Raw genomic sequence first — 54,850 nt, 5'->3', positions numbered from 1 at the left:
TGCCGACCGGCGCGGGATTCAGCGCGCGGCATCCCGACGGGACGGTCGTCGAGTACGTGGAGCACCGCCCGACGCCGGACGGCCGCTGAGCGGCGGCTTCGCGTGGTGTCAGGGCTGGCCGGATCTCGCCTCGTGCCGCGGCCCTAGTCCGCATTGCGCACCAGGCGGGGGACCCTGTGACCGATGCCGTGGGGGCGGCGGGTGCCTAGTGTCATAGGTGCCAGCAGGGCACTTCACCGACACAGGGAGAGGCCGCACGATGTCCATCGAACTGAACCACACCATCGTCACCGCCAGGGACAAGGAAGCGTCCGCGCAGTTCCTCGCCGACCTCCTGGGCCTCGAAGTCAGCCCCCAGTTCGGCCCGTTCATCCCGGTGGCGATCCCCAACGGCGTGACGCTCGACTACATGGAGAGCGACGGCGGCCCGATCACCCCGCAGCACTACGCCTTCCTGGTGTCCGAGGACGAGTTCGACGTCATCTTCGGACGCATCAAGGCGGCGGGCCTGACGCACTGGGCCGACCCGTACCACAAGCTCGAAAACGAGATCAACACCAACGACGGCGGCCGGGGCACGTACTTCGACGACCCGAACGGCCACAACCTGGAGATCTTCACCAAGCCGTACGGGAGTGGGGAGTAGAGAGGAAGCCGAGGACCAGCGGGGTGGCCACCTCCGCGAACTCCTCGAAGTACGCGTGCCGGGCCCCGGGGACCAGCCGGACCACGGCCCCCGGGATCCGCTCGGCCAGCAGCCCCGCGTTGGCGGTCGGATTGAACAGATCCTCCGTGCCGTGCACGACCAGCGTCGGCGCCCCGATGCGCGGCAGCGCCTCCCACGCGTCGTGCCGCGCGCTGGCCCGCAGATGCCGCCGCCGCGCGGAGGCCGTCATGGTCGGATCCCCCAGGGTGTGGAACACCGTCCCCGTACCCTGCCGGGCAATCCACTCGGGGGTGTACATCAGCTCCAGCAGGGCCCGCCGGGCGGCGGCGCCATCGGCCTGACTGAGCGCCCGCCGCACCTCGGGCCCCCGCTCGACGCCGTGCGGCGCCCCCGGCGACGTACACCCGAGGACAAGGCGGTCGACCCGCTCGCCGTGGTCGGCCGCGACCAACTGCGCCACCCGCCCGCCCATGGACGTGCCGTACACATGCGCCCGGTCGATGCCCGCGTGGTCGAGGACGGCGACGACGTCGCGGGCGAAGCCGGGCGTGCTGTACGAGTCCGTGTCGGGGCGGCCGCTCTCGCCGGTGCCGCGCCAGTCCAGTACGACGGTCCGGTACGCGGCGGCGAAGTCGTCCCGCACCGGGTCCCACCAGCGGTGGCTGTTGGACTGGCCGCTGAGCAGGACGAGGGGCGGCCCTGAGCCGTGGATCTCGTAGTGCAGGGCGGTTCCGTCGGCGGCGCGGGCGAAGGGCATGGGTGAACCGTAACCACACGGTCCCCTTAGGTGCGCGCCCCTAGGGTGCCCGGATGATCGAGACACCCCGGGCCTTCGCGGAGAGCACCGTCGCACGGGAGGGCGAGCGCGGCCGCGCCTGGCTGGCGACCCTGCCGGAACTGGCCGGCGAACTGCTCGCCCGCTGGGACTGCGAGCCGACGGACCCGGTCACGCACGGGCAGGTCGGCGTCGTCGTCCCGGTGCGCCGGCGGCACGACGGGACGCCCGCCGTCCTGAAGATCTCCTTCCCGCACCCCGGCAACGTCCACGAGCCGGACGCCTTCGCCGTATGGGCGGGCCGGGGCGCGGTGCGCCTCCACGAACGGGACGACGCGCGGTTCGCGCTGCTCCTGGAGCGCGCGGGCCCCGGTTCGCTCGCCGACGTACGGGACGTGGCGCAGGCACTGACGGCGGCGGGACTCCTGGCCCGGCGCCTCGCGGTGCCCGCGCCCGCGGAGTTGCCGCGGCTGAGCGCTCGTTGCGCCGAGTGGGAGAGCGAACTCCGGGACGCGGACAAGGAGTTGGGCTCACCGCTGCCCTCCCGCGTCCTGGACGCCGCGATCGCCACCCTGCGGGAGCTGGGGCCGGACCAGCCGGACACCCTCATCCACGGCGACCTGCACGTCGGCAACGTACTGAAGGGCGAACGCGAGCCCTGGCTGGCCATCGACCCCAAGGGCTGCGCGGGCGACCCGGCGTACGACGCGATCACGCTGCTCCACCACCGCTTCGGGGAGCTGCTCACCGCGACCGACGCGAAGGCGGCCGTCCTGCGCCGCCTCGCGGTCTTCGCCGACGCGGCGCGGGTCGACCGGGAGCGGGCCCGCCGGTGGACGCAGGCGCGGGCGGTGACGATGGCGTACTGGGGGCGGCAGCACGGGGACCCGAGTTGGCGGATCATGGCGGCGGACGGGCTCGCGGACGCGCTGGCGTAGGGGGCGGATTTCGCGCGGGGCGCAACGCTGATCGCTTCCGTCGAGCCGTGCGGCTCCTACCCTGAAGGGGTGAGCAGCCACGAGCGGAACCCTCAGCGGAATCCAGGGCCGGAGCGGGGCGGTGAGCGGGGCGAACAGCGGGCCCGCGTCATCCCGTTGCGCCCCCGCGCGGCGAGGACGCCGCCGACACCCGCGACGACCCCAGCGCCTTCCCCGACCCCTGTTCCTTCCCCCACCCCACTGCCCTCCCCGGCGGTGAAGGAACCCCTGTGGCGGGACGTGGTCGGTGACGTGCTGCGCCGCGAGCGCCTCGCGCAGCGACGGACGCTCAAAGATGTCGCCGAGGCCGCGCAGATCTCGATGCCGTACCTCTCCGAGCTGGAGCGCGGCCGCAAGGAGGCCTCGTCCGAGGTCCTCGCGGCCGGCGCCCGCGCACTCGGCCTGAGCCTGGCGGACCTGCTCTCCCTGACACAGCGGGAGTTGACACGCCAAGCCCAGTCGACACGACCTCGCCAGGGAGACATCCGCCTGGCGGCATAAGGGAGTTGCCCCTTAGGGAGTTGACCCCTGGGAGTTGACCCCTCGTCGGGATTGCTCAGGCGGCGGCGAGCATCCGCCGGCTGAGCACCTCGTCGGCGAGTCCGTACGCCACCGCGTCCTGGGCGGTGAACACCTTGTCGCGGTCCATGTCCGCGCGCAGGGTCGCGACGTCGTGCCCCGAGTGCCGGGACAGCACCTCCTCCACCTGCGAGCGGATCCGCACCATCTCCTTGGCCTGGAGACTGAGATCGGAGACCGTTCCCTGCTGCCCGCCGCTCGCGGGCTGCCCGAGCAGCACGCGCGAGTGCTCGAGGACGAACCGCCGTCCGGGATCGCCGCCGGCGAGCAGCACGGCGGCGGTGGAGGCGGCCTGCCCGACGCAGAAGGTCGAGATGGGCGCGCTGATGAAACTCATGGTGTCGTAGATGGCCATGAGTGAAGTGAAGGACCCACCGGGCGAGTTGATGTAGAGGGCGACCTCGCGCTCGGGGTTGGACGACTCGAGATGCAGCAGCTGCGCGATGACGACGTTGGCGACGCCGTCGTCGATCTGGGTGCCGAGGAAGATGATGCGCTCGGAGAGCAGCCGGCTGTAGACGTCATAGGCGCGCTCGCCCTGGGGCGTGCGCTCGACGACGGTAGGAATCGTGTACTGGCTCATGTCGTTCAGACCCCCAGTCCCATACGAGGCTTGCTTGCGGCGGGCCGGACGTCGGCGAGCGAGTCGAGGACACGATCCACCATTCCGTACTCCTTGGCCTGCTCGGCGGTGAACCACCGGTCGCGGTCACCGTCGCGCGAAATGGTCTCTTCGCTCTGCCCCGTGTGCTCGGCGGTGATCCGCTCGACGGCCTTCTTCGTGAACTCCAGGTTCTCGGCCTGGATCGCGATGTCGGCGGTGGAGCCCCCGATACCGGCCGACGGCTGATGCATCATGATCCGCGCGTTGGGCAGCGCGTACCGCTTCCCCGCGGTCCCGACGGTGAGCAGGAACTGCCCCATGCTGGCGGCGAATCCCATGGCAAGGGTCGACACGTCGTTCGGGATCAGCCGCATGGTGTCGTAGATCGCGAGCCCGGCGGTGACGGAGCCGCCGGGGCTGTTGATGTAGAGACTGATGTCGGTCCGCGGATCCTCGGCGGACAACAACAGCATCTGCGCACAGACCCGATTGGCGGAGACCTCGTCGACCTGCGTCCCCAGAAACACGATCCGCTGACTCAACAGCCGCGCGGCAAGATGGTCGTCGAACCGACTCGCACCCGCCGAACCATCCTCTCCGGCCCGCGGATCGAGGGCCGGCTCCCACCCGGTGATGAACGATGACATCGAGCCTCCTTGAGGTGACACGGCTGCAACCGCCGCGGTCCCTCCACTGTCGGCCCGGAGTGGTCAGGAGGTAAGGGATCTCTGCTTGGGGCAGATCTGCCGGGAGCAGAGTGACGGGTCGTTCGCGTCAGCCGTCGGCGGGCGCGATCCCCGTCGGGCAGGCGCGGCCCCAGTTGGTTTCCGACGGGCTGTCCAGCTTGAGGCCCGTGCCGCCGATTCCGCAGTAGCCGTCGGGGTTCTTGTCCAGGTACTGCTGGTGATACGGCTCCGCCGGCCAGAAGGGGCGGGGGGCTGCCGGGAGGATTGTCGTTGTGATCGTGCCGTGGCCCGCTGACGTCAGGACCTGCTGGTAGGCGTCCAGGGACGCCACCGCCGCCGCCTCCTGGTCCGCCGAGTGTGTGTAGATCGCCGAGCGGTACTGCGTGCCCACGTCGTTGCCCTGGCGGAAGCCCTGCGTGGGGTTGTGGGACTCCCAGAAGAGCTTCAGGAGTGAGGCGTACGAGACGCGGGTCGGGTCGAAGACGACGCGGACCGCCTCCGTGTGGCCCGTCAGGCCCGAGCAGACCTCTTCGTAGGAAGGGTTCTCCGTGTAGCCGCCCTGGTAGCCGACGTACGTCGTCCAGACGCCCTCCGTCTGCCAGAACTTGCGCTCTGCGCCCCAGAAGCAGCCGAGGCCGAAGTCCGCGGTCTCCAGGCCCTCGGGGTAGGGGCCCAGGAGGGCGTTGCCGAGGACCGTGTGGCGGTTCGGGACCTCGAACTCGGGGGTCGCCCGGCCCTTCAGGGCCTGGTCGGGGGTGGGGAGCTCGGGGGTGCGGCCGAAGAGCATGGGAGTCGTTCCTCCAAGGGCGGGGCGTACGGCATCTGTGTCAACGGGTGTGGGACCGTCTGCATTCCTGGCGGACGCCGCCTCAGTGCGGCAGCGTCGCCGGGCTGCCGCCGTTCGCCTCGTAGCCCGCCACCGCCAGCGCGCGGTAGACCGCGTAGTCCGCGGCCGGGTCCGAGGACAGGGTCCACGGGAGCGCGCCGACGTGACCGTCCACGTGCACCAGCTGGTTCATCGCCTCCGCCCAGCGCTCGCTGCGGACCAGGAAGAGGATCAGGAGATGGCGGACGTGCGCCAGCATCGGGTCGTCGGGGCGGGCCGAGTGCACCGCGAAGAGGGCACCCTCGACGGCCTTGCGCACGACCTCGCTCTCATAGAAGCCCCGGACCAGATTGACCTCGGGCAGGTGCTCGTACACCGCGAACAGCGGGAGCGCGGAGAGGAGCGATCCCTTGGGGGCGCGGGCCGCGGCCGCCTCCGCGAAGTCGTACGACATGTCCCGCGAGCCGTGCCACTTCTCGCACCAGTAGTGCAGCGCCGCCAGATGCGCCCCCATGTGCGCGGGCGCCCGGTCCAGAATCTTCAGCCACAGCTGCTCGAACTCCTCGCGCGGGTACGCCAGCCCGCGCGCGATGGACAGCTCGATGATGTACGGGACGGGGTCGCCGGGGGAGAGCAGCGCCGCCTGCGCGCAGGCCTCCTTGGCCTCCTCCAGGATGATCCGGAACTCGTCCGTCCCGGACGTGGCCGACCGCCACGCCTGCTGGACCAGGAACTCCGCGTGCACCGCCGCGCCGCCCGCGTCCTTCGGCGCCTCCGCACGCCACACCCGCAGCCACTGCCCGCCCGGCTGGTCGCCGACCCCGCCGGGCCGCTCCTGCAGCTCCAGGGAGGCCGCGCCCGCGAACGCCTGCACCCGCTGCCAGCGCACCTCGCCGTGCACCTCCGTGCCCGCGAGCAGCTGCGATGCCGCCTTCCAGCTCTGCGAGCGCTGCACCACGTCCAGGACGTCGAGCAGGTCCGCGTCCGGGCCCGGCATGCGGATGTCCAGCTCCTCCTGGCGCGCGAAGCCGTAGTTCGCCGGGTCCGCGGCGTCCGGGGAACCCGGTGCGACCTGCCGGATCCCGCCGCGCCTGCGCAGCAGGAACGGACCGAGAACCGCCCCGATCATGACCGCTGCCATCAGCACCCAGAGAATCTCCATGCCTACAAGCGAACCAGATGCCTCCGACACTTGGCGAACCAGTCCTGAACTCGTCCCCGGAACCCGTCGGCGTACGCCCGTCCCGCATTAGGCTCTGGCCGCATGAGTGACACGCACAGCAGGCAGAGTTTCGAGACCGTCGCGATCCACGCGGGCAACACCGCCGACCCGTTGACCGGGGCCGTCGTGCCGCCGATCTACCAGGTGTCGACGTACAAGCAGGACGGCGTCGGAGGGCTGCGCGGGGGCTACGAGTACAGCCGCAGCGCGAACCCCACGCGTACCGCCCTGGAGGAGAACCTGGCCGCGCTGGAGGGCGGCAGGCGGGGGCTCGCCTTCGCGTCCGGCCTCGCCGCCGAGGACTGCCTCCTGCGTACGCTGCTCAGCCCCGGCGACCACGTGGTCATCCCCAATGACGCGTACGGCGGCACGTTCCGGCTCTTCGCGAAGGTCGTGTCGCGGTGGGGCGTGGAGTGGTCCGTCGCCGACACCTCCGACCCGGCGTCGGTGCGGGCGGCACTGACCGACCGCACGAAGGTGATCTGGGTGGAGACGCCGTCGAACCCGCTGCTCGGGATCACGGACATCGCGGTGGTCTCGCAGATCGCCAAGGAGGCGGGCGCCCGGCTCGTCGTCGACAACACCTTCGCCAGCCCCTACCTCCAGCAGCCGCTCGCGCTCGGCGCGGACGTCGTCGTGCACTCGCTGACGAAGTACATGGGCGGCCACTCGGACGTGGTGGGCGGTGCGCTGGTCGTCGACGACGCGGAGCTGGGCGAGGAGCTGGCGTACCACCAGAACGCGATGGGCGCGGTCGCCGGTCCCTTCGACGCGTGGCTGGTGCTGCGCGGCATCAAGACCCTGCCCGTCCGGATGGACCGGCACAGCGAGAACGCGACGAAGGTCGCCGAGATGCTGTCGCGGCACGCGCGCGTGACGCGCGTCCTGTACCCCGGCCTCCCGGAGCACCCCGGTCACGAGATCGCCGCGAAGCAGATGAGGGCGTTCGGGGGGATGGTGTCCTTCCAGGTCGAGGGCGGCGAGGAGGCGGCCGTCGCGGTGTGCGACCGCGCGAAGCTGTTCACCCTCGGTGAGTCGCTGGGCGGCGTGGAGTCCCTGATCGAGCACCCGGGGCGGATGACGCACGCCTCGGCGGCGGGCTCGGCCCTGGAGGTCCCGGCGGACCTCGTCCGCCTCTCCGTGGGCATCGAGTCGGCGGACGATCTGCTGGCCGACCTGCAGCAGGCGCTGGGCTAGGCGGCGGCTCGGGGGTGGGCGGGGCCAGCAGGCTCCGCCCACCCCTGAAGACCGCGGCAGACCGCAGCAGACCGCTACCAGCGCGTCAGCGGTGGTGTCGTCTCGGACGGCGGGTCCACCCAGGGCTGCGTCAGGGACGCCCAGATCACGAAGGCCACCGTCGCCGCCAGCAGGAGCAGCCACATCAGCCGCCGCAGCAGCCGACGGCGGCGCAGCATCCGCCCGCCGCGCCGTACGGCCTCTTCGTAGAGCCCGGCGGGGACCGCGGGCGGCGTCCCTTCCAGGAGCTGCCGTACCGCGTTCTCCTTGCGGTCGTACTGGCTCATGACGGTGCCGCCTCCAAGGGGAGGACCGGCGGCGCGGGCCCCCGCGGCGGATGCAGGACCGTGTTCGTCGCACGGGCGCAGAGCCCCCGCACCCGGTCCGGCGGCAGCCCCAGCAGCGCCGCCGTCTGCTCCTCGGCGACACCCTCGTACATGCGAAGCACGAGAATCAGCCGCTCCTGGGGCGTGAGCCGGGTGAGGACCCCGCCGTGGCCCCGATGTCTGCGCCAGGCCGCGCGCGCGAAGCGGAGGGCCAGCTGCTGGCGGGCGTGGTCGTAGGGGTCCTCGCCGCGCATCCGGTCCCACGTCGCGTACGTGTGGGAGAGCGCGGCGGTCAGCAGCGCACGCGCGCGTGGATTGGCGTCCGGGAGCTCGGCGGTGAGCAGTGTGGCCGCATGCAGCAGCCGGCCGGCCGCGCCCGCGACGAACGCCTCGAACTCCCGGGCCCGGCGGGCGTCGACAAACGCCTGCCGTTCGCGCACCGCGCCTCCCGCCTGGAGGGAACGGCCCTCCCGGTCTCATATGAGGCCAGGCACGTGGCCGGGGTCAAGAGGCAGGCACGGATCACGCGGACCGGGTCAGGACGCGGGTGCCTCCGGAGACGACTGTGACGTCTGGCGGGCGGACAGCGCGGAATTGAAGCGCGTGAGGAGCGTGCAGAAGCTCTCGCGCTCCTGAGGGGCCCAGTCCTCCGTCAACTCGGCCATCAGATCGCGTCGCGACGAACGCACTTCGTTGAGGCGCGACTCACCGCGAGGGGAGAGCTGGAGGACCACCGCGCGGCCGTCCTCGGGGTGCGAGGTCCGCTTGACCAGGCCCGTGTCGACCAGCGGGGCGACCTGCCGGGTGACCGTGGAGGAGTCGATGCCCATGCTCGCGGCGAGCGCCTTGACGCCCATCGGGCCTTCTTTGTCCAGGCGGTTGAGCAGCAGATACGCGGCACGGTCCATGGAGTTGCGGACCTGTCCCACGCCGCCGAGGCGCGTCTGCTCCGCACGGCGGGCGAAGACCGCCACCTGGTGCTGCAGCGCGTCGAGGAGGCCGGGATCGCTGGCGGTCGTCATGTCCGGAGTTGTGGGCATGGCCGGGAGCTCACTTCATGCGAGGGCGATGGGTTGGGGGACAGGGTACGCGGCCCGGCGGCGGGGCGTACCGGCGCTGCGCAAACCAGTCTCGGCACGTGGTCACCGCAGGAGCGCACCGGTGTGAACTGGGAGACTGACGGTCATGAGCTACCGCACGCCTGACTCCTTGCCGACGGTCACCCTCGACGACGTGCGCGGCGCCCAGAAGATGCTGTCGGGTGTGGCGAGGGTGACGGCGATGGAGGGCAGCAGGCACCTGTCCCAGCTGGTCGGCTCACCCGTGCACCTCAAGTGCGAGAACCTCCAGCGGACCGGCTCCTTCAAGCTGCGCGGCGCGTACGTACGGATCGCGGGCCTCTACCCGGAGGAGCGCGCGGCGGGCGTCGTCGCCGCCAGCGCGGGCAACCACGCGCAGGGCGTCGCCCTGGCGTCCTCGCTGCTCGGCGTGCGGTCGACGGTGTTCATGCCGGTGGGCGCCCCGCTGCCGAAGGTCGCGGCGACCCGTGACTATGGCGCCGATGTCCGGCTGCACGGCCAGGTAGTGGACGAGACGCTGGCCGCGGCGCAGGAGTACGCGCGTGAGACGGGCGCGGTGTTCATCCACCCCTTCGACCACCCCGACATCATCGCGGGGCAGGGCACGGTCGGCCTGGAGATCCTGGAGCAGTGCCCCGAGGTGCGCACCCTGCTGGTGGGCGTCGGCGGCGGCGGGCTCGCGGCGGGCATCGCGGTCGCCGTCAAGGCGCTGCGCCCGGACGTCAAGGTCATCGGCGTGCAGGCGGCGGGCGCCGCGGCCTATCCGCCCTCGCTCGCGGCCGGGCACCCCGTGTCGGTGGTGAACCCGTCGACGATGGCGGACGGGATCAAGGTCGGCCGCCCCGGAGACGTGCCGTTCCGGATCCTCGACGAGCTGCTCGACGGCGTCGTCACGGTCTCCGAGGACGAGCTGTCCAGCGCGCTGCTGCTCTGCCTGGAGCGGGCCAAGATGGTCGTCGAGCCCGCGGGCGCGAGCCCGGTCGCGGCGCTGCTGAGCCGGCCGCGGGAGTTCGAGGGCCCGGTGGTCGCGCTGCTGTCCGGCGGCAATGTCGACCCGCTCCTGATGCAGCGGATCCTGCGCCACGGCATGGCGGCGGCGGGCCGCTACCTGTCGCTGCGGCTGCGCCTCACGGACCGGCCGGGCGCCCTGGCCACGCTGCTCGGCGTCCTGTCGGTCCTGGACGCCAACGTGCTCGACGTGAGCCATGTGCGCACGGACCCCCGCCTCGGTCTCACGGAGGCGGAGGTGGAACTGCACCTGGAGACGAAGGGCCCGGTGCACTGCGCGGAGGTGGGCGTGGCCCTGCGCGAGGCGGGTTACACGGTCATCGGCTGACCCCGCCGAGCAGAGCCAGTTCCGCCCCGCCTGCCCCATTCATCACTCCACGCCCCATCTCTCCCCAAAGCGATTGAGTAGACGCGATATGTCTCGTTATCGTGAGCTTCGCGCTGGTGATCGCCGGGCGCCGCATACCCGGCAAATTTAAGATTCTCCGTAGAAACTCACCCAAATCGCTGGGAGAACCCACATGCCAGGTGCCATCTATGCCGAGGGGCTAGTGAAGACCTTCGGTGACGTAAGGGCTCTGGACGGCGTCGATCTGGATGTTCCGGAAGGCACCGTGCTCGGTCTGCTCGGGCCGAACGGTGCGGGCAAGACCACCGCGGTGCGCTGTCTGACCACGCTGCTGACGCCGGACAGCGGCAGAGCGGTCGTCGCGGGCATAGACGTACAGAAGCATCCGAACGAAGTGCGGCGGTCGATCGGTCTGTCCGGGCAGTTCGCCGCCGTCGACGAGTATCTGACCGGCCGCGAGAACCTCCAGATGGTGGGCCAGCTCTACCAGATGCGGGCCAAGGAGGCGAAGGTCAGGGCGGGCGAGCTGCTCGAACGGTTCAACCTCGCCGACGCCGCGGACCGCCCCTCCAAGACGTACTCGGGAGGCATGCGCCGCCGCCTCGACCTCGCGGCCGCGCTCGTCGTCTCGCCCCCGGTGATGTTCATGGACGAGCCGACCACCGGCCTCGACCCGCGCAACCGGCAGGGCCTCTGGGAGGTCATCCAGGAGCTTGTCGCGGGGGGTACGACGCTGCTGCTGACCACCCAGTACCTGGAAGAGGCCGACCACCTGGCGCACGACATCTGCGTCGTCGACCACGGCCGGGTCATCGCCCGCGGCACCTCCGACCAGCTGAAGGCACAGACCGGCGGCGAGCGCGTCGAGGTCGTCGTGCACGAGCGGGAGCGGATCGCCGCGGCCTCCGAGGTCCTGCGCGGCTTCGGCAAGGGTGAGGTGGCCGTCGAGAACCACACCCGCAAGCTCACCGTCCCGGTCGCCGGCGGCGCCAAGCTGCTCGCCGAGGTCATCCGGGAGCTGGACAACCGCGGGGTCGAGATCGACGACATCGGCCTGCGCAGGCCGACCCTCGACGACGTGTTCATCTCGCTGACGGGTCATGTGGCCGAGGCCGACGAATCCGCCGGCAACGGAAACCGCCCCGAGGACGCGAAGGAGGCCGACAAGTGAGTGCCGTCACCGACACCGTCCGCACACCGGCCGCGGGCCCCCGGCCCGCCGGCGGCATCGGCCAGTCCGTCAGGGACTCCCTGGTGGTCGCCAAGCGCAACCTCATCCGGATGTCGCGCATCCCGGAGATGGTCATCTTCGGCCTGATCCAGCCGATCATGTTCGTCGTGCTCTTCAGCTACGTCTTCGGCGGTTCCATGAAGATCGGCGAGAGCACCGACCCGTCCGTCTACCGCAACTTCCTGATGGCGGGCATCTTCGCGCAGACCGTCACCTTCGCCACCGCGGGAGCGGGCGCCGGTATCGCGGACGACATGCACAAGGGCCTCATCGACCGCTTCCGCTCGCTGCCCATGGCGCGCGGCGCCGTCCTCACCGGCCGCACCATCGCCGACCTCGTGCAGACCGCGCTGACCCTGCTCGTCCTCGCGATCGTGGCGCTCCTGGTCGGCTGGCGCATCCACGAGGGGATCTGGAAGGCCCTCGGCGCCTTCGGGCTGCTGCTCCTGCTCGGGTACGCGTTCACCTGGGTCGGCGCGCTGATCGGCCTCTCGGTGCGCACTCCGGAGGCGGCCACTTCGGGCGGACTGATCTGGCTCTTCCCGGTCACGTTCATCTCGAACGCGTTCGTGGACTCCAGCCAGATGACGCCCTGGCTGCGGCACGTGGCCGACTGGAACCCCTTCAGTGCCACCGTGCAGGCCTGCCGCGAGCTGTTCGGCAACCCCGGGGTCTCGCAGTCCGACGCCTGGCCGATGCAGCATCCGGTGTGGGCGTCGGTGATCTACTCGGTCCTGATCATCGTGGTCTTCCGCACCCTGTCGGTGCGCAAGTACCGCTCGGCGACCGCCTGAGCCCGGCGGCGCGGGAGCACGCGCTCACGCGAAGGCCCCCGGCGCACAGCGTGCCGGGGGCCTTGTACGTCGGTCGAAGCGGGCTCAGCCCTGGTAGGGCTTCGCGTCGAGGATCTTCACCGAGGCGAACTTGCCGTTCGGCAGTTCGTACTGCGCGTCCTCGCCGATCTTCTTGCCGTTCACGCCGCTGCCGAGCGGGGACTGCGGCGAGTACGTCTCGATGTCGGAGGACGCGTACTCGCGCGAGGCGAGCAGGAAGGTCAGGGTGTCGTCCTCGTCGCCGTCGAAGGCGATCGTGACGACCATGCCGGGCGCCACCGCGCCGTCCGCGGCCGGGGCCTCGCCGACCTTCGCCTGCTCGAGGAGCTGGGTCAGCTGGCGGACGCGGAGCTCCTGCTTGCCCTGCTCCTCCTTGGCCGCGTGGTACCCGCCGTTCTCGCGCAGGTCGCCCTCCTCACGCGCCGCCGCGATCTTGGCTGCGATCTCGGTGCGCGCAGGACCAGACAGGTACTCCAGCTCGGCCTTGAGCTGGTTGTACGCCTCCTGGGTCAGCCAGGTGACGTTCTCGCTGGTCTGGGTCACAGGTGCTCCTCGTAGGTACTGGGAATACAAAGCATCGCCCTACCCAGAAGGATGTTCCCTTACGGGTGGGCGAAACCACGAGCCTAACAATTCAGGCGCGGAAGGGGGAGGACATAAGCCATCAGAATTACGTCAACGCAGGTGAGGCCCGTAAAGCCGGGTCAGCGTCGGTTCACGTCGGCTCAGGCGGCGGTTCACGCCGGGTCAGCGTCGGTTCACGTCGGCCAAAGTGGCCACGTCAGTCGGAGTGGCAGCCAAGCAGCTCGACGCTGGTCGCCTTCTCCGTCGTACGCAGCGTGACGACCTGGTCGATGCGGTCCTTGCGCTGGTCGAAGCGGAAGTCCGCGCGGCCGACCTCGGCGCCGGACTCCGCCTGGGAGCGCAGGGTGCAGTAACCGCGGGCGTCGGCGTCCTTGCGCACCTCCAGGTGCACCTTGACGGTCGTGGCCGAGGGGATGTCGGACTCGATGACCTCGGCGCTGATCTTCGTGCCGCTGATGTAGTCGTAGCCGAACCAGCCGACGACGCCAAGACCCAGCACGCCGAGCACGGTGCCCAGGATCTTCAGCTTGCGGTCGGTGCGCTCGTCGGCCGTGCGCGAGTGGCCGTATCGGCCCTCGGGGAGCTTCTCGCCCACCACCGCCATGATCTTCCTCCAGGAATTGGGGCCGCCGGAATTTTCCGTCCCCCGGTTCCGTCACTATAGAAGCCGCCCATTGCGCCTAATGACCGAGGGCGCCAGCGAGGGCGCCGGACCACTGAGGATCGAGTCTTGACTGAGCAGCTGCGACTGATGGCCGTGCACGCCCACCCCGACGACGAGTCGTCGAAGGGCGCGGCCACCATGGCCAAGTACGTGTCCGAGGGGGTGGACGTGCTCGTCGTGACCTGCACGGGTGGGGAGCGCGGCGACATCCTCAACCCCAAGCTCCAGGGCGACACCTACATCCAGGAGCACATCCACGAGGTGCGCAAGAAGGAGATGGACGAGGCGCGCGAGATCCTCGGCGTCAAGCAGGAGTGGCTCGGCTTCGTCGACTCGGGGCTGCCGGAGGGCGACCCGCTGCCGCCGCTGCCGGATGGCTGCTTCGCCCTGGAGGACGTCGACAAGGCGGCCGGTGAGCTGGTCCGGCAGATCCGCTCGTTCCGTCCCCAGGTGATCACGACGTACGACGAGAACGGCGGCTATCCGCACCCCGACCACATCATGACCCACAAGATCACGATGGTGGCCTTCGAAGGGGCGGCGGACGCCGAGAAGTACCCGGAGAGCGAGTTCGGGGCGGTCTTCACGCCGCAGAAGCTGTACTACAACCAGGGCTTCAACCGGCCCCGCACCGAGGCGCTGCACCAGGCGATGCTCGACCGCGGCATGGAGTCGCCGTACGGGGACTGGCTGAAGCGGTGGGACGAGTTCGAGCGGGCCGAGCGGACGCTGACCACGCATGTCCCGTGCGCCGACTTCTACGAGATCCGGGACCGCGCGCTGATCGCGCACGCCACGCAGATCGACCCCGAGGGCGGCTGGTTCCGGGTGCCGATGGAGCTCCAGAAGGAGGTCTGGCCCACGGAGGAGTACGAGCTGGCGAAGTCGCTCGTCGATACATCCCTCCCCGAGGACGACCTCTTTGCGGGCATCCGCGACAATGCCTGATATGAGCGTGCGAGTAGACCTGGCAATGACGCATCTCCTCCCTCTCGCGAAGGAGGTCGACGACGACAAGGTGACCCCCGGCGTGCTGGGGTTCATCGTCTTCGCCGTGATGGCCCTGGCCGTCTGGGGTCTGATGAAGTCGATGAACCGGCACATGGGAAAGGTCGACTTCAAGGAGCGGGACGGCTCCGCCGAGGGTGCGGGGTCTGAGGCTGAGGCACAGCGGGGCTAGGCGCCCCGCGAATGTCGCAGCCCCGCGCCCCTTACGGGGCGCCTACCGCCACCCCCATCACCTCTCGGGAGTGGCGGTTCGGGACCATCCCGAGGCGCCAGGCCTGCCAGCCGGACTCCAGGTCGGGGCCGCGGTCCAGGACGAGGGCGAACGCCTCCAGGTAGTCGTCGAGCTTGCCGTCGCGCGTGGGGTGGCCCGCGCGCGACAGCCGGCTGAGCTCCTCCTGGGCGACGGCCGTGCCGATCTCCGAGCCGCCGGGCGACGCGTACGGCAGCAGGGTGCAGCGCAGGAAGCCCGCCCAGTCCTCGCCCCTGCGGTCGCCGTACGAGGAGAAGAGCGCCGCCGCCTCGTCGCACAGGGCGAGCGCCTGCTGGGCGCGCGCGTTGCCCGCGTCGACGACGGCCAGCTCCAGACAGGTCCAGGCCTCGCCGTGCGCGACGCCGATCCGCTGGAAGTCGGCGCGGGCGTCCACCAGGAGCTGGCGGGCGAACCCGGAGTTGCGCAGCGAACCGGTCTGGGCGGCGCGCTGGTCGCGTGTGACGCGCGCCGAGTGGTGCCGGGCGCACGCCAGGCCGTACACGTCCCGCATCCGGGAGAACATCGTGCGCGAGCGCTCCAGCTCGCGCACCGCCTGGTCGAGACTGCCCGCCTCCTCCAGGGCCTGGCCCAGGTAGTACGCGCTCCACGCCTCGCCCCGCGCGTCCTCGTTGTCGCGGTGCCGGGAGACCGCCTGCCGCAGGCCGTCGACCGCCGCGGAGGCGTCGCCGTCGACGAGGCGGGCCCGTGCGAGCTGCGTCATCGCCCAGGCCTCGCCGCGGCCGTCGCGCGTACGCCCGTACAGATCGAGGGCGCCCCGCAGCTGCTCCTCCGCGCGCGGCACGTCGCCCATCCGCAGGCACAGCTGACCGAGCTGGAAGTGTGCCCAGGCCTCGCCGTGCAGGGAGTCGTTCTCGCGGTGCAGGGCGAGGGAGGACTCCAGGAGGCGCAGCGCCTCGGTGAGGTTGGCGCGGTCGCGCTCGACCGCCGCGAGGGCGTGCATCGTCCACGCGCGGTCGCCCGCCAGCTCGTCCGCCTGCTGAAGATCGAGGGCCTCGCCCAGCCGCGCCGCCGCGTCGGTCAGCTGGCCCTGGTGGTGCAGCGTGATGCCGAGGGAGCACAGGGCGAGGGCGGCGCCGGCGTCCTGGTGGGCCTCCATGTACAGGTCGACGACCGAGGTGAGGGTCGTGCGTGCCTGGTCCAGCTCGCCGAGCTGGCGGGACGCGATGCCGGTGCGCCACTGCACGCTCCGTACCAGGAGTCCCTGGTCGACGGCCTGCGTCAGCTCGCTGATCTCGCCGAGGCGGTAGAGGTCGCCGCGCAGCAGGCAGTAGTCGCACAGGGCGCCCAGGAGATTGAGCACCGCCTCCTGGTTCACGCCCTCCGCGTGCCGCAGGGCGGCCGTGATGAAGCTCGACTCGTCGTCCAGCCAGCGCAGGGCCGCGTCGAGGGAGGCGAAGCCGTGCCCGTCGAACTGGCCCGCCCGCGTCGACATCTTGCCGTCGACCAGACGGATCACCGAACCGGCCAGCTCGCTGTAGCTGACGATGAGGCGTTCCTGTGCGGCCGTGCGCTCGCCGGGCTCCTCCTCGTCGATGAGCCGGGCCAGGGCGAAGGCGCGTACGACGTCGTGCAGGCGGTAGCGGCTGCCGCGTACGTGGTCGACCAGGCCCGCGCGGGAGAGCGCGCTGAGCTGGCGTGCCGCCTCCTGCCCGTCGGCGCCGAGCAGCGCTGCCGCCGCCGCTGCCCCCAGGGAGGCGCGTCCGGCGAGGGCGAGCCTGCGGAGCAGCCTGCGGGCGGACTCGGCCTGGTCGGTGTAGCGCAGCCACAGGACACGCTCGACCGGTTCGACGGGTCCGTACGCGGCCAGATCGGCGGCGAGCTGACGTGTCGTACGCGAGCCGATCGAGGACCCGGCGACCCGCAGGGCGAGCGGCAGGCCACCGCACAACTCCCTTACGGCGTCGGCCGATTCGGCGTCGTAGGGTCCGGACGAGTCCTCGGCGGCCTCCCGCAGCAGCTCCTCGGCGCCGGCCGCGTCGAGCGGCTCCACCGGCAGCTGGTGCACCCAGGCGGGCAGATCGGCGGGGAGTTCGAGGGGCTTGCGCGCCGTGACGAGGACAAGGCTGTCGGAGCGCTCCGGCACCAGCGTCCGCACCTGCTCGATGTCGCTCGCGTCATCGAGTACGACGGTGACGGCGAGGCCCGTCAGATACTGGTGGTACAGCTCGCTCAGCCGCCTGACCTGCTGCTCCTGCGAGGACCGCTCCCGGAACAGCAACTGTTCGCGCGGGGCGCCCAATCGATTCAGCAGGTGCAGCAGCGCGTCCCGCGTCGACAGCGGCTGGGAGCTGTCGCCCCGCAGGTCCACCACGCACGCGCCGCGGAACTGGTCCCGCAGATCGTGCGCGGCCCGCACGGCGAGCGAGGAGCGGCCCGAGCCGGGCGCGCCGTGCAGCACGACGACCGTGGGCCGGGTCTCCGTGCTGGCCCGCGCCGCGTGCACCCACTGCGCGACGCGCTGGAGCTCGGCCCGCCGACCCGCGAACGGCCCGTCCAGCTCCGGGAGTTGACCGAACGACTGCTCCAGAACGGTGCGCTTGCGCGCCGCCGCGCTCTTGTCCGTGCCCCGCAGCCGGGGCGTCGTCTTCTGCTTGCCCGAGGAGGCCTGGAGCACCCGCTGCTGGTCGAGGAAGGGCCGGATGCCCCGCACCTCCAGGGCCGTCAGCCACTGCAGCCGCAACTGCTCGGGCCCGCCCGGCTGGTTGAGGGCGCCGGCGCGGCGGCTGGCGGCGGGCACGTGCGACGCGGTCACCTTCAGTACGGTCGTCGCCGCCCCGACGATGCCCACGGCGGCGCCCGCGCCGATCGCGGTGGAGGCGCCGGTGCCGAGCGCGAGGTCGGCCACGCAGGCGCCGACGGCGGCAACCACCGCCACGAGCAGGGGAGTTCCGGCCCCCTCCTTGGCGTACCGCTGTCCGAAGCTGAGCTGTCCGGCCGCCGCCTCGTCGACGGCCTGGGTGTACGCCGCGTACTCCTCGGCCGCGGTCTGCCCCATGGCGTCGAGCGCGCCGCGGGCCCGTGACAGCAGCACGGCCCCGTCGGTCCGCCCGCCGGAGCGCCGCACCTCTTCCTCGACCGCCCGTACCAACAGCCGCTCGGCCTCGGCCCGATGGCTGTCCCGCATATGGGTCCCCCTCCGCGAACTACATCTGAGATCACCAGTCGCCTGTGGTCACAAGTGTCCTGCGTACGGGGCGATGACGCGAGGGAGTCGGCGGATCACGTGGTGGCATCGGCCCGTGCGGTGACCTCGTGGCGGCTGCGCGTCGCTCCCTCGCGTGCGCGAGGATGAGGGCATGCCGAACCGACTGGCCCATGAGACGTCCCCCTACCTCCTCCAGCACGCCGAGAACCCGGTCGACTGGTGGCCGTGGTCGGCCGAGGCCTTCGAGCAGGCACGGGAGCGCGGCGTCCCGGTGCTGCTCAGCGTCGGCTACAGCAGCTGCCACTGGTGTCACGTCATGGCGCACGAGTCCTTCGAGGACGCCGAGACGGCCGCGTTCCTCAACGAGCACTTCGTGAACGTCAAGGTCGACCGGGAGGAGCGGCCCGACGTCGACGCCGTGTACATGGAGGCCGTGCAGGCCGCGACCGGGCAGGGCGGCTGGCCCATGACGGTCTTCCTCACGCCCGACGCCGAGCCCTTCTACTTCGGTACGTACTTCCCGCCCGAGCCCCGGCACGGCATGCCGTCCTTCGTGCAGGTCCTCGACGGGGTCCGGCGGGCGTGGGCGGACCGGCGCGACGAGGTCGGCGAGGTCGCCGCGAAGATCGTGCGGGACCTCTCCGACCGGCAGCTCGCGTTCGGCGCCGACGAACTGCCCGGCGAGGACGAGCTGAACCAGGCGCTGCTGGGGCTGACGCGGGACTACGACGCGGCGCGGGGCGGATTCGGCGGCGCGCCCAAGTTCCCGCCGTCGATGGTCGTGGAGTTCCTGCTGCGGCACTACGCCCGCACGGGGGCGGTGGGCGCGCTGCAGATGGCGGCGGACACCTGTGAGCGGATGGCGCGCGGCGGCATCTACGACCAGCTCGGCGGGGGGTTCGCCCGCTACTCCGTGGACCGCGAGTGGGTGGTGCCGCACTTCGAGAAGATGCTGTACGACAACGCGCTCCTGTGCCGGGTGTACGCCCATCTGTGGCGGACCACGGGCTCGGGGCTCGCGCGCCGGATCGCCCTGGAGACGGCGGACTTCATGGTGCGCGAACTGCGCACGAACGAGGGCGGGTTCGCCTCCGCGCTCGACGCGGACAGCGAGGATCCGGCGACCGGGGCGCATGTCGAGGGCGCGTACTACGTGTGGACTCCGGCGCAGCTGCGGGAGGTGCTCGGCGAGGCGGACGCGGAGCTGGCGGCGGCGCACTTCGGGGTGACGGAGGAGGGGACCTTCGAGAACGGCGCCTCCGTCCTGCAGCTTCCGCAGGACGACGGTGTGCTGGCGGACGCCCCCCGTCTCGACTCGATCCGTGAGCGGCTGCTCGCGGCGCGGGCTCAGCGGCCCGCCCCCGGCCGGGACGACAAGGTGGTCGCCGCCTGGAACGGGCTCGCGATCGCCGCGCTCGCGGAGGTCGGGGCGTACTTCGAGCGGCCCGACCTGGTGGCGGCGGCGGTGTGCGCCGGGGATCTCCTGGTCCGCGTCCACATGGACGACCGGGCGCGGCTTTCCCGTACGTCCAAGGACGGCCGGGTGGGCACGAACGCGGGTGTCCTGGAGGACTACGCCGATGTCGCGGAGGGGTTCCTCGCGCTGGCCTCGGTGACGGGGGAGGGGGTGTGGCTGGAGTTCTCGGGCTTCCTCCTCGACCACGTCCTGGACCAGTTCGTGGACGCGGAGTCGGGGACGTTGTACGACACTGCGGCGGACGCGGAGAAGCTGATCCGGCGGCCGCAGGATCCGACCGACAACGCGGTGCCGTCCGGGTGGACGGCCGCGGCCGGTGCGCTTCTCTCGTACGCCGCACAGACGGGCGCCGAGCCGCACCGCCTCGCCGCGGAGCGGGCCCTGGGCGTGGTGAAGGGCCTGGCGCCCCGGGCACCGCGGTTCATCGGGCACGGTCTCGCGGTGGCGGAGGCGGCACTGGACGGTCCCCGGGAGGTCGCGGTGGTCGGCCCCGTGGGCGGCGAACTCCACCGGACCGCGCTGCTGGGCCCGGCACCGGGAGCGGTGGTGGCCGCGGGCCCCGCCGACAGCGCCGAACTGCCGCTGCTTGAGGGCCGGGACCTGATCGACGGACGTCCGGCGGCATACGTCTGCCGCCACTTCGTGTGCGACAGGCCGGTGACGGACCCGGAGGCGTTGGCGGCGCAGCTGTCGGGGTGAGGGGCGTGCAGGCGGCCGTCGATCACCGGCTGTGCCGAGCTCGTCCTCGAACGCCGGACGGGCTGGGGGCTTCGCCGGGGTGGGTGGGGTGCGGTCCGGCTCCTCCCAGCCGCGAGGCCGCGTGGACACCGGCTCCGCCGGGCTGAAGTGCCGGTGCTGGGGCCGGTTTCCGTGCCGCCGCATCGCGGCGGATCTGCCCCACCCGCCCACCCACCCGATCACCCCGAACCTACCTACCTACCCACCCACCCTGGGCTGCCCAGCCGACCGGGCTGAGCCGGCACCCGGCGGGGTGGGTGGGCAATCGCCGGTGATCGGGTGGGTGGGCGGGAGAGATCCGCCGCGGAGCGGCGGGGCGGCGTGGTGCCGCGGACGACAACGGAGCAGGCGTGGACGAGATCCGCCGCGGAGCGGCGGGGCGGCGGGGCGGCGGGGCGGTTGTCGGGCCGCGGTCGGCCGTGGTGAAGGTGCGGTGCCGTCGCTACTCGGTCGTGGAGCCCGGCTGGTTCGGGGCGGCGTCAGCCAGGGCCTTCGCCACGATAGCCTCCAGGCGGTCGTGGTGGGCGCCCCGCCAGTACACGCGGTCGCACTCCACGCATTGGGCGAACACGTCGTACGTTCCCCGCGTGCCGCCCTCCAGGAGCGACGCCACCTCCTCCTTGCGCGCCGCGCGCAACTCGCCGTTGCAGGCCGTGCAGCGGGTCCAGGGGCGCAGGGCCGGGGCGAACCGGGTCAGGATCTCCTGGAGTTGGGTGTCGGGGGCGTCGCTGTAGACGTACGCCCCGGCCCACAGCTCGCGGCGCCGCAGCAAGCCCCTGTCGCGGCTCAGCAGCACCCGCCGCTCGGCGGCCGACCGCGCGGCGAGCGCGGGATCGCCGATGTCCGTCGACTCGTACGCCGCGTCGACGCCGAGCAGCCGCAACCGCCGCGCCAGTGTGCCGAGATGGACGTCCAGGAGGAAGCGGAGGGGGGCGCCGGGAACGGACTGCGGGCGGGGCACGGCGCGGACCGAGACCCGCTCGCCCGCCGCCTGGATGTGCGAGACCGGCACCTCCGCGCCGTCCACCACCAGCGCCCCCACCTCCGTCAGCGGCACGCCGAGCGACTCGACGACATGCCCCAGCGTGGAAGCTCCGTCGGTAACCGCCTTGCTGGGGCCGCCCCTTCGTCCGTGCGGGACGAACATCCCCAGCTCAGGGGCGAAGTCGATGATGATCTCCGGACCGTTCATGGGGAGAGGATCGCATGAGTCGTCAGGAGGCTTCTCGGGGATTTCCGCCGGGGCCTGACGGAGTGAAGCCTTCCGCCAGCACATCCAGCGTGCGGTCCACCAGCTGCGCCAGGTCGTCCTGGTGCTCGCGCTCCGCCCAGTACGCCGTCGCCTCCGTCAGCGCCCCGATCAGCGCCATCGAGAAGACCCGCACCTCCAGGTCCCCCGCGTCCCGCCCCGTGCGCTCCGCGATGACCCGGCACAGCATCCGGCCCGTGACCGACATGCTCTCCAGCATCCGGGAGCGCACCGCGGGCACCTCGATCATCAGGCGCGTACGGAGCCGCGACACCTCCGGCTCCTCCGTGAAACCGAGCCCCACCGCCTTGCGCAGCACCTGCCGCAGCGACTCCCCGACCGGCTCGTCCGCCGGGCGCGCCCGCAACTCGGCCTCCAGGAGCGGGTCGTACTCGTCGGTGAGGACGATGTCCTCCTTGGTGGGGAAGTAGCGGAAGACCGTGGAGGGGGAGACCTCGGCGGCCTCCGCGATCTGCTCCACCGTCGTCGCCTCGTACCCCTGCTCCCGGATCAGCGCGTACGTCGCCTCACGGATCGCGATGCGGGTCTTCAGCTTCTTCCGCTCACGAAGCCCCAGCTGGGAGGCGTGTCCGGAGTGGGTGGTGCGTACGGCCGTCATGACGTTCATTGTCGGGCATCCTCCGCCCGCCGGGCCACGTCGGCGACGGCGGCCGGCTCCGGCACCCGCAGCAACGCGGCGACGAGCAGCGCCGTCACCAGCGCCGCGACCCCGCTCACCAGGAGGACGAGGCTCATCCCATGGGCGTACGCGGCGTCGGCGGACTCGACGAGCCCCGGCAGGCCCGCCCGCTCGGCGACGGCGTGCGCGGCCACCACCGAATCGCCCGCCGTGTCCGCCGCCCCGGCCGGCAGCCCGCCGGTGTCCAGTTCATCGGCGTACGCACCGGACAGCAGCGAACCGAGCAGCGCGATGCCGATCGCGCTGCCGACCTGCCGCACCGTCATCAGGAGCCCCGCACCCGAGCCCGCCCGCTCGACCGGCAGCGCGCCGAGCGCCGAATCCATCGCCGGTACGACGGCGAAGCCGAAGCCGGCCCCGGCGATCGACAGCCACAGCGCGGTGAAGCCGTACCCGGAGTCGACCGTCGTACGGCTGCCGAGGATCGCCGCGAAGGCGAGGACGACGAGGCCCGCGCTGATCACCGCACGCGGCCCGAAGCGGCGCACCACCGGCTCCGCGCCCCGTGCGGCGACAAGGAGACCGCCCATCATCGGCAACAGCCGGAGCCCGGTGCCGAAGGGTCATGGCCGAGCACCGCCTGCAGATACGGCGGCAGCACGAACATCAGGCCGGACAGGACGAACATGACGAGCGTCGCCGCGATCGTGTTGAGGAGGAAGGCGCGGTTGCGGAGAAGCGTCATGTCCAGCATCGGGCAGAGGGCGCGCTTCTCCCGCAGGACGAGTGCGGCGAGGAGCAGTGCGGCGCCGCCCAGCACGCAGAGGACCAGAGGATCGCCCCAGCCGCGCCCCGGAGCCTCGATGATCGCGTAGATCAGCGCGCCGAGACCGGCCGCCGTGAGCGCGGTCGAGACGACGTCGACCCTGGGCGACGACGGGTCGGTGGTCTCGGGGAGCAGGAAGACGCAGGCGGTGATCCCGATGGCCACCATGGGGACGTTGATCAGGAAGATCGAGCCCCACCAGAAGTGGTCGAGCAGCCAGCCGCCGACGATCGGCCCGAGCGGCGCGCCCAGCGCGGAGGCGGCCGAGACGATGCCGACCGCCTTGGTCCGCTCGCCGGGCGCGAAGAGCGCGGGCAGCACGGCCATGGCGAGCGGCATCACGAGCGCCCCGCCCATGCCCATCACCGCGCGGGCCACGACGACGAGGGCGACGGAGTCCACGAGGGTGCCGAGCAGGGAGCCGACAAGAAAGACGCCGAGGCCGGTGATCAGCATCCTGCGGCGGCCGAAGCGGTCGCCGAGCAGGCCCGCGGGGAGCATGAGGGCGGCGAAGACGACCACGTACGCGTCCGCCATCCTCCCCCACTGCTTAATGCGTGGGAGGTACCCCCTGCTGCTCCCCGGTGCTCGCGCCGAGCTGTCCCGCCATCGTCGGCAGCGCGACATTGAGGATCGTCATGTCGAAGCCAAGCACCAGCAGGCTCGCGACCAGGGCGCCGAGGGCCCACCAGCGGCGGGGGTCCTGGCGGTCAGGGGCAGCCACATCCGCACTTTTGACAGTCACCATGAAATGAGAGTAACTCTCAAAAGAGAGTCCGAGTCAATGGGGTCTGAGTCAATAGTGTCCGGACATGCGAAAGGCCGCGGCTCGAAAGCCGCGGCCCGGGGGGAGGAGTTCCAGCGCTGTCGTGACTACCCGTGCTGGTAGGCCACCAGTGAGATCCCCACGTAATGCACCGCGAACGCCGCCAGCGTCAGCGAGTGGAAGACCTCGTGGAAGCCGAAGAAGCGCGGGGACGGGTTCGGGCGCTTGATGCCGTAGATCACGCCGCCCACGCTGTAGAGCAGCCCGCCGACGATCACAAGGACGAGTACGGCGATGCCGCCCGCCCGCAGGAAGTCCGGCAGGAAGAAGACCGCCGCCCAGCCCATCGCGATGTAGCAGGGGGTGTAGAGCCAGCGCGGGGCGCCGACCCAGAAGACCCGGAAGAGAATGCCGGCCACCGCCGCGCCCCAGACGCCCCAGAGCAGCCACTGCCCCTTGGAGTCGGGTAGGAGCAGCAGGGTGAGCGGTGTGTACGTACCCGCGATGATCAGGAAGATGTTGGCGTGATCCAGTCGGCGCAGGACGCCGTCCGCCCGCGGGCCCCAGTTGCCCCGGTGGTAGATCGCGCTCACGCCGAAGAGCAGGCAGGCCGTGAGGACGTAGATGCCACAGGCGATCCGGCCGCGGGTGGAGTCCGCGAGCGCGGTCAGCACCAGGCCGGCGACGAGCACCGCGGGGAACATGCCCGCGTGCAGCCAGCCGCGCATCTTCGGCTTCAGCGGGAGCGGCGGGGCGGCGAGCGCAGCCGAACCCGGGCCTGCGGCCGGGGAGTTCGTGAGCGCGTCGGGTGCGGGGGCGGTCATGGGCGGAATCGTACCTACGGAACCGTAAGTTAGACATCAATCCGGACGGACCCACTGCCCACAAGTGGCGATGCTCACGGTCTTGCCCGAGCGTACAAGTGATCCGTGCGTGGCCGGAAGGCGGTGCGCGCGAGTGGCGATGCTCACGCCGCTCACGTGTGAGGCACTCTGGACATATGCGCGGAAGCGTCGGATGATCAAATGAGTGCGGTCGGCACCGGATGAGCGCCAGAGGGATCAAAACGTGAAGCGTCCGGGTCGCAGCCCCCACGGGGCAACAAACCTAAAACCCCTCGTATAGGAGCAATCGTGGCGCGCGACATCGCGGCTCCCCTTTCCGTGGACACCGTTCCCACCAAGCACCAGGGGCTCGTCTCCTGGGTGAACGAGATCGCCGAGCTGACGCAGCCGGACCGTGTGGTCTGGTGCGACGGCTCAGAGGCCGAGTACGAGCGCCTCTGCGAGGAGCTCGTGGCCAAGGGCACGTTCAAGAAGCTCGACCCGATCAAGCGCCCGAACTCCTACTACGCGGCCTCCGACCCGACCGACGTCGCGCGCGTCGAGGACCGCACCTTCATCTGCTCCGAGAAGGAGGAGGACGCGGGCCCGACCAACCACTGGAAGGCCCCCGCCGAGATGCGGGAGATCTTCGCCGGTATCGACGGCAAGGGCGGCGTCTTCCGGGGCTCCATGCGCGGCCGCACCATGTACATCGTGCCCTTCTGCATGGGCCCCGTCGGCTCGCCGCTGTCCGCGATCGGCGTCGAGATCACCGACTCCGCGTACGTCGCCGTCTCCATGCGCACCATGACCCGGATGGGCCAGGCGGTCCTGGACGAGCTCGGCTCCGACGGCTTCTTCGTCAAGGCCGTGCACACGCTCGGCGCCCCGCTGGAGGACGGCCGGGCGGACGTGCCGTGGCCGTGCAACTCCACGAAGTACATCTCGCACTTCCCCGAGGACCGCGAGATCTGGTCGTACGGCTCGGGCTACGGCGGCAACGCCCTGCTGGGCAAGAAGTGCTACGCGCTGCGCATCGCCTCCGTCATGGCGCGTGACGAGGGCTGGCTCGCCGAGCACATGCTGATCCTCAAGCTCACCCCGCCGCAGGGCGAGTCCAAGTACGTCGCCGCCGCCTTCCCCTCCGCCTGCGGCAAGACCAACCTCGCCATGCTGGAGCCCACGATCTCCGGCTGGACCGTCGAGACCATCGGCGACGACATCGCCTGGATGCGGTTCGGCGAGGACGGCCGCCTCTACGCGATCAACCCCGAGGCCGGCTTCTTCGGCGTCGCGCCCGGCACCGGCGAGCACACCAACGCCAACGCCATGAAGACGCTGTGGGGCAACTCGGTCTTCACGAACGTCGCGCTCACGGACGACGGCGACGTCTGGTGGGAGGGCATGACGGAGGAGACTCCGAAGCACCTCACCGACTGGAAGGGCAACGACTGGACCCCCGAGTCCGGCGTCCCGGCCGCGCACCCGAACGCCCGCTTCACCACCCCCGCCTCGCAGTGCCCGATCATCGCGCCCGAGTGGGAGGACCCCAAGGGCGTGCCGATCTCGGCGATCCTCTTCGGTGGCCGCCGCGCCAGCGCCGTGCCGCTGGTGACCGAGTCCTTCGACTGGAACCACGGCGTCTTCCTCGGCGCGAACGTCGCCTCCGAGAAGACCGCCGCCGCCGAGGGCAAGGTCGGCGAGCTGCGCCGCGACCCGTTCGCCATGCTGCCGTTCTGCGGCTACAACATGGGCGACTACATGGCCCACTGGGTCAAGGTCGGCGCAGACAAGGACCAGGCCAAGCTCCCCAAGATCTACTACGTCAACTGGTTCCGCAAGAACGCCGACGGCAAGTTCGTGTGGCCCGGCTTCGGCGAGAACTCCCGCGTCCTGAAGTGGATCGTGGACCGCCTCGACGGCCGCGCGGAAGGCGTCGAGACGCCCATCGGCATCCTGCCGACGAAGGAGTCCCTGGACACCGAGGGTCTCGAACTCGCCGACTCCGACCTGGAGTTCCTGCTCACGGTCGACAAGGAGGTCTGGCGCGAGGAGGCCGCCCTGGTCCCCGAGCACCTCAACACCTTCGGCGACCACACGCCCACCGAGCTGTGGGACGAGTACCGCTCCCTGGTGCAGCGCCTCGGCTGACACCACCCGTACCCGGAAGGGCCCCGCACAACGGCGTGCGGGGCCCTTCCGCATGTCCGGCCGCTCTTCCGCATCTGTACGTAAACACATTTTGTGTGCGTCGCCTTCACATAGACCCCACATGTTTCAATGTCCCCACAAGGCGGCCCGTGATCGAAACGGGCCGTCAAATGAGCCTGTGGGGGGCCAAGTTGAAGAAATCTCAGCGATTGAGACGTATGACGGGCATCGCTCTCGCGGCGACGCTCGGCTCGACGGGTCTGGTCGCCGTCGGGACACCCGCCGCGTACGCCGCGACCCCGTCGGACGAGGTCGTGAAGCTGCCGATCTCCTCGTACTCGGCGATCGCCGTGGACTCGGTGCACGAGCGGGTCTTCGTCTCGGACAACAACCGCGGCTACTACTCCAACACCGGAATCGTCGCCGTCTACGACTTCCAGGGCCACAAGATCAGTTCGTGGACCACGGAGACCCGCGTGTCGGGCCTCGCGCTGAGCGCGGACAGCAACACGCTCTACACCGGCGAGCGCAGCCGCATCGCCACCTACGACACCACGACGCTGCAGCGGACCGGTGTCACCAACGCGTACGAGGAGACCTGCGGACGTGAACTCGCCGTGACGGGCGAGACGCCGTGGTGGACGACCCAGAACACGAGCTATGTGTCCGAGTGCGCCGAGGCGCGGAGCGACGTCGACAGCCTGGTCGGCGGCACCCTCACCCGGACCAACTGGAACGCGCCCGGCAGGCTGGACCTGGAGGCCGCCCCCTCGGGCGCGAAGCGGTTCTTCATGGGGCAGGAGGCGGGGCCGAAGGAGGCCAACCCGTCGCTGGCCTCCTTCAACACCGAGGGCGACAACCCCGTGCGCGACGCCGTACGCCGCTTCGCCGACGGCGAGGGCAAGGGGGCGCTGCAGCTGAAGGACCTGGCGGTCAGCGCCGACGGCAAGCGGGTGGCGGTCGCGGACGCCGCGTACGGCACCCGGCTGCTGAACTCCGGTGACCTGTCGGACGCGAGCACGCCCTATCAGGCGCTGCCCGAGGGGGCCAAGGCCTCCGCGGTGGCGTTCGGCGGCGACGGAAAGTATGTGGCGCGCGGCGCGGCCGCCACCGGCAGCACCGCCGATCTGCTGATCCAGCCCGCCGACCCGGCGGACGGGACGACACCGTTCGAGTTCGCCTTCGAGGGCCCGCTCGACGGCACCCGTGTCGTGCCGCGCGGCCTCGACTGGTCCAAGGACGGGGCGCGGCTCTTCGCGGTGACGACCAACGCGGTCGGCAACGAGTACTGGCTGCACATCATCCAGCCGCCGGCCGCGCAGTACGACTCGCGCTTCACGGGCGGGCTCAGCACCACGCCCACCAAGGCCGTCGTCGGTGAACCCCTCGGTATCCGGGGCAAGTTGGAGCTGGACGGACCCGCGCCCGCCGAGCCCGTGAAGGTCACCGCCGTACGCAAGGACGCCGACGGCACGACGGAAGTGGCGGCGGCCAAGGTCGCGGCGGACGGCAGCTTCACCGTCCTTGACGTACCGGACCGCGTCGGCGAGTCGACGTACACCCTGCGCTTCCTGGGTGACGTCACGCACCGCCCGGCCGAGGACGTCACCGTCACGGTCGACGTGGCCAAGGCCCCGACGGCGATCGAGCTGACGGCACCGGCCGAGGCGAGCCGCGCGACCGGCGTCGAGATCACCGGAAAGCTGACCGGCCAGGGCCGCGCGCTGCCGTCCGGGATCAACCTGAAGGTGACCCGCACGGACCGCTTCGGCACGACGGGCGAGCTGACGTCGGCACCGGTCGCGTCGGACGGCACGTTCCGCGTCAAGGACCTGCCGAGCAAGCGCGGCAGGACGGTGTATGCGGTGAGCTACGAGGGCGATGCGCTGCACAGCGGATCGTCGGCGGATGCGACGGTGCGGGTGACCGGCTAGCGGTGGAGATGGCTCCCGGTCCGAACGCCTCGGGGCGTTCGGACCGGGGCCGATTGTGGGGGAGAGCCTTCCGGGGGGCGCCCCGACTGTGGGCACGGGCCCCGTAGGGGCGCGGGGAACTGCGTGACCAGCCACAACGCACCCGCAGGCGCGCAATCAGCCCGAGCGGCAGCTCAGTGGGCACCGACCAGCCGGGCCGCACCTTCGTGCGCATCCATGCGGTGGGCGGCAAGAATCGCGGCAGAGGTATCCGCACGGGACGCCGCCACAACCAGCGCCCGCCCGGCGAGGGCATGCGCCCGCTGATGCAACGCGGTGAGATGCGGCTCGTGAATGGCCCGCGCCACAGACGCCCGTACGGGCGACAGCCCGCCCCGCAGCCGGGTGACCTCAAGGGCCAGCTCCTCCGCGGCGGCGTCCAGCTCCGCGGCCGGCGCCAGCGCACGCAACTCGTCCGTGACGGCAAGCAGCGCCGCGAGATGTCCGGCGAGCTGGATGTCCAGCTCCTCCTCGCGGGTGTGGTGCGGATAGTTCGCGTGGTCGGCCGTCGAGTGGACCGACTTGGTGCGGATCGGCTCATACATGGGACGGCCTCCAAGGCGGGTAGCTTGAGACCATCCTAGCTTAGATTCTGTCTAAAGTTGAGCCGGACTAAAGCTGGTCCGGATACCCGGGCCGGGTAGGCGGGGCGGGTAGGCGGGGCGGCCGCGGCTGCCGCTACGGCTGGCTGTAACCGTCCAGGAAGTTCCCGATCCGCGTCATCGCCTCGGTCAGATCCGTGGCCGTGGGCAGCGTGACGATGCGGAAGTGATCGGGCTCGGGCCAGTTGAACCCGGTCCCGTGCACGACCATGATCTTCTCGGCCCGCAGCAGGTCGAGCACCATCTGCCGGTCGTCCTTGATCTTGAAGACCTTCGGGTCGAGCCGCGGGAAGAGATACAGCGAGCCCTTCGGCTTCACACAGCTCACGCCGGGGATCTGTGTCAGCAGGTCGTACGCCGCGTCGCGCTGTTCGAGCAGCCGCCCGCCCGGAAGCACGAGATCGTTGATCGTCTGCCGCCCGCTCAGCGCGGCGACGACGCCGTGCTGGCCCGGCATGTTCGCGCACAGGCGCATGTTCGCGAGGATCGTCAGGCCCTCGATGTACGAGGAGGCGTGCGCCTTCGGGCCCGAGATCGCCATCCAGCCGACCCGGTAGCCGGCCACCCGGTAAGCCTTCGACATCCCGTTGAACGTCAAGGTCAGCAGGTCGGGGGCGATCGAGGCGGTGGGGGTGTGTGTGGCACCGTCGTACAGGATCTTGTCGTAGATCTCGTCGGAGCAGACGAGCAGATTGTGCCGGCGGGCGATGTCCGTGAGGCCGCGCAGCATGTCCTCGCTGTAGACGGCGCCCGTCGGGTTGTTCGGGTTGATGATCACGATCGCCTTGGTGCGGTCGGTCACCTTGCGCTCGATGTCGGCGAGGTCCGGCATCCAGTCCGCCTGCTCGTCGCAGCGGTAATGCACGGCCGTGCCGCCGGAGAGCGAGACGGCCGCCGTCCACAGCGGATAGTCCGGTGCCGGTACGAGGACCTCGTCGCCGTCGTCGAGCAGGCCCTGCATGGCCATGACGATCAGCTCGGAGACGCCGTTGCCGATGAAGACGTGCTCCACGTCGGTCTCGATGCCCAGGGTCTGGTTGTGCATGACCACGGCGCGGCGCGCGGCGAGCAGGCCCTTCGCGTCTCCGTAGCCATGCGCCGAGCCCACGTTGCGGAGGACGTCCTCCAGGATCTCGGGCGGGCACTCGAACCCGAAGGCCGCGGGGTTGCCGGTGTTGAGCTTGAGGATGCGGTGTCCGGCCGCCTCGAGCCGCATCGCCTCCTCGAGTACCGGACCCCGGATCTCGTAACAGACGTTGGCGAGCTTCGTCGACTGGATGACCTGCATGTCCGCGAGCTTACGGCCGCGTCAGGGGGCCCGCCTCGTGTTTTTGGACACGTCGGGTGACGTCGGGTGACGGGGGCGTCCGTGCGGGGGCTGGACGAGGGCCGGACGGGGGCCGGACGGGGGCCGGACGGGGGGCCGGACAGGGGGGACTGTCCTCTCAGCGGTCAGTTGTGTCCGTTTGTGGTCTTGTCCTGGCGCCCAGGTGCCCCAACAATGCGCATGACAAAACCGAGAACCTTCGGTCACACAGGCAACAAGCCATCAAGGCTTCAAGCCATCAAGCCATCAAGAGGGGACCCCCCACATGAACAAGCCTCTCGTCGGTGCGTGCTTCGCCGTGCTCTTCCTGGGAGCCACGGCGGCACCCGCGACGGCCGTCAGCGTCGAACGGCCCGCCAAGCCCAAGGCGGTCGACTTCGCCGGGACGGTGGCACTGAGCAACTGTTCCGGCTCCGTCGTGCGCGTGCCCGACTCGAAGCCGGAGGACCCGGCGCTCGTCATGTCCAACGGCCACTGCCTGGAGAGCGGCTTCCCCGGCCCCGGTGAGGTCGTCGTCGACCAGCCGTCGTCGCGCAGCTTCACTCTCCTGAAGGCGAACGGCAGCGACGCCGGGACCGTCACGGCGAGCAAGGTCGCGTACGGGACGATGACGGACACGGACCTCTCGCTGTACGAACTGACCAGCACCTACAGCGACATCGAGTCGAAGTACGGCATCAAGGCGCTGGAGCTGAACTCGGCGCGCCCCGAGCAGGGCCGGAAGATCACGGTCGCCTCCGGGTACTGGAAGAAGCTCTACAAGTGCAGCATCGACGGCTTCGCCTACCAGCTGAAGGAGGGGAAGTGGACCTGGAAGGACTCGGTCCGCTACACCCCCGACTGCCAGACCATCGGCGGTACTTCGGGCTCCCCGGTGATCGACGACGAGACCGGCAAGGTCGTCGCCGTCAACAACACCGGCAACGAGGACGGTCAGGAGTGCACGGACAACAACCCGTGCGAGGTCGACGAGAACGGCAAGGTGACGGTCCGCAAGGGCATCAACTACGCCCAGCAGACGTACGGCATCGTGCCCTGCGTCGCCCCCGGCAACAAGATCGACCTGAGCCGCGAGGGCTGCGCGCTCCCCAAGCCGTGAGCTGAGTCGAACCGACCGCGGGGCGGTACGGACAGTCGGCTGATCCGCGACTGATCCGTACCGCCCCGCGGGCACAACGCAAGGGTTCACACCTCTTGTCCGTGCGCGTGGCCCCCCGAAGAATGACGCTGCCCATGACAACACGGCACGGCATGGGTGTCGTACGTCCACAACTACGTACAGGGGGGCTCCACATGAAGAAGGCTCTCGCGGGCGGGTTACTCGCCCTCACCCTCGTGGGATTCAGCGCGGCACCGGCGGTCGCGGCCCCGGACAGCGGATCGGCGCCGCAGGCCGAACCGGCCGCCAAGGCCGTCGACTTCGCCGGGACGGTGGCGCTGAGCAACTGTTCCGGCTCGGTGGTCCGCATGCCGCAGTCCAAGGCGGACGACCCCGCGCTCGTCCTCTCCAACGGCCACTGCCTGGAGACCGGATTCCCGGCCGCCGGCGAGGTCGTCGTCGACCAGCCGTCCACCCGCACCTTCAAGCTGCTCGACGCGAAGGGCGCCGAGAAGGCGACGCTCAAGGCGAGCAAGATCTCGTACGCGACGATGACCGACACGGACATCTCGCTGTACCAACTCACCACCAGCTACGGCGAGATCAAGAAGAAGTACGGCATCAGCGCGCTGGAGATCGAGGACGACCACCCGGTCAAGGGCCGGGCGATCACCGTTGTCTCCGGCTACTGGAAGCAGACGTACACCTGCAAGATCGACGGCTTCGTCTACCGCCTCAAGGAAGGCGAGTGGACCTGGAAGGACTCGGTCCGCTACACCCCCGAGTGCCAGACGATCGGCGGAACCTCGGGCTCGCCCGTGATCGACCACAAGACCGGCAAGGTCACCGCGGTCAACAACACGGGCAACGAGGACGGCGAGCGCTGCACCCTCAACAACCCCTGCGAGGTGGACAGGAACGGCAAGGTGACCGTCCGCCACGGCATCAACTACGCCCAGCAGACCTACGGCATCGTGCCGTGCGTGACCCACGACAGCAAGATCGACCTGAACCGGCCGGGATGCAAGCTGCCCCGGCCGGCCGCAGTTCGCTGACGCCGGTCGCTGACGCAGGTCAGGGCGTGCGGCGCACGGACCGTCCCGCGAGGACGTCCGTGCGCCGGCCGTCCCGCATCACGAACTCGCCGTCGATCAGGACGTGCGGGATGCCGGTGGGCAGGGTGCGCGGGGCGTCGAAGGTGGAGCCCGCCGCGACCGTCTCCGGGTCGAAGAGGACCAGGTCGGCGCGGTAGCCCTCACGGACCACGCCGCGGTCGGGCAGTCGCAGGCGGGCCGCCGGGCGCGAGGTGAGGTGGGCGACCGTCTCCTCCAGGGGCATGACACCCAACTCCCTTGCGTAGCGCCCGAGATACTGCGGGAACGTGCCGTATGCGCGAGGGTGCGGCTTGAAGCCCTGGAGGATGCCGTCGCTGCCGCCGGTGTGCACGCGGTGGCGCATGATCGCCTGGACGTTCTCCTCGTGGCCGACGTGCTGGAGGATCGTCGAGCCCAGCCTGTCGTTGATGAGCAGGCGGCGCGCGGTGATCCAGGGCTCCTCGCCGCGGGCGTCCGCGGACTGCTGCACCGTCTTGCCCACGCAGGAGGCCAGGCCCGGATCGCTGACCCCCGAGATCTCGATCTTGTCCCATTCGATGGGTACGCCGTGACAGCCGTCGGCGCCGATGACCTCCATGTGGTGGCGGATCTTCTCGGCGGTCGCGTCGTCCTGGAGGCGGGCCAGGATCGCGTCGGGGCCGCCTTCGCCGGCCCAGCTGGGCAGCATGGCCACGAGAGTCGTGCAGCCGGGGGTGTAGGGGTAGGTGTCGAGGGTGATGTCGGCGCCCTGCGCGAGCGCCTCGTCGAGGAGGGCCAGCAGGTCAGGGGCCTTGCCCTTGTTCACGCCGAAGTTCATCGTGGCGTGGGCGAGGTGGAGGGGGCAGTTCGCGACGCGCGTGAGGTCGACCATCTCCTCGTACGCCTGGAGCGCGCCGGCCCCGTAACTCCGGTGATGCGGGCAGTAGTAGCCGTCGTACCGGGCCACGACCTTGCAGAGCTCGGTCAGTTCGGAGTCGTCCGCGTACATGCCGGGGGTGTACGTGAGGCCGGACGACATGCCGACGGCGCCTTCCGCCATGCCCTCGGCGACGAGCTGCTTCATGCGGTCGATCTCCGCGGGGGTGGCCGGGCGGTCGTCCCAGCCGAGGGCGTACATCCGGACGGTGCCCTGCGGGATGAGGTAGGCGGCGTTCACCGCGATGCCGCGGCCGCCGTGGGCGGTGTCGAGGGCGTCCAGATAGCCGCCGACGGTGCGCCACGTGAAGTCGATGTCGCTGCCGTCGCCGTTCCAGCCGGTGATGGCCCGGCGGACCTGGGCGAGGGTGCGGTCGTCGACGGGGGCGTACGACAGACCGTCCTGGCCGATGACCTCCAGGGTGACGCCCTGGGCGGCCTTCGCGCTGTGGTCCGGGTCGCGCAGGAGGGCCAGGTCGCTGTGCGCGTGCATGTCGATGAAGCCGGGCGCGAGGGCGAGCCCCTGGGCTTCGACCGTTTCCGCCGCGGAGGGGCGGGGGCCGCCTTCTCCCTCCCGGTGGATCGTGCTGATCCTGCCCTCGTGTACGCCGACGTCCGCGCGGTAGGAGGCACCTCCGGTGCCGTCGATGACGCGGGCGTCCCGGATGACCAGGTCCATGGGGGTGCCTCTCTGTGTGCGTTGCTTGTCCGCGGGGCGACGGTGGGCGGGGCGTGCCCCACCCACCGCACGGTCGCTAGAAGTACGTCCGGATGTAATCCGTGACCGTGCCGTCCGCCTCGACCAGGGGGATCAGCTGCCACTTGTCGAAGGACGTGCAGGGGTGGGACAGGCCCATGCCGATCCAGTCGCCCACCGAGAGGTCCGCCTCCGGGGTCGTGCGGATCCAGGCGTGCTGGTCCGAGAGGCCCGTCACCGTCACCCCCGTGGCAGGCTCCTCCGCCCCGTCGCGGCGCACGACCTGCGCCTCCGGGAGGTCGAGGTCGTACGCGGCGTCCCGCTTGCCCGCGTTGGCGAACGCCTGCTCCCGCGAGGGGCGGGAGACGATCTGGGCCCAGAGGCGGAAGGCGGGCTCCAGGGCGCCCTCCTCCGGGACGCGGTTGAACGGCGTCAGATGACGGTAGTGACCGTCGTCGTGCGATACGTACGCACCCGAGCGCAGCAACTTCAGGACCGGCAGCGACAGTTCGGGGACCTCCGCGAACTCGTCCGCCACCGCGTCGAACCACGCACTGCCGCCCGCGCTGAGCACGACTTCGTCCAGATCCGCGAAACGGTGCTCCTTGTCGAGGTCGACGAGGAGCGACACCAGCCGCCGCAGCCACGCGTGCACCCGCTCCGGCGTCGCGTCCGGCACCTCGCCCTCGTACCCGGCGACGCCCACCAGCCGCAGCGTGTCCGCGCTCGCGACGGCGTCGGCGATCTCGAGGCACTCGGCCTCGGTCCGCACGCCCGTACGCGCGCCGTCCCCGGCGGCCAGCTCCAGCACCACGTCGACGGGCCGCGTCGCCCCCGCCTCGCGCAGAGCGGCGTGCATGAGGGCCACGCCCGGCACGGAGTCGACGTAACAGATGAAGCGGAACGACGGGTCCGCGGCCAGCTCGGCGGCCAGCCAGCGCAGCGCCGCCGCGTCCACCAGCTCATTGGCGAGGAAGATCCGCTCCACCCCGAAGGCGCGCGCGACCCGCACCTGGTGCGGCACCGCCAGCGTGATGCCCCACGCCCCGCGCTCCACCTGCCGGGCGAAGAGCTGCGGTGCCATGGACGTCTTGCCGTGCGGCGCGAAGGCCAGGCCGTGCCGCTCGGAGTACGTCTCCATCAGTGCGAGGTTGTGCTCCAGGCGCTCCGCGGAGAGCGCGAGGACGGGCGTGGTGAAGCCGCCCGTGAAGAGGTTGCGGCGCTGGGCCGCCAGCTCGCCGACCGTGAGCCCGTCCGCGTCCGGCGGCAGGGCCTTGAAGCGGTGGTCGATCCGCTCGTCGGCGAGCCGGCCGACTTCCCGGTCAAGACGTCCGACGGCGTTGTCGGCGGCCATGTGCGCCTCCTCGAAAAGGTGCGTTGCAGGATATGCAACGGTCATTGCGTATGTCGCTTACTGCTGTCTAACATCCGAGCCAACGCCGGGTCAACGGATCCGGAGAGCCGATCAGGAGCAGCAAGGGGTTGGGGCGAAAGTGACCGCACACGGAGCACCGGGCAGCGCGTACGGCACGGACGTCGTGGCGCTCGGCGAGTCCATGGTCACGTTCCTGCCCTCCCGCGCCGGCCGCCTCGCCGACGTACCCTCCTTCGATCGCGGAATCGGCGGTGCCGAGTCCAACGTCGCCTGCGCCCTCGCGGCGGCGGGACACCGCGCCCGCTGGGTCAGCCGGGTCGGCGCCGACGGCTTCGGCGACCACCTCGTCGAGGCGATCGGACGGTACGGAGTCGACACCTCCGCCGTCGCCCGCGACCCGCACCGCCCCACCGGCATCTACTTCCGCACCGCCGACGACCGCGACACCGACGCCCACGAGGTCCTCTACTACCGCGCCGGATCCGCCGCCTCCGCGATGTCCACGACCAACGTCGACCAGGCCGCACTGCGCTCCGGCTACCTGCTGCACCTATCCGGCATCACCGCCGCGCTCTCCGCGGACTGCCTGGACCTGCTGCGCGCGCTCACGGATGTCGCGACGGGCGCGGACGGCGTCTCCTTCGACGTCAACTACCGTCCGGGACTGTGGCCGGACGGCGGCCAGGAGGTGCTCCTCGACCTCGCGCGCGGCGCCGACCTCGTCTTTGTCGGCGAGGACGAGGCCGCGGAAGCCTGGGGCATCACCGGCGGCCCCGACGCGATCCGAGCCGCCCTGCCCGAGCCGCAGCTCCTCGTCGTCAAGCGGGGCGCGGACGGCGCCGTCGCCTACGGCAGCAGGGGTACGCGGCACGAGGAGCCCGCACCCCGCGTCGATGTCGTCGCGGCGGTCGGCGCCGGTGACGCCTTCGCCGCCGGATTCCTCTCCGCGACGCTGCGGAAACTCCCCATAGGACAGCGGCTGCGCCACGGCCACCTCATGGCCGCCGCCGCGCTCACCGTCCCCGGCGACCTCGCCACGCCGCCTTCCCGGGACCACGCCGACCGCCTCGCCGCCCTCGACACGGCCGCCTGGGAGAGACTGCACCTCGGCCCCGGCTGGACCGCAGCCGCCGCCGACCAAGCAGCCGCGCAGGAGGTACATACGTCATGAGCCAGACCGTCGACCGAGCCCTGTCCATCCTGCCGCTGCTCGCCGAGGGGCCCGCCGACCTCGGCCAGGTCGCCGAGCGCCTGGACGTGCACAAGTCCACCGCGCTCCGACTCCTGCGCACGCTGCACGAACACGGCCTGGTCTACCGCCAGTCCGACCAGCGCTACCGCCTCGGCGCGCGCCTCTTCGCGCTCGCCCAGGAGGCCGTCGAGAACCTCGACGTACGCGAGATCGCCCACCCCCACCTCCTCGCCCTGAACGAGAAGTGCGGCCACACGGTCCACCTCGCGGTCTACGAGGAGCAGGAAGTCCTCTACATCGACAAGGTGGAGAGCCGCTATCCGGTGCGGATGTACTCGCGCATCGGAAAGCCGGTGGCGATCACGGTCGCCGCCGTCGCGAAGCTCCTCCTCTCCGACTTCCCCGAAGCCGAGCGCCGCGCCATCGCGGAGAAGCTCGACTACCCCACCTACACGTCCCGTTCGACGCCCAACGCCGCAGCGTTCCTGCGGGAGTTGGAGAAGGTGCGCGAACAGGGCTGGGCCACCGACCTCGGTGGCCACGAGGAGTCCATCAACTGCATCGGGGCCCCCATCCGCGGTGCGGACGGCCGGGTCGTCGCCGCCATGTCGGTCTCCGCGCCGAACGTCGTCGTCACCGCCGACGAACTCCTCACGCTGCTCCCGCTGGTGCGCCGTACGGCGGACGCCATCAGCCGGGAGTACTCCGGCAAGTCACCCCTCAAGGAAGCCTGAACCACCATGACCGAGAACACCGTGAAGACCGCTCTCACCCCGGCCACGCACACCACCCCGCCCGCGAAGTTCTCCCACGGCGTGAAGAAGGGCAACATCCTTCAGGTCGCCGGTCAGGTCGGCTTCCTCCCGGCGGAGGAGGGCAAGGCCCCCACCCCGGCCGGCCCCACCCTGCGCGAGCAGACCCTCCAGACCTTCGCCAACGTCAAGGCGATCCTCGAAGAGGGCGGCGCGAGCTGGGACGACGTGATGATGATGCGCGTCTACCTCACGGACGTCGACCACTTCGCCGAGATGAACGAGATCTACAACGCCTACTTCGAGGAGCAGGGCCTGAAGGCCCCGGCCTCCGCCCGCACCACGGTCTACGTGGGTCTGCCCAAGGGCCTGCTCATCGAGATCGACGCGCTCGCCGTCCTGAGCTGACGCCCCGCGCCTCCTGAACTGAACCCCCCTCCCGCAAGCCGTCTGTCGTCACGGCGCGGCGCCCCCTTCCCCCTTCGGGCGCCGCGCCGCGATCCCCCCTGCCCTGAAAGCCCCATGCACTTACGAGGTCAACGATGTCCCCGTCCCCCTTCACCGCGCTCGCGGCCGCCGCCGACCCACCGGAGCCCGTCCACACCGGCGGCATCCTCACCCTGATCGACGGCACGGCAGGCCTGCTGACCGTCGCGGCGCTCGGTATCGTCCTGCTCCTCTTCCTGATCATCAAGGTCAGGCTGCAGCCCTTCGTGGCGCTGCTCGCGGTCTCCATAGTCGTCGGCCTCTCGGCCGGTCTCTCCGTCACCGAACTCTTCGGCACCGTCCAGAAGTCCGACGCCGTCTCGGTCATCGAGTCGGGCATGGGCGGCATCCTCGGCCACGTGGCGATCATCATCGGCCTCGGCACGATGCTCGGCGCGATCCTCGAAGTGTCGGGCGGAGCCGAGGTGTTGGCGTCCCGCCTCCTCGGCATGTTCGGCGAGAAGCGCGCCCCGTTGGCGATGGGCCTGACGGGCCTGATCTTCGGCGTCCCGGTCTTCTTCGACGTAGGCATCTTCGTCCTGGCCCCCATCGTCTACGCGGCGGCCAAGCGCAGCGGCAAGTCGATCCTGCTCTACTGCCTCCCCCTGCTCGCGGGTCTGTCGATGACCCACGCGTTCCTGCCCCCGCACCCCGGCCCGGTGGCCGCGGCCGGTCTGCTGCACGTGGACCTCGGCTGGGTCATCCTGATGGGCATCGTCTGCGGCATCCCGGCCGTCCTGGCCGCCTGGGTCTTCTCGGCCTGGATCGGAAAGCGCATCTTCGTGCCCGTCCCGCAGGACATGGTCGAGGCGGCGGACGAGGCGAAGGCGGCGGTCGTCGCCGAGCAGCGCGCAGCAGGCGTGGAGCCCCGCGAGAAGCCGGTGCCGCTGGCCACGGTCTTCACGATCATCGGTACGCCGCTCTTCCTGATCCTCCTTGCGACGTTCTCGTCGATCGCCTTCGACGAGTCGACCTTCCGCTCGGTCATCGAGTTCTTCGGCAGCCCGTTCGTGGCGCTGACGATCGCCCTCCTGATGGCGTACTACCTGCTCGGCATCCGGCGCGGCTGGTCCCGCAAGTCCCTCGAAACGGTGTCGACCTCATCGCTCAAGCCGGTCGGCAACATCCTCCTGGTGGTCGGCGCGGGCGGCATCTTCGGCGCGGTCCTGAAGGCGAGCGGCGTGGCCGCGGCCCTCTCCGACACCTTCCAGGACGTCGGCCTGCCGATCATCGTCCTCGCCTACCTGCTCTCGCTGGTGCTGCGCGTGGCCCAGGGCTCGGCGACGGTCGCGATCGTCACGACGGCGGGCATCGTGGCCCCCCTCCTCGCGGAGGGCGACCACTCCCAGGCCTTCGTCGCCCTGGTCATCATGGCGATCTCGGCGGGCTCGATCTTCGCCTCGCACGTCAACGACGGCGGCTTCTGGATGGTCGCGAAGTACTTCGGGATCTCGGAGCGGGACACCCTCAAGACGTGGACGGTCCTGGAGTCGGTGCTTTCGCTGGCCGGGTTCGCGGTGGCGGCTGTGGTCAGTCTCTTCGTCTAGCGGCTTCTCGTACGAGGACGGGGCACCCGGCGGCGCGCTCGCCGGGTGCCCCGTCCTCGTGTGTGTGCGCCCCGGTCAGATGTGTGCGCCCCGGTCAGATCGAACGCAGGGCGTTCCAGGTCTGCGGGCCGACGATGCCGTCCACCCGCAGGCCGTTCACGTCCTGGAAGTACACGACCCAGCTCTCGGTGCGCGGGCCGAAGTCACCGTCCACGTCGAGGGGGTTACCTCCGTTCCAGATGTTGATGATGCACTGGACCTCCCTGACGCGGTCACCGGTGTCGCCCCGCTGGGTCGTCGCGCTTCCGTCGTAATAGCCGCAGTAGGCGGCCGCGGAAGCCGCCGGAGCGCTCGCCGTCGCGGGCGTCGTCGGCGGTGCGGCCTGGGCCGCACCGGCCGTAAGAGCCAGCATGAGTCCGGCCAGCGTGCCGCCGATCGCCGCCGCGGTGCGTCGTCGCGAGAACATCGATGGATCTCCCCTCATCGGTGCGTGGTCCGGGTCCGGATCACGCACGGGGAGGCTGCGCTGCCGGTCTGTCGATCATGCATATGCCCACGTAATACACCCCTGTGGGTGACCGGAGACGGGGTCGTTACGTTGCGTAGCTGTACCGTCGCGCATAGTTGTCACTCCTTCCGTGTCGAAAGGCGCTCTCTCCGTGACTCCAATGACCGCTCTGCGCAAGGCACTTCTCGCCGCCCTGGCCTGCCTCGCGCTGCTGGCAGGAACAGCCGCCCCCAGTGCCGCCGCCGATGTGCGCGCGGAAGCCGACCGCATCATGGGCCTCAGCAGGTGGGACTTCGTCAACCACCCGCACGATCCGCCGTTCGACTGGACCAACGACGGCTGCACGTGGTGGCCGGACGGGGTCTTCTTCGAGGCCTGCGCCCAGCACGACTTCGGGTACCGCAACTACGGCAATCACGGTGCCACCGGGCTCAGCCTGAGCCCCACGGAGGCCACCAAGGCCTGGATCGACGAGCGCTTCTTGAACCAGATGCGGTTCGCCTGCAACGAGAACCACCCCGAGGGCAGCACCCAGCGGCAATGGTGCCTCGGCGAGGCCAATGTCATGTACGACGGGCTGCGCGCCGGTCTCGCCGACGGGGCCTTCTACTAGACGGGGCCTTGGGGCTCTCTGCCGGGCGACCGGCCACCGTGTGCGGATCATGCGCCGGACGTGACCAATCGTCAGGTCGTTGTGCGCGTACGGAAACGACTGTGACCTGCGGCGATGGCCGAAACCACGGCGTGTGATTCACGACAACCTCGGCCGCCCCCCGCCCGTTTCGGGGGGTGCGCGACGTGCGAGGAGAGCAGCCGGGCCCCGGTCCAGGGCCCGGCCTGTTTGCGACTCGGGGTGTTGAGGACCGCCTCCGGGGCCTCGGAGACTCGACCGTGCTCGAGCGCACTCAGTGGCGGCACGCGCCCAGTGCCGGCAGCCGCCATGCCAGTCAGCAACAAATGGAGGGGAAGCAAGTGAAGAAGACACGCCAGCGATTAGTGACCGGGGTGGCCGCCCTCTCGCTCGTGGGAATCGGGACCCTGGGGTCCGCGGCCACCGCACAGGCCGACACCCGCGCGGAGAAGATCCTGCCCGCACAGACCGCACTGGTCAGCCCGAACCTCGGAGTGCCCGGCACCGCCAAGGGCGTCAGCCAGACCGACCCCGTCTCCCGGCTCCTCATGTCCGACCGGATCGACCTCGACCCGGTGAAGGTCAGAGTCCCGGCCGGTACGGCGGCCGAACAGCAGCGGGCGACCGAGCAGGCCGCGAAGGCGGCGGCCCCGAAGTGGCAGAAGAAGCTCGACGGGCAGGCGAAGAAGGCGCTGTCGGGCGGGGACTACGAGACGTACAAGGACTACGACTCGGACATCGTCTTCGGGGACTGCGGTTACTCGACCGTGGAACTCGGCGACGAGACGGACGACCTCACCGGCTTCACCTCGGGCTCCTTCTTCCTGAACAAGCCGGGGTACACCTACTCGGCCGGCATCAGGGTCTGGGACCCGGACTGGCTCGATTTCTTCGACGAGACGTTCAACTACGAGGGTGACCTCGAAGGCGGCGTCTCATGGGGCGAGGCCGAGGTCTTCGAGGTGGACGAGGAGAGCGAGTACAACGCCACCCTCTCCGCGATCATCTACACGGGCGGTCTCAGCTGGTGCACCAGCGGCGGCCCGCAGGTCGAGGACGTCACCATCGGCTGAGGCCGACCGAGGCGAGTGACGAGCACTGAGCGGTAAGCGGTAAGCGGCGGAGTTCGGGACCGGGCAGCAGGGAGGCACCGTCATGTACGAGCGGCGCGAACCGGACCGCCCCGTCCCGGACCCCGTCGCCCACGCGCGGTCGGCACTCGCGACCGCCCCGCATCCGCCCTACGGCCTCGACGGGAGCTGGCGGGGCCCGAGGGTGGTCGAGGAGCATCAGAGCACCGGCGGGCGCTTGACCCGCGTCATGCTGGGCCACGGTCCGCGCTGGGTACCGGACGGCGACTGGCTCGGCGTCACCACCCGCTTCCCGCGCCCCGGCCAGACGCGGGTGCCGCGCCCCCGGCGCTTCCTCGGCAACGTACTGGAGCAGGAACTGCGCCGCGTCAACGCCTCGTTGGAGCACCGCATCCCCGGCTACCGGGCTCCGCCCGGCTCGGTGGCCGCGGGCGAGGTGATCGTGTGGGTCGAGGGCGCGGAGTACCCGGCGGAGGTCCTGCGCTGCGGTGACGTCCGGCTCTGCGAACTCCCCGTGGAACGGAACGGGCTGTGGATCCTGCTCACCTGGACGGGCAACCTCCCGCAGGCCGCCCTCGTCCCGGTCGCGGACACGGCGCCGTACGTGGCGGGCCTCCGCGCGGACCTGCCGCGCCGCCGGGGCGGTGCCTTTGGCGCGGGGTCCTGAGGAAGCGCAGTGGGCGCTCAGCGGATGCGGCGGTCGATCTCGACGGCCAGGGGCGCGGCGGTGAAGACCGACGAGTACGTGCCGACCGCCAGCCCGATGAGGAGGGCCAGCGCGAAGTCGGTGAGGGAGTCGCCGCCCAGGATCGCCAGCGAGGCCAGGATCAGGGCCGCGCCCATCCCCGTGTTGACGGTGCGGGGCAGCGTCTGGAGGATGGCCCGCTCGGTGGCCTGTGGGAAGGGGACCTTGCGGTCGCGGCGGGACAGCTCCCGGATGCGGTCGAAGACGACCACGGAGTCGTTCACCGAGTAGCCGATGACGGTGAGCAGCGCCGCGAGGAACACGCCGTCCACCGGCTTGCCGAGCCAGGCGAAGACGCCGACGAGGATCAGTACGTCGTGGGCCAGCGCGGCGACCGCGGCGCCGCCGAGGAGCCAGCGGAAGCGGGCGGCGAGATACAGGAGTTGGGCGCCTAGGGCCACGGCGAGGGCGATCAGGGCGTTGCGGCGCAGCTCGTCGCCGAGGCTGGGGCCGATCAGCTCGTCGCGCAGCTTCTCCGCGTCGCCGCCGAGCGCGGTGACGGTCCGGGTGACCGTGGCCGCCTCGGGGTTGGTCAGTTCCCCGGTGCGCACGGTGAGGCCGGTGTCGCCGGAGGACTGGACGACGGCCCGGGGGAGTCCCGCATCGGCGAGAGCCTCCCGGGCCCGTTCCGGATCCACGGCCGTGGAGGTCGTGTACTCGATCATGCGGCCGCCGGTGAACTCGATCCCGAAGTCAAGGCCGCGGGCCGCGATCCCCGAGACGGCGAGGGCCAGGACGACGGCGGAGGCGGCCAGCCAGCGGCGCGGGCGGCGCATCAGCCGCGGGTCGCGCCGCGCGAGGGCGGCGCGGACCCGGCCGGTGGTGGCGAGCCCCGTGACGCGGGGGCGGCGGCGCACCCAGGGCCGTGAGGCGGCGAAATCGGCGAGTACGCGGGTCACGACCAGGGCGCTGATCATGGAGGCGACGACGCCGGTGCCCAGGGTGACGCCGAAACCGCGTACGGGCCCGGACGCGAGGAAGAAGAGCAGGCAGGCCGCGATCAGCGTGGTCACGTTGGAGTCGGCGATGGCGGAGAAGGCGTTGCGGAAACCGGAGGTCAGCGCCGAGCGCGGGCTGGGGCGGCGGCGGGCCGCGTGTTCTTCCCTGGCGCGTTCGAAGACGAGCACGTTGGCGTCCACCGCCATGCCGATCGCGAGGACGAAGCCGGCCAGGCCGGGAAGGGTCAGGGTGGCGCCGATGGCGGCGAGAACGGCGTACGAGATCACGCCGTAGCAGGCCAGGGCCAGCACGGCGAGCGCGCCCATCAGGCGGTAGACGACGGTGAGGAACAGCGCGGTCAGACCGGCGCCGATGACGGCGGCCCAGGCGCTCGCGGTGATGGCCTGCGCGCCGAGGGTGGGGCCGACGGTGCGCTGCTCGACGGTCTCGACCGGCACGGGCAGGGCGCCGCCCTTGATGAGCAGGGCGAGTTCGCGGGCTTCGGCATCGGTGAAGGAGCCGGTGATCTGCGTGGAGCCGCCCACGATGCCCGTCCCGCAGGAGACGGACGGGTCGACCTGCGGCGAGGAGATGACCTTGTCGTCCAGGACGATGGCGACGCGGCGCCCGGGCTCACCGGCCGGGTGGCAGGCTGCCTCGCCGGTCAGCCGGGCCCACTGCTCGCGGCCGGAGCCGTCGAAGTCGACGGTGACATGCCATCCCGCGCCGGTCTGCTGGTCGATGCGCGCGGCGGCGTCCTTGACCGTCTGCCCGGTCAGGGCGGCGTCCTTCAGGCGCAGGTGGCGGCCGGACTCGTCGGGCAGGACGCGCTCGCGTGGGCGTTCGGGCAGGGGCTTCGGTGTCTCGCCGTTCTCGGCGGTGCCGAGCACGGGGTGGAAGGTGAGCTGGGCGGTGCGGCCGAGGACGTCGGCCGCCTCCGTGGGGTCTTGCACGCCGGGCAGTTCGACGACGATGCGGTTCTCGCCGGACCGCTGGAGCGTGGGCTCGGCGACGCCGAGCGCGTCGATGCGGCCGCGCAGCACCTCCAGCGTGCGGTCGGTCGTCTCGCGGTCGGCGGTGGTGGTCGGGGTCGGGCGGGTCTCCAGGACGATCTGGGTGCCGCCGCGCAGGTCGAGCCCGAGGCGGACCGGCACGGTGAACGTGATGTACAGCGACAGGGCGATCACGGCGAGGGCGAACAGCGCCCTCACGCGGGCAGAGCGAATCAACGGGGCCTCCGGCAGGGACCTAGGAACGGGACGTGTCAGGTGCCGTGAGGTGCCGGAGGTGCCCGCCCGCGGTCGGCGGGCGCGGAGTCCGCGCAGTGCGGGGCGGCCGGGGACGGTGCCGGTTCCCGCCTGACGAGGGGCGGTGTCTTCTTGTCGTACGCGGTGGGAAGGTGCGCGGGAGGTGTGCGCTCGCCGCCCGGTGCGGGGCGCGGGCCGACGGGGGCGGTGCAGAGGGTGGCCGAGGCGTCGGCCGCGTGGGCGCTGCTGTCGTGGTGCTCGGCGGTGGGTGCGGCGGCGGGTGCGGCGGTGGTGGCGGGTGCGGTTGGTGTGGTCGGCCGGGGGCCGTCTGCGGGGAGTGCGCCGAGAAGCGTCAGGAGCAGGGCCGCGAGCACGGCGAACACGCCGAGCACGCCGAACATGCCGAACACGGTGAATGCGGCGGGTGTTCGGCCCGTGGCTTCGCGGCTGCCGCTCGGGGCGGGGCGCATCGGTCGTCCCCCTGTCCGTGACGGCTGCGGGTGCGGGCCCGAGGCCCCGGCAGGGGAGTGCGGCCGGGGCCTCGGGGGTCCTTGGGGTGGGCGCGGGGCGGGGTCAGGGTTCGACGAGCCCCGCGCGGATCGCGTAACGGGTGAGTTCGAGGCGGTCGCGCAGGCCGAGCTTGTGCAGCAGGTTGGCGCGGTGGCGCTGGACGGTCTTGACGCTGATGAAGAGGAGATCGGCGATCTCCTTGGAGGAGTGCCCCTCGGCGACCAGCTTGAGGACCTCCTCCTCGCGCGGGGTGAGGATCTGGTCGGGCGTCTCCGCGCCGTGCCGGACCCGGTCGAGATAGTTCCGGATCAGCGCGCTGACCGCACCGGGGTAGAGGAACGGCTCGTCGCGCATCGCGGCCCGGCAGGCGGCGACCAGATCCCGGTCGGCGACGGACTTGAGCACATAGCCGCTGGCACCGGACTTGAGGGACTGGAAGAAGTACTGCTCGTTGTCGTGCATGGTCAGCATCAGGATCCGCAGCCCCGGCTTGAGCGCGGCCAGTTCGCGGGCCGCCTGCAGTCCCGTCATCCGGGGCATGGCGATGTCCAGTACGGCGAGGTCGACGTCGTGGCCGCGGGCCATCGCGACGGCCTCGGCGCCGTCCCCGGCCTCCGCGACCACCTCCAGGTCCGCCTCCTGGTCGAGGATGAGCCGCACGCCGCGGCGGACCAGCGCGTGGTCGTCGGCCAGCAGGATCCGGATCGTGGACGTCCGGGAGGCTGAGGCCTGGGAGACGGGCTTCTGGGAGGCCGAGGTCTGGGAGACGGGCGTCTGGGAGATGGTCATGGCTTCCTGGGCAGGGGTGCGGTGAGCTGGACCCGGGTGCCTGTGCCGGGCGCGGGGGTGACGTCGAGGCGGGCGCCGATGAACAGCGCGCGCTCGCGCATGCCGCGGATGCCGGCGCCCTCGCACGGCGCCTTGATGCCGCAGCCGTCGTCGGTGACGGAGAGGACCACGGCGTCGCCGGTGCGGCGCAGCGCCACGGTGACCTCCTCGGCGTCGGCGTGCCGGGCGGCGTTGGTCAGACTCTCCTGGGCGACCCGGTAGAGGACCAGCTCCGTCTCCGGCGCGGGCACCGAAAGACCCGTGTCGAAGCGGCGGTTCACCTTGAGCCCGGTGTGGGTGGCGAAGTCGTGCGTGAGCGAGGTCAGCGCACTGACCAGCCCGAGGTCGTCGAGGACGCCGGGCCGCAGCCGGCGCACCAGACGGCGGACCTCGTCCAGGCTCTCGCGCGTGATCTCCTGTATGTGGTGCAGCTCGTCGCGCAGCGGCTCACCGGCCTGGTCCGCGGCCCGCTTGAGGCTGAGCAGGATCGCCGTCATGCTCTGCCCGACCTCGTCGTGCAGCTCCTGCGCGATACGGCGCCGCTCGGCCTCCTGCGCGAGCAGCACGCGGGCACTGCTGGTGGCCCGCTCCTGTTCGAGCCGCTCCAGCATGGCGTTGAACGTACGGATGAGATCGGCGACTTCGCCGCCGCCGTCCGCGGTGAGCCGCTGGCCGGGCTTCAGCAGGTCGACGGTGGTCATCAGCCGCGTCAGCCGGTCCAGCGGGGCAAGGCCCCAGCGCAGCAGCGCGGCGTTGGCGACGAGCATCACCACCAGGCCGCCCACCAGGATCACGGCCTCGGTCAGCAGGACCGGCACGGAGACGGTCACCGGAGCCCACAGCAGCAACGCGGTGGCCGTACCGAGAACCACCGCGTTGAGCCCGAATATCCGCCAGAACAGGGACACCTGACGTTACGCCTCCTTCTGTGACGGCCTGCCTCCACTGTCGGGCATGCGCATCGCAGCCGGTCCGGCGGCCCCGTGGCCTCGACCAAGCCTGCCCGCGCGCGGCGGCCGGGTCGATGGGCTCCAGGACCCATTTCCCGCGCACGGCGGACCCACGCGGGCCGCGTACATCCCGCGACCCCGCGCAAATGGGGCCTGCGCCCGATGGGGTTCCGCGGCCGCGACGGCCAAGGTGAAGACATCCGGCGACACCCGGCGACATCCGAAGACATCCGGAGACCCCCGGAGACACCCGGAGAGATTCCTGAGCCATCCCTGGAAGGGGCCCCACCGTGTCGATCGACACCGCTCACGAGGTACGTCTGCGTCTGGAGCACGCCCGTGACACCCGGCTGACCCAGCTGCGGGCCCTCGGCGAGACCGAGAGCAGCGCGGACGATCATCTGCTGGGCACGCAGAAGGCCGCCATGGAACGGGTGCTCAAGGAGATCGACGCCGCCTTCGCCCGTCTTCAGGACGGCAGCTACGGCACCTGCCTGGGCTGCGCCGAGCCCGTCCCCGCGGAGCGCCTGGAGATCCTGCCCTACACCCGGTACTGCGTGGCCTGCCAGCACCGGGCCGCCTGACCGGCAGCCGGCCGTCCCCCGACTTCCGCTCTGCCCAAGGGGTGCAGTGGTGAACCACCAGACCATCGACGGACGCGGCACGCACCTGACGGCCGACGACCTCGCCGCGCTCCGTGCGAACCTGCACGAACAGCGCCTGTTCCGCAGGGACCAACTCCAGCAGATCGCGTCCGCGGCCCCGTCCCGCGAAGACGACCTGCGGCTCATGCGTGCCGCCTCGCAGGTGGAGGTCCGGGTCAGGCTCGCCGCCTCCGCCCGCATGGTCCTCGCCGACGTCGAAGCCGCCCTCAAACGCATGGACGAGGGCCGTTACGGCGCCTGCCACCTGTGCCGCCGCCGCATCGCCCGGCAGCGGCTGATGATCGTGCCGCAGGCCCGCTACTGCGCCCGCTGTCAGCAGGTCAGAGAGGTCGCCCGGTGACCTGCCTGCGCTGCTGCGGCGTCGCCCTGGACATGGGCAGCGCCCGCACCCGGGTGTGGATGGCGGGCCGGGGAGTGATCGCCGACGTTCCCACGGTGGCGTTCCCCGGCACCGGCACGGTGTACCCGATCCGGCGCGGCACCATCGTCGACACCTCCGGCTGCGCCCGGATGCTGGAGCGGCTGCTCGATCACCGGCTGCCCCGGCTCGCCCGCCCGCTGATCGTCGTCACCGCCCCCGTACTGGACGGCGTCGCCTACCGGAGCGCGGCGCGCACCGCCCTCCAGGCGCTGCGGCCACGCGGTGTGCTCACCGTTCCCGGTGCCCGCGCGGTCGCCCTGGCCGCCGGCGCCGACCTGTCCCGGCCGCTGCTCGTCATCGACATCGGCGCCCACCTCACGGAGGTGGTGCTGCTGGCCGACGGCGCCGTCATCGACGCGCGCCGCACCCTGCTGGGCACCAGCGATCCCGGTACCGGCGGTCGCGGTACGCACATCGGCGACGCGGTGGTGGCCATGGTGACCGCGATGCTCCGGCAGGACACCACGACACTCACCGCCGACGCCCTGCACACCGATGTCCTCCTGGCGGGCGGCGGCGCCCTGCGTCCCGAGATCACCCGTCGACTCACCGGCCGGCTCCGCGCGCCCCTGCGCGTCGTGCGGGCCCCGCACACGGCCGCCGTCCGCGGCGCCGCCCAACTCCTGCGGGCCGCTCACACCCACCCCTCCGCCGGCGGGTGCACCGGTACGCCCTAACGGTCGCCGGCGGGTTCGAACCCGGCCAGCATCTGCTCCAGCGCCGCCTGGTCGGGGCCCACGAAGGGCGGGGCTCCGGGGGCCGTGCCCAGGGTGTCCGTCATCGTGCCGGTGATCCCCAGGGCCGGCGGCAGATGCGTGGAGAGGACGATCTCGGGTGCGCCGTCCCGCAGCGGCCCGAAGCTGTCGAGGAACTTCCGCTCGTCCACGTTCTGCACCCAGGGGCTGTCGACGGTCGCCCACAGCAGCTGGGCGGCCCGCAGATCCTCCACGGGGACCTCGCGGACGTCGTCGGCCTGGGCCAGTTCCGCGCTGGGCATCGGACCGCCGAAGCAGTCCGAGCTGAAGCAGGCCCCGGAGCGGTCGTCGAAGAAGCCGACGGTGGCCGGGTTGTCGAAGAGCGGCGGGCGGAAGCCCGTGAGGGTGCGGTCGCCGACGTCGAGGGACTGGCCAGGGTTGAGCAGATGGACGCGGTCGAGCGGCAGCGGCCGTTCGCAGGACATGATCCCCGCGCCCGCGAAGGTGGTCACGACCCGCGCCTCGGGCGCCGCGTCGAGGAGGGCGAAGATCCCGCCCGTGTGATCGCGGTCCGGGTGGGTGAGCCAGATCCACCGTACGTCGGCGGGATCGAGGACGGTGCCGAGCGCCGCCAGGAAGTCCCGGTCGGGCAGCCCGAGGCCGGTGTCGACGACGACGGGCTGGGCGGCGTGCAGGACGAAGGCGTTGACGGGGATGTGGCCGATGCCCGGCACTTCGAGGCTGTCGCTGAGGGCGCTGATGTCGGGCCGTACCTTGTGAACGCGCATGACGCATCTCCATGCCCCCTCAGGGATGGTGATCGCGTCGCGGCCTCTCTGAGTCCATCGTCGTCCTTCCCCGTCGCCGCCGCATCCGCGCGCGTTTCCCGCGACCCGATTCCGCCCCGCGCGTGCCCCGAGTCCGACCGGCGGACCCTGTGCAATGGAGGGAGAGGGGAGAACCGAACGGGCTTGTGAGTGGTGTGACGCCGGTGCGATCCTTGCCGCCATGTCACCCCCTCCTCGTATGCCCGAGCACGGATTGGTACTTGAGGAGGTGAGGAAGGTGCGGCGGGCGGGTGTCGTCAGGCTGCGCGAGACGGACACGCCCGAGCTGATCCGCATCGCCGGACAACTGCCCGCGGCGGGCGGCGAGTTGACCGCCGGTGCCGTCGAGCGGCTGCTGCGGGCCGCGGTCGCCGGCATCGGCGGCGGCAGCCTCCAGACCGCCGCCGAGTACAGCCTCGGACTCGCCCAGGGGACCCGTGACTGGCCGGCCGCCGACCGGCGCAGGCGGGCGGCCCAGGTGTACGGGGTGAGCGTCGAACGCTTCCGCAAACACCATGAGTTGATGGTGCTCGGGCAGATCGCGGAGCAGCTCGTCGGCATCGCGGGCCGGACGCCCGAGGACACTGCCGGCGAACCGTCCCGGCTGCCCGCCGCCCACCGCGAGCTGCGGCTCTCGGTGCACGGCCGCGCCGTCACCGTCACCGTGCACGTCCACTCGGTGGACCTGCTGCGGGACGTGGACGTCGTCGTGTCGCCGTCCAACACGTACTTCGCGCTGCCCGCGCCGTACAAGTCGTCGGTCTCGGCGACCCTGCGGCGGGCCGGCGCGCTCAAGGACCCGGCGGGGGGACTTGTCGAGGACCACGTCCACGACGAGTTGCGGGGGTGGGCCGCCCGGCACGGGGCACCGGGCCGGGCGGCCCTGCCGGGCACCGTCGTCGCCACCTCGTCCGGCGCCCTCGCCGCCCAGGGCGTCCGGCGGATCTACCACGTCGCCGTGGCCGTGCCCCGCCCGGAGTCCAACGACTACGACGTACAGCCCGCCGACGTCACCCGCGGCGTGGCCCGCGCCTTCGCCCTGCTCGCCGAGGAGACCCGGGCGAGCGAACCGCCCCTGACCTCCATCTGCCTGCCGCTGCTCGGTGCGGGCCGCGGCGGGCTCCCGCCGCTGGAGAGCTTCGGCGCGCTGTGGGCGGCCGTTGAGGCGGAACTCGCCCGCGGCGCCGACTGGGAGATCCACTTCGTCGTACGCCGCCATGCGCGCGCCGACCTCATCGAGCGGCTGCTCGCCGACCGGAGGAGTCCGTGACCCCGTGAACCCGTACGCCGTGCTCGCGGCCGCCGCCGCGCTCTGGGACCGTATCGCCGACCGTGTCGATCAGCCGCTGCGCGACCGCCTCGCCGCGTTCCTCGGCATCGTGCGCGGCGCGGACACCGACGAGGAGACCCGGCGGGACGCCGCAGACCGGGCGGCGGCGCTGCTGCGGGAGCGGCTGCCGGAGGAGTTCGGCGCCGGGGGAGAGGCACGGCTCGCCCCGGACGCCGAACTCACCGGCGCCGACGCCGTTTACCGGGGCTTCCGGGTCGAGGACCTCGCCGTACTCCTCATCGACGGCCACCGCATGGTCGGCCCCGTGCTCGGCCCGGTCCGCGAACGGCTGCTCGCCGCGCCCGCCCTTGACGCCGACACGGTGCTGCGGCACGGCGGCAACCCGTTCGCACCCGAGCTGATCCGGCTGCCCGGCACCGGCGGACTGCCCCGCCTGCCGCGCTTCCAGTTCTCCGAGGACGCGATGCCCTGGCTGGTCGTCCTGGAGGTGAACACGCTCCTCGCCGCCGATCGCGACCCCTGGGGCGCCGCCGACTGGTGGCTGTCCGCCAATGCTTGGCTCGGCACCCCGCCCGCGCGGCTCCTCGGCTCCGGGAAGGATCGCCAACTTGCGGACACCGCACGCTTTCTGATGGAGGGTGAGTAACTGTGCCCAACTACCGCCCGCCCGAGGCCCCGCACGCGACCCCCGCCAAGGTCACCCTGGAGCGGGGCACGGTCCTGCACCGCGTACACAAGTCCCACCGTGAAGCGGCCGCGTTCAACCCGCACCCCTCGCACTGCCTCTACGGAGGCGGCCGCTTCGACGGCACGGCCTGTGATCCCTACGGCTACCTCTACGCGGGCCTCAGCCCGGCCGCCGCGGTCTGCGAGACGCTGCTGCGCTCGCTGCCCTTCGACCCGGCGGGCGGCCCCCGGCTGCTGCCGCGCGTGGGCGTCGAGGGGCGGCGGCTTTCGACGCTGCGGCTCACCGTCGACGTCACGCTGGTCTCGCTGATGAACGCGCAGGACCTGGCCGCCGTCCACCAGGACAGCTGGCTCGTCCAGACCGAGGCCGCCGACTACGCCTACACGCGGGACTGGGGGCACTGGATCCGCCGGCACACCGACCCCTGGGCGCAGGGTTTCGTCTGGTCGTCGAAGCGGGAGCCCGGCGACCGCACGGTGCTGCTCTTCGAGGACCGGTGCCCGCGGGGCGCCGTCGAGGCGGCCGGCGTGTCCGACGAGGCCGTGGTGGAGTTCGCCACCGACGACGGCGAGCGCTGGCTCAACTCCGTCCTCCAGCCGTACCACGCGCGCCTCGCGCCCTCGGCCCGCCATGCGTGATCAGCGGCTCGAAGGCGAGCGCGCCGAAGTGCTCGACCGCATCGCGGGGCTTCCCTCGGACGCCGACGAGGTGCCCGCCCTGTGCGCGTACGCGGGCGAGCTCAGCTACCGCATCCACCTGTCGTCCGACGGTGAATCCGGCACGGCGGACCTGGAGTTGGCGGCGGAGGCCTTCGGCCTCGCCTTCGCCGCGCCGGGCACGGACGGCGACTGGGCCGCGTGGCGGATCGCCTACGCGCACGCACGGGCTCTTCAGTACGACATCGACCCCTCACCCCAACTCCTGGACGAATGCCGGGAGTTGCTGATCGCGGGCATGGCGGCGCTGTCCGCCGACGATCCCGCGTACGACACCGCACGCACCGTCGGCGGCCATCAGCTCGCTCTCTGCGCGCGGGAGCGGTTCATGAAAGCCCCGCAGGGCACGCCCCCCGAAGACCGGTCCGCGCTGCTCGACGAGGCCCTGCGGCGCTGCGAGGACGCCGACGGAATCCTGGAGCCGGGCAGCAAGGAGGCCGTCGAACTGTGGGAGACGCTGAGCCTCCTGCGGCTCGAACGCTGCCTGGACGGCGGAGGCGCCGAGGACGCGGTGGCCTGCGCGACGTATTGCCGGGCGGTGCTCGAAGCCGCGCTGCCCGGCACCGACCTGCCGCTCGTCCGGCACCGGCTCGGCGTGGTGCTGCTCATCCACGGGCGGCTGACCGCCGACCGGGACGAACTGGAGGAGGCCCGCGACGCGTTCGACACGGCGGTCCACGCGGCGCGGCGGCGCGGCGCCGAGGAATCGTCCAGGGCGGAATCGTCCCGGGCGGAAACGCCGTGGGTGGAGCCGTCGTGGGTCTGGGAGGCGGAGTGCAACGCCGTCTTCGTCCGCGTCCTCATCTGGACCACCTGGAAGGACCACGCGCACGCGGCGGCGGGCGAGGTCGAACTGAAGACGCTGCTCGCCGCGCCCGACGCGGAGGAGCGGCTGGTGCCGCACTTCCTCGACGGCTTCGGGCGGCTGCTCTACGAACGGGCGGCGGCCCGCGGCGACGCGGCGGGCTGCGACCGGGGCATCGCCCTGATGCGGCGCGCGATCAGCGAGTGGCGGCCGGAACGGGACGGCAAGGTCACCGCGACGGCGGTGCTCCTCGGCTACTTCCAGCAGGCCCGGTACGAGCACGACCCCGACCCGCGCCGCGTGGCGGACGCCGCCGGGGCCGCCGGGCTCGTGCTCGCGGACGAGCAGGCGCACCCGGAGATCCGCAGGATGGCGCGGCTGCTCGCCGCCTGGGCCCGGCAGGAGGGTCCCGACGGCCCGCCCGAGCGGGACGACGACGTCATCGCGTTGTACGAGGAGTTCGTCGCCGACGTGGAGGAAGGCCGTACGTTCCTCGACTTCACCGGGGGCGACGCGGACTTCCCCGGCATGTTCGCGGGCGCCGACCCCGTACGGCTGCACATCGCCTTCGACACGGCCTACGCACGGTGGAAGGCGGCGGAACCCGGCCGGGACCGGGCAAAGGCCGCCACCATGCTCCTCTCCCATCTACGGGTCATCGACCCGCACGGCGACCGTGTCACCGCCGAGCAGAAGAACGAACTCATCGCGGCCGCCCTCGAACACGCCAAGGACGACCCGGAGTGGCAGCGCACCGCGCACATGGCGGCGGGCGCGGCCCGCTTGACCGATGCGATGGCGGGCTCCGGCGACGGCATGGACGCGGTGCTGGACCACTTCGCGCAGGCCGAGGAGCTGGGGAAGCGGTCGGGGAACACGGCGGGCGACGACGGCCTCGACCTCGCAAGGATCCTGGCCATCAGCCATCGGGGGCAGACCAGCGGCGGCAAGGACGACGTGGAGGCGGCCCGCGCGGGCTGGCGGGCGCTGCGGCACGACCCGAGGCTGCCGACGTACGCACGCCGCGTCATGGACGCGCAGCAGTCGTCCGTCGACGCCCAGAACGCGGTCAGGGCCGGCGACCTCGCCGCCGCCGACCGGCACCGGGCCGCCGTCATCGGGACGCACGCCGCGCTCGACCCCGAGGACCCGTCCCGCATCGAGCTGTGGACCCTCGTCGAACTCGACCGGATGCTCCGCGACGACCTGGCCGAGCGGCTGGGCGAGCCGCCCGCGCCGCCCCTCGTCGGCAGCCCCAGCGCGGCCCGGCTGCGCAGGGACGCCAACCGGCTGCCGCGCGACCACCGGGCCTGGGTCCTCGGCGACACCGGAGTGGCCCGCTTCGCGCGGGCGGGCCGTACGCAGAACGCCGCGGACCTCGCCGAGGCGCTCGGCCTCGTCCAGGAGGCGTACGACCTGGTCGACGAGGGCAGCGACAGCAAGGTGCGGTACGCCAACTGCCTGGGCACCGGCCACACCGCGCTCGCCGGCA

The 54,850-nt window shown here is 71.4% G+C and carries 53 protein-coding genes and 1 pseudogene (2 of these 54 only partly in view); 29 read left to right on the top strand and 25 right to left on the bottom strand.

Annotation, left to right across the window (positions count from 1 at the left end; all coding sequences use genetic code 11):
* On the top strand, nt 1-89 hold the 3' end of the coding sequence (locus ACIBKX_RS21175) for a VOC family protein (protein ID WP_363275944.1). 376 nt of this gene lie to the left of the window's left edge; only the last 89 of its 465 coding nucleotides appear in the window; its start codon lies beyond the left edge, outside the window; the stop codon is at nt 87-89.
* Between the two features lie 170 nt (nt 90-259).
* Entirely contained in the window at nt 260-646 is a 387-nt protein-coding gene (locus tag ACIBKX_RS21170; protein WP_363275945.1) for a VOC family protein, read from the top strand.
* Here the strand turns inward: ACIBKX_RS21170 and ACIBKX_RS21165 are convergent.
* Complete coding sequence (locus tag ACIBKX_RS21165; protein ID WP_363275946.1) at nt 618-1,424, bottom strand: alpha/beta fold hydrolase; 807 nt, start codon at nt 1,422-1,424, stop codon at nt 618-620. The two genes, ACIBKX_RS21170 and ACIBKX_RS21165, sit on opposite strands and share 29 nt — an antisense overlap.
* Nucleotides 1,425-1,477: 53 nt before the next feature.
* On the opposite strand from ACIBKX_RS21165, the gene ACIBKX_RS21160 reads away from it, so the two are divergent.
* Together ACIBKX_RS21160 and ACIBKX_RS21155 are read left to right on the top strand one after the other, a co-directional pair.
* Complete coding sequence (locus ACIBKX_RS21160; protein ID WP_363275947.1) at nt 1,478-2,380, top strand: aminoglycoside phosphotransferase family protein; 903 nt, start codon at nt 1,478-1,480, stop codon at nt 2,378-2,380.
* 150 nt (nt 2,381-2,530) lie between these two features.
* Entirely contained in the window at nt 2,531-2,920 is a 390-nt protein-coding gene (locus ACIBKX_RS21155) for a helix-turn-helix transcriptional regulator (RefSeq protein ID WP_363276016.1), read from the top strand.
* Nucleotides 2,921-2,975: 55 nt separating this feature from the next.
* On the opposite strand, the gene ACIBKX_RS21150 is transcribed toward ACIBKX_RS21155, so the two are convergent.
* The 4 genes from ACIBKX_RS21150 to ACIBKX_RS21135 form a co-directional block, all read right to left on the bottom strand.
* Nucleotides 2,976-3,581, bottom strand: coding sequence for an ATP-dependent Clp protease proteolytic subunit (locus ACIBKX_RS21150; RefSeq protein WP_363275948.1), 606 nt, complete (start codon nt 3,579-3,581; stop codon nt 2,976-2,978).
* A gap of 5 nt (nt 3,582-3,586) precedes the next feature.
* Nucleotides 3,587-4,249, bottom strand: coding sequence for an ATP-dependent Clp protease proteolytic subunit (locus ACIBKX_RS21145; protein ID WP_363275949.1), 663 nt, complete (start codon nt 4,247-4,249; stop codon nt 3,587-3,589).
* Nucleotides 4,250-4,376: 127 nt separating this feature from the next.
* Nucleotides 4,377-5,075 (bottom strand): peptide-methionine (S)-S-oxide reductase MsrA, encoded by a 699-nt coding sequence (gene msrA / locus ACIBKX_RS21140; RefSeq protein WP_363275950.1) that lies wholly within the window; start codon nt 5,073-5,075, stop codon nt 4,377-4,379.
* A gap of 82 nt (nt 5,076-5,157) precedes the next feature.
* The gene (locus tag ACIBKX_RS21135) at nt 5,158-6,276 is read right to left on the bottom strand and encodes a hypothetical protein (protein ID WP_363275951.1); all 1,119 of its coding nucleotides are present in this window, start codon (nt 6,274-6,276) and stop codon (nt 5,158-5,160) included.
* A 102-nt stretch (nt 6,277-6,378) separates the two neighbouring features.
* Between ACIBKX_RS21135 and ACIBKX_RS21130 the strand changes: the two genes are divergently transcribed.
* Complete coding sequence (locus tag ACIBKX_RS21130) at nt 6,379-7,533, top strand: cystathionine gamma-synthase (RefSeq protein ID WP_363275952.1); 1,155 nt, start codon at nt 6,379-6,381, stop codon at nt 7,531-7,533.
* A gap of 74 nt (nt 7,534-7,607) precedes the next feature.
* On the opposite strand, the gene ACIBKX_RS21125 is transcribed toward ACIBKX_RS21130, so the two are convergent.
* The 3 genes from ACIBKX_RS21125 to ACIBKX_RS21115 form a co-directional block, all read right to left on the bottom strand.
* A complete protein-coding gene (locus tag ACIBKX_RS21125; protein ID WP_363275953.1) occupies nt 7,608-7,859 on the bottom strand; it encodes a hypothetical protein in 252 nt (83 codons plus the stop codon).
* A complete protein-coding gene (locus tag ACIBKX_RS21120) occupies nt 7,856-8,338 on the bottom strand; it encodes a sigma factor-like helix-turn-helix DNA-binding protein (protein ID WP_363275954.1) in 483 nt (160 codons plus the stop codon). Before ACIBKX_RS21120 ends, ACIBKX_RS21125 begins: the two co-directional genes overlap by 4 nt.
* A 96-nt stretch (nt 8,339-8,434) precedes the next feature.
* Nucleotides 8,435-8,938: a MarR family transcriptional regulator gene (locus ACIBKX_RS21115; protein WP_363275955.1), complete on the bottom strand. Its 504-nt coding sequence runs from the start codon at nt 8,936-8,938 to the stop codon at nt 8,435-8,437.
* Between the two features lie 145 nt (nt 8,939-9,083).
* Between ACIBKX_RS21115 and ilvA the strand changes: the two genes are divergently transcribed.
* The 3 genes from ilvA to ACIBKX_RS21100 all read left to right on the top strand — a co-directional run bounded on the left by ilvA (nt 9,084) and on the right by ACIBKX_RS21100 (nt 12,359).
* Entirely contained in the window at nt 9,084-10,313 is a 1,230-nt protein-coding gene (gene ilvA / locus ACIBKX_RS21110) for a threonine ammonia-lyase (protein WP_363275956.1), read from the top strand.
* A gap of 193 nt (nt 10,314-10,506) precedes the next feature.
* A complete protein-coding gene (locus tag ACIBKX_RS21105; protein ID WP_363275957.1) occupies nt 10,507-11,505 on the top strand; it encodes an ATP-binding cassette domain-containing protein in 999 nt (332 codons plus the stop codon).
* On the top strand, nt 11,502-12,359 hold the full coding sequence (locus ACIBKX_RS21100; RefSeq protein WP_363275958.1) for an ABC transporter permease: 858 nt from the start codon (nt 11,502-11,504) through the stop codon (nt 12,357-12,359). The genes ACIBKX_RS21105 and ACIBKX_RS21100 overlap by 4 nt, the downstream gene beginning before the upstream one ends.
* Nucleotides 12,360-12,443: 84 nt before the next feature.
* Here the strand turns inward: ACIBKX_RS21100 and greA are convergent, their stop codons facing one another.
* Together greA and ACIBKX_RS21090 are read right to left on the bottom strand one after the other, a co-directional pair.
* Entirely contained in the window at nt 12,444-12,941 is a 498-nt protein-coding gene (gene greA / locus ACIBKX_RS21095; RefSeq protein WP_363275959.1) for a transcription elongation factor GreA, read from the bottom strand.
* A 238-nt stretch (nt 12,942-13,179) separates the two neighbouring features.
* The gene (locus ACIBKX_RS21090) at nt 13,180-13,587 is read right to left on the bottom strand and encodes a DUF4307 domain-containing protein (protein ID WP_363275960.1); all 408 of its coding nucleotides are present in this window, start codon (nt 13,585-13,587) and stop codon (nt 13,180-13,182) included.
* 126 nt (nt 13,588-13,713) lie between these two features.
* On the opposite strand from ACIBKX_RS21090, the gene mca reads away from it, so the two are divergent.
* On the top strand, nt 13,714-14,595 hold the full coding sequence (gene mca, locus ACIBKX_RS21085; RefSeq protein WP_363275961.1) for a mycothiol conjugate amidase Mca: 882 nt from the start codon (nt 13,714-13,716) through the stop codon (nt 14,593-14,595).
* The gene (locus ACIBKX_RS21080) at nt 14,588-14,827 is read left to right on the top strand and encodes a hypothetical protein (protein WP_363275962.1); all 240 of its coding nucleotides are present in this window, start codon (nt 14,588-14,590) and stop codon (nt 14,825-14,827) included. The genes mca and ACIBKX_RS21080 overlap by 8 nt, the downstream gene beginning before the upstream one ends.
* 31 nt (nt 14,828-14,858) lie before the next feature.
* On the opposite strand, the gene ACIBKX_RS21075 is transcribed toward ACIBKX_RS21080, so the two are convergent.
* The gene (locus ACIBKX_RS21075; protein ID WP_363275963.1) at nt 14,859-18,050 is read right to left on the bottom strand and encodes a tetratricopeptide repeat protein; all 3,192 of its coding nucleotides are present in this window, start codon (nt 18,048-18,050) and stop codon (nt 14,859-14,861) included.
* Between the two features lie 172 nt (nt 18,051-18,222).
* On the opposite strand from ACIBKX_RS21075, the gene ACIBKX_RS21070 reads away from it, so the two are divergent.
* Nucleotides 18,223-20,247 (top strand): thioredoxin domain-containing protein, encoded by a 2,025-nt coding sequence (locus tag ACIBKX_RS21070; protein ID WP_363275964.1) that lies wholly within the window; start codon nt 18,223-18,225, stop codon nt 20,245-20,247.
* Between the two features lie 481 nt (nt 20,248-20,728).
* Here the strand turns inward: ACIBKX_RS21070 and ACIBKX_RS21065 are convergent, their stop codons facing one another.
* The 4 genes and pseudogenes from ACIBKX_RS21065 to ACIBKX_RS21050 all read right to left on the bottom strand — a co-directional run bounded on the left by ACIBKX_RS21065 (nt 20,729) and on the right by ACIBKX_RS21050 (nt 24,591).
* A complete protein-coding gene (locus tag ACIBKX_RS21065) occupies nt 20,729-21,478 on the bottom strand; it encodes a Mut7-C RNAse domain-containing protein (RefSeq protein ID WP_363275965.1) in 750 nt (249 codons plus the stop codon).
* 22 nt (nt 21,479-21,500) lie between these two features.
* Nucleotides 21,501-22,163, bottom strand: a complete 663-nt coding sequence (locus tag ACIBKX_RS21060; protein WP_363275966.1) for a TetR family transcriptional regulator — start codon at nt 22,161-22,163, stop codon at nt 21,501-21,503.
* Nucleotides 22,160-23,749, bottom strand: a pseudogene (locus ACIBKX_RS21055) (MFS transporter). Before ACIBKX_RS21055 ends, ACIBKX_RS21060 begins: the two are co-directional and overlap by 4 nt.
* A 125-nt stretch (nt 23,750-23,874) precedes the next feature.
* Nucleotides 23,875-24,591 carry a hemolysin III family protein gene (locus ACIBKX_RS21050; RefSeq protein ID WP_363275967.1) on the bottom strand — a complete coding sequence of 239 codons (717 nt, stop codon included), beginning with the start codon at nt 24,589-24,591 and terminating at the stop codon, nt 23,875-23,877.
* Nucleotides 24,592-24,900: 309 nt separating this feature from the next.
* On the opposite strand from ACIBKX_RS21050, the gene ACIBKX_RS21045 reads away from it, so the two are divergent.
* Both ACIBKX_RS21045 and ACIBKX_RS21040 read left to right on the top strand, forming a co-directional pair.
* Entirely contained in the window at nt 24,901-26,742 is a 1,842-nt protein-coding gene (locus ACIBKX_RS21045) for a phosphoenolpyruvate carboxykinase (GTP) (protein WP_363275968.1), read from the top strand.
* 218 nt (nt 26,743-26,960) lie between these two features.
* A complete protein-coding gene (locus ACIBKX_RS21040) occupies nt 26,961-28,676 on the top strand; it encodes an Ig-like domain repeat protein (RefSeq protein WP_363275969.1) in 1,716 nt (571 codons plus the stop codon).
* Nucleotides 28,677-28,849: 173 nt separating this feature from the next.
* Here ACIBKX_RS21040 and ACIBKX_RS21035 read toward each other — a convergent pair whose 3' ends face one another.
* On the bottom strand, nt 28,850-29,260 hold the full coding sequence (locus tag ACIBKX_RS21035) for a hypothetical protein (RefSeq protein ID WP_363275970.1): 411 nt from the start codon (nt 29,258-29,260) through the stop codon (nt 28,850-28,852).
* A gap of 133 nt (nt 29,261-29,393) precedes the next feature.
* On the bottom strand, nt 29,394-30,605 hold the full coding sequence (locus ACIBKX_RS21030) for a pyridoxal phosphate-dependent aminotransferase (protein WP_363275971.1): 1,212 nt from the start codon (nt 30,603-30,605) through the stop codon (nt 29,394-29,396).
* Nucleotides 30,606-30,909: 304 nt separating this feature from the next.
* Here ACIBKX_RS21030 and ACIBKX_RS21025 point away from each other — a divergent pair, with 304 nt between their 5' ends.
* Nucleotides 30,910-31,743, top strand: a complete 834-nt coding sequence (locus ACIBKX_RS21025) for a serine protease (protein ID WP_363275972.1) — start codon at nt 30,910-30,912, stop codon at nt 31,741-31,743.
* 194 nt (nt 31,744-31,937) lie between these two features.
* Nucleotides 31,938-32,798: a serine protease gene (locus tag ACIBKX_RS21020; protein ID WP_363275973.1), complete on the top strand. Its 861-nt coding sequence runs from the start codon at nt 31,938-31,940 to the stop codon at nt 32,796-32,798.
* A gap of 19 nt (nt 32,799-32,817) precedes the next feature.
* Here ACIBKX_RS21020 and ACIBKX_RS21015 read toward each other — a convergent pair whose 3' ends face one another.
* Nucleotides 32,818-34,431 carry a D-aminoacylase gene (locus ACIBKX_RS21015; RefSeq protein ID WP_363275974.1) on the bottom strand — a complete coding sequence of 538 codons (1,614 nt, stop codon included), beginning with the start codon at nt 34,429-34,431 and terminating at the stop codon, nt 32,818-32,820.
* Between the two features lie 76 nt (nt 34,432-34,507).
* Nucleotides 34,508-35,803, bottom strand: a complete 1,296-nt coding sequence (locus tag ACIBKX_RS21010; RefSeq protein WP_363275975.1) for an amino acid deaminase — start codon at nt 35,801-35,803, stop codon at nt 34,508-34,510.
* 139 nt (nt 35,804-35,942) lie between these two features.
* On the opposite strand from ACIBKX_RS21010, the gene ACIBKX_RS21005 reads away from it, so the two are divergent.
* The 4 genes from ACIBKX_RS21005 to ACIBKX_RS20990 all read left to right on the top strand — a co-directional run bounded on the left by ACIBKX_RS21005 (nt 35,943) and on the right by ACIBKX_RS20990 (nt 39,801).
* A complete protein-coding gene (locus tag ACIBKX_RS21005) occupies nt 35,943-36,995 on the top strand; it encodes a sugar kinase (protein WP_363275976.1) in 1,053 nt (350 codons plus the stop codon).
* A complete protein-coding gene (locus ACIBKX_RS21000; RefSeq protein WP_363275977.1) occupies nt 36,992-37,750 on the top strand; it encodes an IclR family transcriptional regulator in 759 nt (252 codons plus the stop codon). Before ACIBKX_RS21005 ends, ACIBKX_RS21000 begins: the two co-directional genes overlap by 4 nt.
* Before the next feature lie 6 nt (nt 37,751-37,756).
* Entirely contained in the window at nt 37,757-38,176 is a 420-nt protein-coding gene (locus ACIBKX_RS20995) for a RidA family protein (RefSeq protein ID WP_363275978.1), read from the top strand.
* Nucleotides 38,177-38,310: 134 nt separating this feature from the next.
* Complete coding sequence (locus ACIBKX_RS20990; RefSeq protein ID WP_363275979.1) at nt 38,311-39,801, top strand: gluconate:H+ symporter; 1,491 nt, start codon at nt 38,311-38,313, stop codon at nt 39,799-39,801.
* Between the two features lie 94 nt (nt 39,802-39,895).
* Here the strand turns inward: ACIBKX_RS20990 and ACIBKX_RS20985 are convergent, their stop codons facing one another.
* Nucleotides 39,896-40,267 carry a peptidoglycan-binding domain-containing protein gene (locus tag ACIBKX_RS20985; protein ID WP_363275980.1) on the bottom strand — a complete coding sequence of 124 codons (372 nt, stop codon included), beginning with the start codon at nt 40,265-40,267 and terminating at the stop codon, nt 39,896-39,898.
* A 202-nt stretch (nt 40,268-40,469) separates the two neighbouring features.
* Here ACIBKX_RS20985 and ACIBKX_RS20980 point away from each other — a divergent pair, with 202 nt between their 5' ends.
* The 3 genes from ACIBKX_RS20980 (at nt 40,470) to ACIBKX_RS20970 (ending at nt 42,698) form a co-directional block, all read left to right on the top strand.
* Entirely contained in the window at nt 40,470-40,922 is a 453-nt protein-coding gene (locus tag ACIBKX_RS20980) for a phospholipase A2 (protein ID WP_363275981.1), read from the top strand.
* Between the two features lie 359 nt (nt 40,923-41,281).
* Nucleotides 41,282-42,013, top strand: a complete 732-nt coding sequence (locus tag ACIBKX_RS20975; RefSeq protein WP_363275982.1) for a hypothetical protein — start codon at nt 41,282-41,284, stop codon at nt 42,011-42,013.
* An 82-nt stretch (nt 42,014-42,095) separates the two neighbouring features.
* Nucleotides 42,096-42,698 (top strand): hypothetical protein, encoded by a 603-nt coding sequence (locus tag ACIBKX_RS20970; protein ID WP_363275983.1) that lies wholly within the window; start codon nt 42,096-42,098, stop codon nt 42,696-42,698.
* 17 nt (nt 42,699-42,715) lie between these two features.
* Here the strand turns inward: ACIBKX_RS20970 and secD are convergent, their stop codons facing one another.
* The 4 genes from secD to ACIBKX_RS20950 all read right to left on the bottom strand — a co-directional run bounded on the left by secD (nt 42,716) and on the right by ACIBKX_RS20950 (nt 47,208).
* On the bottom strand, nt 42,716-44,944 hold the full coding sequence (secD, locus tag ACIBKX_RS20965) for a protein translocase subunit SecD (protein ID WP_363275984.1): 2,229 nt from the start codon (nt 44,942-44,944) through the stop codon (nt 42,716-42,718).
* Nucleotides 44,945-44,979: 35 nt separating this feature from the next.
* On the bottom strand, nt 44,980-45,363 hold the full coding sequence (locus ACIBKX_RS20960; protein ID WP_363275985.1) for a hypothetical protein: 384 nt from the start codon (nt 45,361-45,363) through the stop codon (nt 44,980-44,982).
* 172 nt (nt 45,364-45,535) lie between these two features.
* Nucleotides 45,536-46,261: a response regulator transcription factor gene (locus ACIBKX_RS20955; protein ID WP_363275986.1), complete on the bottom strand. Its 726-nt coding sequence runs from the start codon at nt 46,259-46,261 to the stop codon at nt 45,536-45,538.
* Nucleotides 46,258-47,208 carry a sensor histidine kinase gene (locus ACIBKX_RS20950; RefSeq protein ID WP_363275987.1) on the bottom strand — a complete coding sequence of 317 codons (951 nt, stop codon included), beginning with the start codon at nt 47,206-47,208 and terminating at the stop codon, nt 46,258-46,260. The genes ACIBKX_RS20955 and ACIBKX_RS20950 overlap by 4 nt, the downstream gene beginning before the upstream one ends.
* Nucleotides 47,209-47,540: 332 nt before the next feature.
* On the opposite strand from ACIBKX_RS20950, the gene ACIBKX_RS20945 reads away from it, so the two are divergent.
* Genes ACIBKX_RS20945 through ACIBKX_RS20935 form a run of 3 tightly spaced genes read left to right on the top strand, consistent with a single transcriptional unit; the run spans nt 47,541 to nt 49,013 of the window.
* On the top strand, nt 47,541-47,834 hold the full coding sequence (locus tag ACIBKX_RS20945; protein WP_363275988.1) for a TraR/DksA C4-type zinc finger protein: 294 nt from the start codon (nt 47,541-47,543) through the stop codon (nt 47,832-47,834).
* A 46-nt stretch (nt 47,835-47,880) separates the two neighbouring features.
* Nucleotides 47,881-48,255 (top strand): TraR/DksA C4-type zinc finger protein, encoded by a 375-nt coding sequence (locus ACIBKX_RS20940; protein WP_363275989.1) that lies wholly within the window; start codon nt 47,881-47,883, stop codon nt 48,253-48,255.
* A gap of 32 nt (nt 48,256-48,287) precedes the next feature.
* Nucleotides 48,288-49,013, top strand: coding sequence for a rod shape-determining protein (locus ACIBKX_RS20935; protein WP_363276017.1), 726 nt, complete (start codon nt 48,288-48,290; stop codon nt 49,011-49,013).
* Here the strand turns inward: ACIBKX_RS20935 and ACIBKX_RS20930 are convergent.
* Nucleotides 49,010-49,819 (bottom strand): MBL fold metallo-hydrolase, encoded by an 810-nt coding sequence (locus ACIBKX_RS20930; protein ID WP_363275990.1) that lies wholly within the window; start codon nt 49,817-49,819, stop codon nt 49,010-49,012. The genes ACIBKX_RS20935 and ACIBKX_RS20930 overlap by 4 nt on opposite strands.
* Before the next feature lie 238 nt (nt 49,820-50,057).
* Here ACIBKX_RS20930 and ACIBKX_RS20925 point away from each other — a divergent pair, with 238 nt between their 5' ends.
* The 4 genes in view from ACIBKX_RS20925 to ACIBKX_RS20910 are tightly spaced (at most 4 nt apart) and all read left to right on the top strand, a layout consistent with a single transcriptional unit that may run on beyond the window.
* Nucleotides 50,058-51,128 (top strand): hypothetical protein, encoded by a 1,071-nt coding sequence (locus ACIBKX_RS20925; RefSeq protein WP_399375851.1) that lies wholly within the window; start codon nt 50,058-50,060, stop codon nt 51,126-51,128.
* Nucleotides 51,129-51,132: 4 nt separating this feature from the next.
* Complete coding sequence (locus ACIBKX_RS20920) at nt 51,133-51,795, top strand: hypothetical protein (protein WP_363275992.1); 663 nt, start codon at nt 51,133-51,135, stop codon at nt 51,793-51,795.
* A gap of 2 nt (nt 51,796-51,797) precedes the next feature.
* Complete coding sequence (locus ACIBKX_RS20915; RefSeq protein WP_363275993.1) at nt 51,798-52,475, top strand: RES family NAD+ phosphorylase; 678 nt, start codon at nt 51,798-51,800, stop codon at nt 52,473-52,475.
* On the top strand, nt 52,468-54,850 hold the 5' portion of the coding sequence (locus ACIBKX_RS20910; RefSeq protein WP_363275994.1) for a CHAT domain-containing protein. It continues 1,811 nt past the right edge of the window; 2,383 of the gene's 4,194 nt are visible here — the first part of the coding sequence; it begins with the start codon at nt 52,468-52,470; its stop codon lies beyond the right edge, outside the window. The genes ACIBKX_RS20915 and ACIBKX_RS20910 overlap by 8 nt, the downstream gene beginning before the upstream one ends.

It is taken from the genome of Streptomyces sp. NPDC050658 (assembly GCF_044457025.1).
In the GTDB taxonomy this organism is placed as follows: domain Bacteria; phylum Actinomycetota; class Actinomycetes; order Streptomycetales; family Streptomycetaceae; genus Streptomyces.
The sequence above is the reverse complement of the archived record's forward strand: the minus strand, read 5'-3'. Positions and strand labels throughout refer to the sequence as shown.

What these genes read in the sequence shown, in the direction of transcription:
- ACIBKX_RS21170 (WP_363275945.1), top strand. Translation starts at nt 260, where the DNA reads ATGTCCATCGAACTGAACCACACCATCGTCACCGCCAGGGACAAGGAA.
- ACIBKX_RS21165 (WP_363275946.1), bottom strand. Translation starts at nt 1,424, where the DNA reads ATGCCCTTCGCCCGCGCCGCCGACGGAACCGCCCTGCACTACGAGATC.
- ACIBKX_RS21160 (WP_363275947.1), top strand. Translation starts at nt 1,478, where the DNA reads ATGATCGAGACACCCCGGGCCTTCGCGGAGAGCACCGTCGCACGGGAG.
- ACIBKX_RS21150 (WP_363275948.1), bottom strand. Translation starts at nt 3,581, where the DNA reads ATGAGCCAGTACACGATTCCTACCGTCGTCGAGCGCACGCCCCAGGGC.
- ACIBKX_RS21145 (WP_363275949.1), bottom strand. Translation starts at nt 4,249, where the DNA reads ATGTCATCGTTCATCACCGGGTGGGAGCCGGCCCTCGATCCGCGGGCC.
- msrA (WP_363275950.1), bottom strand. Translation starts at nt 5,075, where the DNA reads ATGCTCTTCGGCCGCACCCCCGAGCTCCCCACCCCCGACCAGGCCCTG.
- ACIBKX_RS21135 (WP_363275951.1), bottom strand. Translation starts at nt 6,276, where the DNA reads ATGGAGATTCTCTGGGTGCTGATGGCAGCGGTCATGATCGGGGCGGTT.
- ACIBKX_RS21130 (WP_363275952.1), top strand. Translation starts at nt 6,379, where the DNA reads ATGAGTGACACGCACAGCAGGCAGAGTTTCGAGACCGTCGCGATCCAC.
- ACIBKX_RS21125 (WP_363275953.1), bottom strand. Translation starts at nt 7,859, where the DNA reads ATGAGCCAGTACGACCGCAAGGAGAACGCGGTACGGCAGCTCCTGGAA.
- ACIBKX_RS21115 (WP_363275955.1), bottom strand. Translation starts at nt 8,938, where the DNA reads ATGCCCACAACTCCGGACATGACGACCGCCAGCGATCCCGGCCTCCTC.
- ilvA (WP_363275956.1), top strand. Translation starts at nt 9,084, where the DNA reads ATGAGCTACCGCACGCCTGACTCCTTGCCGACGGTCACCCTCGACGAC.
- ACIBKX_RS21105 (WP_363275957.1), top strand. Translation starts at nt 10,507, where the DNA reads ATGCCAGGTGCCATCTATGCCGAGGGGCTAGTGAAGACCTTCGGTGAC.
- ACIBKX_RS21090 (WP_363275960.1), bottom strand. Translation starts at nt 13,587, where the DNA reads ATGGCGGTGGTGGGCGAGAAGCTCCCCGAGGGCCGATACGGCCACTCG.
- ACIBKX_RS21080 (WP_363275962.1), top strand. Translation starts at nt 14,588, where the DNA reads ATGCCTGATATGAGCGTGCGAGTAGACCTGGCAATGACGCATCTCCTC.
- ACIBKX_RS21075 (WP_363275963.1), bottom strand. Translation starts at nt 18,050, where the DNA reads ATGCGGGACAGCCATCGGGCCGAGGCCGAGCGGCTGTTGGTACGGGCG.
- ACIBKX_RS21070 (WP_363275964.1), top strand. Translation starts at nt 18,223, where the DNA reads ATGCCGAACCGACTGGCCCATGAGACGTCCCCCTACCTCCTCCAGCAC.
- ACIBKX_RS21065 (WP_363275965.1), bottom strand. Translation starts at nt 21,478, where the DNA reads ATGAACGGTCCGGAGATCATCATCGACTTCGCCCCTGAGCTGGGGATG.
- ACIBKX_RS21060 (WP_363275966.1), bottom strand. Translation starts at nt 22,163, where the DNA reads ATGAACGTCATGACGGCCGTACGCACCACCCACTCCGGACACGCCTCC.
- ACIBKX_RS21050 (WP_363275967.1), bottom strand. Translation starts at nt 24,591, where the DNA reads ATGACCGCCCCCGCACCCGACGCGCTCACGAACTCCCCGGCCGCAGGC.
- ACIBKX_RS21040 (WP_363275969.1), top strand. Translation starts at nt 26,961, where the DNA reads ATGACGGGCATCGCTCTCGCGGCGACGCTCGGCTCGACGGGTCTGGTC.
- ACIBKX_RS21035 (WP_363275970.1), bottom strand. Translation starts at nt 29,260, where the DNA reads ATGTATGAGCCGATCCGCACCAAGTCGGTCCACTCGACGGCCGACCAC.
- ACIBKX_RS21030 (WP_363275971.1), bottom strand. Translation starts at nt 30,605, where the DNA reads ATGCAGGTCATCCAGTCGACGAAGCTCGCCAACGTCTGTTACGAGATC.
- ACIBKX_RS21025 (WP_363275972.1), top strand. Translation starts at nt 30,910, where the DNA reads ATGAACAAGCCTCTCGTCGGTGCGTGCTTCGCCGTGCTCTTCCTGGGA.
- ACIBKX_RS21020 (WP_363275973.1), top strand. Translation starts at nt 31,938, where the DNA reads ATGAAGAAGGCTCTCGCGGGCGGGTTACTCGCCCTCACCCTCGTGGGA.
- ACIBKX_RS21015 (WP_363275974.1), bottom strand. Translation starts at nt 34,431, where the DNA reads ATGGACCTGGTCATCCGGGACGCCCGCGTCATCGACGGCACCGGAGGT.
- ACIBKX_RS21010 (WP_363275975.1), bottom strand. Translation starts at nt 35,803, where the DNA reads ATGGCCGCCGACAACGCCGTCGGACGTCTTGACCGGGAAGTCGGCCGG.
- ACIBKX_RS21000 (WP_363275977.1), top strand. Translation starts at nt 36,992, where the DNA reads ATGAGCCAGACCGTCGACCGAGCCCTGTCCATCCTGCCGCTGCTCGCC.
- ACIBKX_RS20995 (WP_363275978.1), top strand. Translation starts at nt 37,757, where the DNA reads ATGACCGAGAACACCGTGAAGACCGCTCTCACCCCGGCCACGCACACC.
- ACIBKX_RS20990 (WP_363275979.1), top strand. Translation starts at nt 38,311, where the DNA reads ATGTCCCCGTCCCCCTTCACCGCGCTCGCGGCCGCCGCCGACCCACCG.
- ACIBKX_RS20985 (WP_363275980.1), bottom strand. Translation starts at nt 40,267, where the DNA reads ATGTTCTCGCGACGACGCACCGCGGCGGCGATCGGCGGCACGCTGGCC.
- ACIBKX_RS20980 (WP_363275981.1), top strand. Translation starts at nt 40,470, where the DNA reads ATGACCGCTCTGCGCAAGGCACTTCTCGCCGCCCTGGCCTGCCTCGCG.
- ACIBKX_RS20970 (WP_363275983.1), top strand. Translation starts at nt 42,096, where the DNA reads ATGTACGAGCGGCGCGAACCGGACCGCCCCGTCCCGGACCCCGTCGCC.
- ACIBKX_RS20960 (WP_363275985.1), bottom strand. Translation starts at nt 45,363, where the DNA reads ATGTTCGGCGTGCTCGGCGTGTTCGCCGTGCTCGCGGCCCTGCTCCTG.
- ACIBKX_RS20955 (WP_363275986.1), bottom strand. Translation starts at nt 46,261, where the DNA reads ATGACCATCTCCCAGACGCCCGTCTCCCAGACCTCGGCCTCCCAGAAG.
- ACIBKX_RS20935 (WP_363276017.1), top strand. Translation starts at nt 48,288, where the DNA reads ATGGGCAGCGCCCGCACCCGGGTGTGGATGGCGGGCCGGGGAGTGATC.
- ACIBKX_RS20930 (WP_363275990.1), bottom strand. Translation starts at nt 49,819, where the DNA reads ATGCGCGTTCACAAGGTACGGCCCGACATCAGCGCCCTCAGCGACAGC.
- ACIBKX_RS20925 (WP_399375851.1), top strand. Translation starts at nt 50,058, where the DNA reads ATGCCCGAGCACGGATTGGTACTTGAGGAGGTGAGGAAGGTGCGGCGG.